Annotated in this window: 55 protein-coding genes, 1 tRNA gene and 2 pseudogenes (1 of these 58 running past the window's edge); 35 read left to right on the top strand and 23 right to left on the bottom strand. The window is 58.8% G+C overall.

Features of this window, described 5'->3' with window-relative positions; translation table 11 throughout:
* The first annotated feature begins 27 nt into the window (after positions 1 to 27).
* The gene (gene uraH / locus ACQKPC_RS14350; protein WP_007898824.1) at positions 28 to 381 is read left to right on the top strand and encodes a hydroxyisourate hydrolase; all 354 of its coding nucleotides are present in this window, start codon (positions 28 to 30) and stop codon (positions 379 to 381) included.
* 221 nt (positions 382 to 602) lie between these two features.
* Here the strand turns inward: uraH and ACQKPC_RS14355 are convergent, their stop codons facing one another.
* The 3 genes from ACQKPC_RS14355 to ACQKPC_RS14365 form a co-directional block, all read right to left on the bottom strand.
* Positions 603 to 1,229 carry a LysE family translocator gene (locus ACQKPC_RS14355; RefSeq protein ID WP_007898823.1) on the bottom strand — a complete coding sequence of 209 codons (627 nt, stop codon included), beginning with the start codon at positions 1,227 to 1,229 and terminating at the stop codon, positions 603 to 605.
* A gap of 79 nt (positions 1,230 to 1,308) precedes the next feature.
* A complete protein-coding gene (locus ACQKPC_RS14360; protein WP_123496256.1) occupies positions 1,309 to 2,658 on the bottom strand; it encodes an NCS2 family permease in 1,350 nt (449 codons plus the stop codon).
* A 315-nt stretch (positions 2,659 to 2,973) separates the two neighbouring features.
* Positions 2,974 to 3,420 carry a MarR family winged helix-turn-helix transcriptional regulator gene (locus ACQKPC_RS14365; protein ID WP_007898821.1) on the bottom strand — a complete coding sequence of 149 codons (447 nt, stop codon included), beginning with the start codon at positions 3,418 to 3,420 and terminating at the stop codon, positions 2,974 to 2,976.
* Between the two features lie 83 nt (positions 3,421 to 3,503).
* Here ACQKPC_RS14365 and ACQKPC_RS14370 point away from each other — a divergent pair, with 83 nt between their 5' ends.
* The gene (locus tag ACQKPC_RS14370; RefSeq protein ID WP_427625205.1) at positions 3,504 to 4,670 is read left to right on the top strand and encodes a PLP-dependent aminotransferase family protein; all 1,167 of its coding nucleotides are present in this window, start codon (positions 3,504 to 3,506) and stop codon (positions 4,668 to 4,670) included.
* A gap of 196 nt (positions 4,671 to 4,866) precedes the next feature.
* On the opposite strand, the gene ACQKPC_RS14375 is transcribed toward ACQKPC_RS14370, so the two are convergent.
* From ACQKPC_RS14375 to ACQKPC_RS14395, 5 genes are all read right to left on the bottom strand, one after another.
* Positions 4,867 to 5,238 (bottom strand): glutathione S-transferase N-terminal domain-containing protein, encoded by a 372-nt coding sequence (locus ACQKPC_RS14375; RefSeq protein WP_427625207.1) that lies wholly within the window; start codon positions 5,236 to 5,238, stop codon positions 4,867 to 4,869.
* A 101-nt stretch (positions 5,239 to 5,339) separates the two neighbouring features.
* Positions 5,340 to 5,885, bottom strand: a complete 546-nt coding sequence (folE, locus tag ACQKPC_RS14380; protein WP_007898818.1) for a GTP cyclohydrolase I FolE — start codon at positions 5,883 to 5,885, stop codon at positions 5,340 to 5,342.
* A gap of 77 nt (positions 5,886 to 5,962) precedes the next feature.
* Positions 5,963 to 6,520: a Smr/MutS family protein gene (locus ACQKPC_RS14385; protein WP_007898817.1), complete on the bottom strand. Its 558-nt coding sequence runs from the start codon at positions 6,518 to 6,520 to the stop codon at positions 5,963 to 5,965.
* A 75-nt stretch (positions 6,521 to 6,595) separates the two neighbouring features.
* Positions 6,596 to 6,916: a hypothetical protein gene (locus ACQKPC_RS14390; protein WP_007898816.1), complete on the bottom strand. Its 321-nt coding sequence runs from the start codon at positions 6,914 to 6,916 to the stop codon at positions 6,596 to 6,598.
* Positions 6,917 to 7,047: 131 nt separating this feature from the next.
* Positions 7,048 to 7,638 carry a cysteine hydrolase family protein gene (locus ACQKPC_RS14395; protein WP_008076357.1) on the bottom strand — a complete coding sequence of 197 codons (591 nt, stop codon included), beginning with the start codon at positions 7,636 to 7,638 and terminating at the stop codon, positions 7,048 to 7,050.
* A 238-nt stretch (positions 7,639 to 7,876) separates the two neighbouring features.
* Here ACQKPC_RS14395 and prmB point away from each other — a divergent pair, with 238 nt between their 5' ends.
* Positions 7,877 to 8,785: a 50S ribosomal protein L3 N(5)-glutamine methyltransferase gene (gene prmB, locus ACQKPC_RS14400; protein ID WP_427625208.1), complete on the top strand. Its 909-nt coding sequence runs from the start codon at positions 7,877 to 7,879 to the stop codon at positions 8,783 to 8,785.
* A 125-nt stretch (positions 8,786 to 8,910) separates the two neighbouring features.
* On the opposite strand, the gene ACQKPC_RS14405 is transcribed toward prmB, so the two are convergent.
* Positions 8,911 to 9,702, bottom strand: a complete 792-nt coding sequence (locus ACQKPC_RS14405; RefSeq protein WP_427625209.1) for a hypothetical protein — start codon at positions 9,700 to 9,702, stop codon at positions 8,911 to 8,913.
* A 153-nt stretch (positions 9,703 to 9,855) separates the two neighbouring features.
* Positions 9,856 to 10,854: an alpha/beta hydrolase gene (locus ACQKPC_RS14410; protein WP_427625210.1), complete on the bottom strand. Its 999-nt coding sequence runs from the start codon at positions 10,852 to 10,854 to the stop codon at positions 9,856 to 9,858.
* Positions 10,855 to 10,952: 98 nt separating this feature from the next.
* Here ACQKPC_RS14410 and aroC point away from each other — a divergent pair, with 98 nt between their 5' ends.
* The 5 genes and pseudogenes from aroC (at position 10,953) to ACQKPC_RS14435 (ending at position 14,070) form a co-directional block, all read left to right on the top strand.
* On the top strand, positions 10,953 to 12,044 hold the full coding sequence (aroC, locus tag ACQKPC_RS14415) for a chorismate synthase (RefSeq protein WP_030131637.1): 1,092 nt from the start codon (positions 10,953 to 10,955) through the stop codon (positions 12,042 to 12,044).
* A gap of 81 nt (positions 12,045 to 12,125) precedes the next feature.
* Entirely contained in the window at positions 12,126 to 13,271 is a 1,146-nt protein-coding gene (locus ACQKPC_RS14420) for an MFS transporter (RefSeq protein WP_427625211.1), read from the top strand.
* Positions 13,268 to 13,405, top strand: a pseudogene (locus ACQKPC_RS14425) (methylthioribulose 1-phosphate dehydratase); the annotation flags it as partial. The gene ACQKPC_RS14420 and the pseudogene ACQKPC_RS14425, both read left to right, overlap by 4 nt.
* Positions 13,396 to 13,515, top strand: a pseudogene (locus ACQKPC_RS14430) (methylthioribulose 1-phosphate dehydratase); the annotation flags it as partial. The pseudogenes ACQKPC_RS14425 and ACQKPC_RS14430, both read left to right, overlap by 10 nt.
* Positions 13,516 to 13,524: 9 nt before the next feature.
* On the top strand, positions 13,525 to 14,070 hold the full coding sequence (locus tag ACQKPC_RS14435; RefSeq protein WP_427625213.1) for a 1,2-dihydroxy-3-keto-5-methylthiopentene dioxygenase: 546 nt from the start codon (positions 13,525 to 13,527) through the stop codon (positions 14,068 to 14,070).
* A 111-nt stretch (positions 14,071 to 14,181) separates the two neighbouring features.
* On the opposite strand, the gene ACQKPC_RS14440 is transcribed toward ACQKPC_RS14435, so the two are convergent.
* Positions 14,182 to 14,460, bottom strand: coding sequence for a DUF3509 domain-containing protein (locus tag ACQKPC_RS14440; RefSeq protein WP_007898807.1), 279 nt, complete (start codon positions 14,458 to 14,460; stop codon positions 14,182 to 14,184).
* Positions 14,461 to 14,782: 322 nt separating this feature from the next.
* On the opposite strand from ACQKPC_RS14440, the gene ACQKPC_RS14445 reads away from it, so the two are divergent.
* From ACQKPC_RS14445 to ACQKPC_RS14485, 9 genes are all read left to right on the top strand, one after another.
* Positions 14,783 to 16,621, top strand: a complete 1,839-nt coding sequence (locus tag ACQKPC_RS14445; protein WP_427625216.1) for a long-chain-acyl-CoA synthetase — start codon at positions 14,783 to 14,785, stop codon at positions 16,619 to 16,621.
* A gap of 113 nt (positions 16,622 to 16,734) precedes the next feature.
* Positions 16,735 to 17,253, top strand: a complete 519-nt coding sequence (locus ACQKPC_RS14450; protein ID WP_007898805.1) for an ankyrin repeat domain-containing protein — start codon at positions 16,735 to 16,737, stop codon at positions 17,251 to 17,253.
* A gap of 208 nt (positions 17,254 to 17,461) precedes the next feature.
* Positions 17,462 to 17,992: a hypothetical protein gene (locus tag ACQKPC_RS14455; protein WP_427625218.1), complete on the top strand. Its 531-nt coding sequence runs from the start codon at positions 17,462 to 17,464 to the stop codon at positions 17,990 to 17,992.
* 83 nt (positions 17,993 to 18,075) lie between these two features.
* Positions 18,076 to 18,267: a PLDc N-terminal domain-containing protein gene (locus ACQKPC_RS14460; RefSeq protein WP_007902193.1), complete on the top strand. Its 192-nt coding sequence runs from the start codon at positions 18,076 to 18,078 to the stop codon at positions 18,265 to 18,267.
* A gap of 222 nt (positions 18,268 to 18,489) precedes the next feature.
* Positions 18,490 to 18,723, top strand: coding sequence for a hypothetical protein (locus tag ACQKPC_RS14465; protein WP_008073014.1), 234 nt, complete (start codon positions 18,490 to 18,492; stop codon positions 18,721 to 18,723).
* 215 nt (positions 18,724 to 18,938) lie between these two features.
* Positions 18,939 to 19,280, top strand: coding sequence for a ribonuclease E inhibitor RraB (locus tag ACQKPC_RS14470; protein ID WP_008005633.1), 342 nt, complete (start codon positions 18,939 to 18,941; stop codon positions 19,278 to 19,280).
* 460 nt (positions 19,281 to 19,740) lie between these two features.
* Entirely contained in the window at positions 19,741 to 21,150 is a 1,410-nt protein-coding gene (locus ACQKPC_RS14475) for a circularly permuted type 2 ATP-grasp protein (protein ID WP_007902187.1), read from the top strand.
* A 12-nt stretch (positions 21,151 to 21,162) separates the two neighbouring features.
* Positions 21,163 to 22,113: an alpha-E domain-containing protein gene (locus tag ACQKPC_RS14480; RefSeq protein WP_010456611.1), complete on the top strand. Its 951-nt coding sequence runs from the start codon at positions 21,163 to 21,165 to the stop codon at positions 22,111 to 22,113.
* The gene (locus ACQKPC_RS14485) at positions 22,110 to 22,919 is read left to right on the top strand and encodes a transglutaminase family protein (RefSeq protein WP_048394414.1); all 810 of its coding nucleotides are present in this window, start codon (positions 22,110 to 22,112) and stop codon (positions 22,917 to 22,919) included. Before ACQKPC_RS14480 ends, ACQKPC_RS14485 begins: the two co-directional genes overlap by 4 nt.
* Positions 22,920 to 23,058: 139 nt before the next feature.
* Here ACQKPC_RS14485 and ACQKPC_RS14490 read toward each other — a convergent pair whose 3' ends face one another.
* A complete protein-coding gene (locus ACQKPC_RS14490) occupies positions 23,059 to 23,880 on the bottom strand; it encodes a c-type cytochrome (protein WP_427625253.1) in 822 nt (273 codons plus the stop codon).
* Between the two features lie 634 nt (positions 23,881 to 24,514).
* Here ACQKPC_RS14490 and ACQKPC_RS14495 point away from each other — a divergent pair.
* The 3 genes from ACQKPC_RS14495 to ACQKPC_RS14505 all read left to right on the top strand — a co-directional run bounded on the left by ACQKPC_RS14495 (position 24,515) and on the right by ACQKPC_RS14505 (position 28,737).
* Positions 24,515 to 25,720, top strand: coding sequence for an acetyl-CoA C-acetyltransferase (locus ACQKPC_RS14495; RefSeq protein ID WP_427625220.1), 1,206 nt, complete (start codon positions 24,515 to 24,517; stop codon positions 25,718 to 25,720).
* A 24-nt stretch (positions 25,721 to 25,744) separates the two neighbouring features.
* Entirely contained in the window at positions 25,745 to 27,889 is a 2,145-nt protein-coding gene (locus ACQKPC_RS14500; protein ID WP_427625221.1) for a 3-hydroxyacyl-CoA dehydrogenase NAD-binding domain-containing protein, read from the top strand.
* Between the two features lie 107 nt (positions 27,890 to 27,996).
* The gene (locus tag ACQKPC_RS14505) at positions 27,997 to 28,737 is read left to right on the top strand and encodes an amidotransferase (RefSeq protein WP_427625223.1); all 741 of its coding nucleotides are present in this window, start codon (positions 27,997 to 27,999) and stop codon (positions 28,735 to 28,737) included.
* Positions 28,738 to 28,831: 94 nt separating this feature from the next.
* Here ACQKPC_RS14505 and ACQKPC_RS14510 read toward each other — a convergent pair whose 3' ends face one another.
* The 3 genes from ACQKPC_RS14510 to ACQKPC_RS14520 all read right to left on the bottom strand — a co-directional run bounded on the left by ACQKPC_RS14510 (position 28,832) and on the right by ACQKPC_RS14520 (position 31,576).
* The gene (locus ACQKPC_RS14510) at positions 28,832 to 29,803 is read right to left on the bottom strand and encodes a magnesium and cobalt transport protein CorA (protein ID WP_218394316.1); all 972 of its coding nucleotides are present in this window, start codon (positions 29,801 to 29,803) and stop codon (positions 28,832 to 28,834) included.
* A 146-nt stretch (positions 29,804 to 29,949) separates the two neighbouring features.
* Positions 29,950 to 30,672, bottom strand: coding sequence for a lysophospholipid acyltransferase family protein (locus ACQKPC_RS14515; protein ID WP_427625224.1), 723 nt, complete (start codon positions 30,670 to 30,672; stop codon positions 29,950 to 29,952).
* Positions 30,673 to 30,886: 214 nt separating this feature from the next.
* On the bottom strand, positions 30,887 to 31,576 hold the full coding sequence (locus ACQKPC_RS14520; protein WP_008073002.1) for a crotonase/enoyl-CoA hydratase family protein: 690 nt from the start codon (positions 31,574 to 31,576) through the stop codon (positions 30,887 to 30,889).
* A gap of 308 nt (positions 31,577 to 31,884) precedes the next feature.
* Here ACQKPC_RS14520 and ACQKPC_RS14525 point away from each other — a divergent pair.
* The 8 genes from ACQKPC_RS14525 to ACQKPC_RS14560 all read left to right on the top strand — a co-directional run bounded on the left by ACQKPC_RS14525 (position 31,885) and on the right by ACQKPC_RS14560 (position 35,288).
* Positions 31,885 to 31,974: transfer RNA gene (locus ACQKPC_RS14525), tRNA-Ser, on the top strand.
* Positions 31,975 to 32,227: 253 nt separating this feature from the next.
* Entirely contained in the window at positions 32,228 to 32,548 is a 321-nt protein-coding gene (locus tag ACQKPC_RS14530) for a YbjQ family protein (RefSeq protein WP_007902143.1), read from the top strand.
* 146 nt (positions 32,549 to 32,694) lie between these two features.
* Positions 32,695 to 32,889 (top strand): hypothetical protein, encoded by a 195-nt coding sequence (locus tag ACQKPC_RS14535; RefSeq protein WP_008072999.1) that lies wholly within the window; start codon positions 32,695 to 32,697, stop codon positions 32,887 to 32,889.
* Between the two features lie 339 nt (positions 32,890 to 33,228).
* Complete coding sequence (locus ACQKPC_RS14540) at positions 33,229 to 33,594, top strand: hypothetical protein (protein WP_007902140.1); 366 nt, start codon at positions 33,229 to 33,231, stop codon at positions 33,592 to 33,594.
* Positions 33,595 to 33,781: 187 nt separating this feature from the next.
* Entirely contained in the window at positions 33,782 to 34,207 is a 426-nt protein-coding gene (locus ACQKPC_RS14545; protein WP_123496365.1) for a glycine zipper domain-containing protein, read from the top strand.
* Between the two features lie 128 nt (positions 34,208 to 34,335).
* Positions 34,336 to 34,506 (top strand): hypothetical protein, encoded by a 171-nt coding sequence (locus ACQKPC_RS14550; protein ID WP_427625226.1) that lies wholly within the window; start codon positions 34,336 to 34,338, stop codon positions 34,504 to 34,506.
* 108 nt (positions 34,507 to 34,614) lie between these two features.
* Positions 34,615 to 34,839: a hypothetical protein gene (locus ACQKPC_RS14555; RefSeq protein ID WP_063342996.1), complete on the top strand. Its 225-nt coding sequence runs from the start codon at positions 34,615 to 34,617 to the stop codon at positions 34,837 to 34,839.
* Between the two features lie 101 nt (positions 34,840 to 34,940).
* Positions 34,941 to 35,288, top strand: coding sequence for a hypothetical protein (locus ACQKPC_RS14560; protein ID WP_427625227.1), 348 nt, complete (start codon positions 34,941 to 34,943; stop codon positions 35,286 to 35,288).
* Positions 35,289 to 35,326: 38 nt separating this feature from the next.
* On the opposite strand, the gene ACQKPC_RS14565 is transcribed toward ACQKPC_RS14560, so the two are convergent.
* Positions 35,327 to 35,722 (bottom strand): hypothetical protein, encoded by a 396-nt coding sequence (locus tag ACQKPC_RS14565; RefSeq protein WP_427625228.1) that lies wholly within the window; start codon positions 35,720 to 35,722, stop codon positions 35,327 to 35,329.
* Positions 35,719 to 40,596, bottom strand: a complete 4,878-nt coding sequence (locus ACQKPC_RS14570) for an RHS repeat-associated core domain-containing protein (RefSeq protein WP_427625229.1) — start codon at positions 40,594 to 40,596, stop codon at positions 35,719 to 35,721. The genes ACQKPC_RS14565 and ACQKPC_RS14570 overlap by 4 nt, the downstream gene beginning before the upstream one ends.
* A gap of 263 nt (positions 40,597 to 40,859) precedes the next feature.
* Between ACQKPC_RS14570 and ACQKPC_RS14575 the strand changes: the two genes are divergently transcribed.
* A complete protein-coding gene (locus tag ACQKPC_RS14575; protein ID WP_007902125.1) occupies positions 40,860 to 41,555 on the top strand; it encodes an HAD-IA family hydrolase in 696 nt (231 codons plus the stop codon).
* 180 nt (positions 41,556 to 41,735) lie between these two features.
* Here ACQKPC_RS14575 and ACQKPC_RS14580 read toward each other — a convergent pair whose 3' ends face one another.
* Positions 41,736 to 42,482, bottom strand: a complete 747-nt coding sequence (locus tag ACQKPC_RS14580) for a 3-oxoacyl-ACP reductase family protein (RefSeq protein WP_427625230.1) — start codon at positions 42,480 to 42,482, stop codon at positions 41,736 to 41,738.
* Between the two features lie 124 nt (positions 42,483 to 42,606).
* Here ACQKPC_RS14580 and ACQKPC_RS14585 point away from each other — a divergent pair, with 124 nt between their 5' ends.
* Positions 42,607 to 43,530 (top strand): LysR substrate-binding domain-containing protein, encoded by a 924-nt coding sequence (locus tag ACQKPC_RS14585; RefSeq protein ID WP_427625231.1) that lies wholly within the window; start codon positions 42,607 to 42,609, stop codon positions 43,528 to 43,530.
* A gap of 121 nt (positions 43,531 to 43,651) precedes the next feature.
* On the opposite strand, the gene ACQKPC_RS14590 is transcribed toward ACQKPC_RS14585, so the two are convergent.
* Positions 43,652 to 44,392 carry a phosphoadenylyl-sulfate reductase gene (locus tag ACQKPC_RS14590; protein WP_008074131.1) on the bottom strand — a complete coding sequence of 247 codons (741 nt, stop codon included), beginning with the start codon at positions 44,390 to 44,392 and terminating at the stop codon, positions 43,652 to 43,654.
* Positions 44,393 to 44,565: 173 nt separating this feature from the next.
* Between ACQKPC_RS14590 and thrH the strand changes: the two genes are divergently transcribed.
* Positions 44,566 to 45,183, top strand: coding sequence for a bifunctional phosphoserine phosphatase/homoserine phosphotransferase ThrH (thrH, locus tag ACQKPC_RS14595; protein WP_427625233.1), 618 nt, complete (start codon positions 44,566 to 44,568; stop codon positions 45,181 to 45,183).
* Positions 45,184 to 45,335: 152 nt separating this feature from the next.
* Here thrH and pabB read toward each other — a convergent pair whose 3' ends face one another.
* From pabB to ACQKPC_RS14615, 4 genes are all read right to left on the bottom strand, one after another.
* Complete coding sequence (gene pabB, locus ACQKPC_RS14600) at positions 45,336 to 46,673, bottom strand: aminodeoxychorismate synthase component I (RefSeq protein ID WP_427625234.1); 1,338 nt, start codon at positions 46,671 to 46,673, stop codon at positions 45,336 to 45,338.
* A 228-nt stretch (positions 46,674 to 46,901) separates the two neighbouring features.
* A complete protein-coding gene (locus ACQKPC_RS14605; protein ID WP_427625235.1) occupies positions 46,902 to 47,888 on the bottom strand; it encodes an alpha-L-glutamate ligase-like protein in 987 nt (328 codons plus the stop codon).
* Positions 47,888 to 49,423 (bottom strand): inactive transglutaminase family protein, encoded by a 1,536-nt coding sequence (locus tag ACQKPC_RS14610; protein WP_427625236.1) that lies wholly within the window; start codon positions 49,421 to 49,423, stop codon positions 47,888 to 47,890. The genes ACQKPC_RS14605 and ACQKPC_RS14610 overlap by 1 nt, the downstream gene beginning before the upstream one ends.
* Before the next feature lie 5 nt (positions 49,424 to 49,428).
* Complete coding sequence (locus ACQKPC_RS14615) at positions 49,429 to 49,965, bottom strand: ATP-dependent zinc protease family protein (RefSeq protein ID WP_007902103.1); 537 nt, start codon at positions 49,963 to 49,965, stop codon at positions 49,429 to 49,431.
* A gap of 301 nt (positions 49,966 to 50,266) precedes the next feature.
* Here ACQKPC_RS14615 and ACQKPC_RS14620 point away from each other — a divergent pair, with 301 nt between their 5' ends.
* The 4 genes from ACQKPC_RS14620 to acnD all read left to right on the top strand — a co-directional run.
* On the top strand, positions 50,267 to 50,986 hold the full coding sequence (locus tag ACQKPC_RS14620; protein WP_177319500.1) for a GntR family transcriptional regulator: 720 nt from the start codon (positions 50,267 to 50,269) through the stop codon (positions 50,984 to 50,986).
* A complete protein-coding gene (prpB, locus tag ACQKPC_RS14625; RefSeq protein WP_427625237.1) occupies positions 50,983 to 51,873 on the top strand; it encodes a methylisocitrate lyase in 891 nt (296 codons plus the stop codon). Before ACQKPC_RS14620 ends, prpB begins: the two co-directional genes overlap by 4 nt.
* Positions 51,874 to 52,057: 184 nt before the next feature.
* Positions 52,058 to 53,185 carry a bifunctional 2-methylcitrate synthase/citrate synthase gene (prpC, locus tag ACQKPC_RS14630; protein ID WP_123496385.1) on the top strand — a complete coding sequence of 376 codons (1,128 nt, stop codon included), beginning with the start codon at positions 52,058 to 52,060 and terminating at the stop codon, positions 53,183 to 53,185.
* Between the two features lie 204 nt (positions 53,186 to 53,389).
* On the top strand, positions 53,390 to 55,647 hold the 5' portion of the coding sequence (acnD, locus tag ACQKPC_RS14635; RefSeq protein WP_427625238.1) for a Fe/S-dependent 2-methylisocitrate dehydratase AcnD. 337 nt of this gene lie beyond the right edge of the window; the window shows 2,258 of its 2,595 coding nt (coding positions 1-2,258); its start codon is at positions 53,390 to 53,392; the stop codon falls past the right edge of the window.

Here is a 55,647-nt window from a genome sequence, read left to right on the forward strand (position 1 = left end):
CTCCACGCAGGCAGGCGCGCAGAATCAATGGGACGTTTGACTACACACGTTTTGGACGCTGCACACGGTTGCCCGGGCAGTTCGATCAAGGTCGAGTTGTACCGCGTTGAAGGTTCGCAGCTGGAATTGGTCGCCACTGCGCTCACCAACAGCGATGGCCGTGTCGATTCGCCGCTGCTGCAAGGTGATGACTATCGGTCCGGGGTCTATCAGCTTCAGTTTCATGCGGGTGATTACTACCGCGCTCGTGGGGTTCAGCTGCCTGAGCCTGCGTTCCTGGATGTGGTGGTGCTGCGTTTCGGCATCTCTGCGGAACAGGATCACTACCACGTGCCGTTGTTGATTTCGCCGTATAGCTATTCGACCTACAGAGGAAGCTAGGACTTTTCCCCCAGCCCCTTCTTCTCAAAAAAGCTGCGCATAAGCTTCTTTGGTCTTTCGCCCGCTCACACTGCGGGCTTTTTTTTGCCCTGAGATATGTGGTGTTGCTGATGACGCCTTCGCGAGCAAGCCCGCTCCCACACTGGATCTTCTGCGAATACATTATTTATGACCGGCAGAGATCAAATGTGGGAGCGGGCTTGCTCGCGAAGCTTTTGCTTTTAACGACTCAACAACGACGCCGCACCAGCCCCGCTAAACAACCCCGCACTGACCCGGTTAAACCAGCTCTGCCCATTGCCGCTGCGCAAATACCGCGCCGCGCCGTGAGCCCCCAACCCATAAGCCAATTTGCACAGCAGATCCAGCACGGTCCAGGTGGCAATCATCACCAGCAATTGCGGCAGGAACGGTTGCTCAGCACTCAAAAACTGCGGCAGGAAAGCGGCGAAGAACAAAATGTCTTTCGGATTGCTCGCGCCGAGCATGAACGCGCGCCCGAACAGTGCACGAAAGCGCGGCACCGGCGCAGCCTGGGGCACTTCGGCGCCTTGGGAGGGCTGACGCGATTGTTGCCAGCTCTGCCAGGCGAGATAGAACAGGTACAGCGCACCGACGATTTTCAGGGCGCTGAACAGCTGTTCCGACGCCAGCAACAATGCGCCCAAGCCAAGCGCCGAAGCACTGAGCAGGCAGATCGAGGCAATCACGCCTCCCAGAAACGCCGGGTAAGAGCGGCGCAAACCGTAATTCAGACTGTTGCTGATCATCAGCAAAGACAGTGGCCCCGGGATCAGGATCACCACCAGCGCAGCGCCGCTGAACAGCAGCCAGGTTTCCAGACTCATCACTTTCCTCCCTATATGCAAAAGCCTCACCCGACGGGGTGAGGCTGTTTTGAAACACTGTTTTTGAAACGTAGACGGCTTACAAGAAAATGAACTTGGCGATGAAGATCGCGCAGAGCACCCACAAACTGACGGAAATTTCCTTGTGTTTACCGGTGAAAGCCTTCAGCACCACGTAAGTGATAAAGCCCAGCGCGATACCGTCGGCGACCGAGAAGGTCAGCGGCATCATGATCGCGGTAACGATCGCCGGAATGCTGTCGGTGGCTTCGTCCCATTCGATATGCGCCATGCCGCCCATCATCAGCATCGCCACATAAATCAGCGCACCGGCGGTTGCATAAGCGGGGATCATGCCAGCCAGCGGTGCGAAAAACATCGCGGCAATAAATAGCACACCTACGGTCACGGCGGTAAGACCAGTCCGACCACCAGCGGCTACACCAGCGGCACTTTCCACGTAGCTGGTGACCGGCGGAACACCGACCACCGCACCAAATACGCTGGAAGCACTGTCGGCTTTCATGGCGCGAGAAAGGTTTTCGATCCGGCCGTCAGCGTTCACCAGGTTGGCGCGCTGGGCGACGCCCATCAGGGTGCCGGCGGTGTCGAACATGTGCACGAAGAGGAAAGCGAGTACCACGCTGATCATGCTGACGTTGAATACGCCGGCGACATTCATGGCCATCCAGGTCGGTGCCAGGCTCGGCGGGGCTGACATAATCCCTTCGTAGTGCACAAGGCCCAGGCCCCAACCAGCCAGGGTCACGGTGATGATGCTGATGAGGATCGCACCGAACACTTTGTGGTAGCTGAGCACGGCGATCATCAGGAAGCAGATGGCCGCCAGCAGCGGGCCAGGCTCGCGCAGGGAGCCGAGCTTGATCAGGGTGGCCGGGCTATCGACAACGATGCCCGCGGTTTTCAAGCCGATCAGCCCTAGAAACAGACCCACACCGGCGCCCATGGCAAAGCGCAAACTCACTGGAATGCTGTTGAGCAGCCATTCGCGAATCCGCGAAAAGGTCAGGAACATGAACAACACACCGGAGACGAACACCGCACCGAGGGCGGTTTCCCAGTTGTAGCCCATGGTGCCGACCACGGTGTAAGTGAAGAACGCGTTCAGGCCCATGCCTGGTGCCAGGCCGACCGGCCAGTTGGCGTACAGGCCCATCAGCAGGCAACCCAGCGCGGCGGCGATGCAGGTGGCGACGAACGCCGCGCCGTGATCGATGCCGGCATCGGCCATGATGTTCGGGTTGACGAAGATGATGTAAGCCATGGTGATGAAGGTTGTCAGACCGGCGATCAGCTCGGTCTTCACCGTGGTGCCGTGCAAGCTGAGTTTGAAGATGCGCTCCAGCCAGCCATTGCGTAATGGCGGCGAGAGTTCCAGCGTCGGGGCTTCGGATTTGCGGCTTTCCACAGCGAGTACTCCTCAAGAGTTTTATTGTTATTTCCAGGGCCGGACCCATGAGGGTGGCAGCGACCCTTTGAGGTACTTGCGAATTTGTTGACCTGATGGTCAGGAACTCGCACGAAGCGAATTATGCTTTTGTATACAAATAAAGCAAATAATGTTTTTGATTTTGTAGACGAAAAGTTTGTTGATCGGGATATATCGGCTATAGACGATCGTTCCCACGCTCTGCGTGGGAATGCCGCCATGGACGCTCTGCGTCCGCCGTTGATGTGACGCAGAGCGTCACGGGATGCATTCCCACGCAGAGCGTGGGAACGATCAGCTTGGAAAGACCTGGGCTTTACCCAGCGCGAGATTCACCGCCAACCACCCATTCACCGCCGTCTCCCCAGCTTCGGCAAACACCCGCTCGAGCAATTTCACCTGCTCGCGCCGCAACGACTGCTCGAACCGCGCGCCTTCTGCAGTCAGTTCCAGCAACCGCTTACGCTTGTCGGTCTCGGACGCGACGCTGTTTACCAAATGCATTTCCACCAACTGACGCAGCGGAATGTTCAGCGCCTGTTTGCTCACGCCGAGCAACGCCAGCAACTCCTTGACGCTGAGGGCAGGGTAGCGGGCAATGAAAAACACGATGCGTTGGTGCACCCGGCTCAAGCCGCGACGCTCGAGCATTTCGTCGGCCTTGGCGGTGAATGCCTGGTAACCGAAGAAAAACGCTTCCATGGCTTGTTGCTGAGTGCTGGGGTTTTTAAGGTCAAGCATATTGACGTATCCGCTCGGTCTGTCGTAATTTCGGTCAACCAGTTTGACTCATTTTCCTCAGGCCTCGCTACCGGTGACCCCCCATGGCTTTTTCCGAACGTGTCTCGCGCCTTAAAAGTTCTTTGATCCGTGAAATCCTCGCCGCCGCCCAGCGTCCGGAAGTGATGTCTTTCGCTGGCGGTTTACCGGCCGAAGCCATGCTGCCGAAAGTCGAGTGGGCGGATATGCCGCTGTCCATGGGGCAGTACGGCATGAGCGAAGGCGAGCCAGCACTGCGTGAGGCGCTGGCGGCCGAAGCCCGAGCGTTGGGTGTGCCGTGTGAGGCGAGTCAGGTGCTGGTGGTCAGCGGTTCCCAGCAAACCCTCGATCTTGCGGCCAAGCTCTACATCGACAAAGGCACCGAGATCCTGCTTGAAGCGCCGACCTATCTGGCGGCGCTGCAGATTTTTCAGCTGTTCGGCGCCGACTGCATCACCGTCCCGCTGGAAGCCGATGGCCCGAACCTGGTGCAATTGCGCAGCCGTCTGGAAAAACACAAGCCAGCGTTCATCTACCTGATTCCGACGTTTCAGAACCCGTCAGCGGTGCGCTACAGCGAGGCCAAGCGCGATGCAGTGGCGGCGTTGCTCGACGAGTTCGGCGTGACCCTGATCGAAGACGAACCCTACCGCGAACTGACCTTCGATGGCGGCAGTGCCACGCCGATCGTCAGCCGGTTGAACAAAGCCAGCTGGATCTACACCGGCACCGTGTCGAAAACCCTGTTGCCGGGCCTGCGGGTCGGTTACCTGATCGCCAGCCCGGACCTGTTTGCGCACTTGCTGCGGCTCAAGCAATCGGCCGATCTGCACACCAACCGCATCGGGCAGTGGCAAGCGCTGCAATGGATCGGCACTGAGAAATACCAACAGCATCTGGGTGAGTTGCGTGATTTCTATCGGGTTCGTCGGGATGCGTTTCAGTCGGCATTGGAAACGCACTTTTGCGATCTGGCGCAGTGGAACGTGCCGCAGGGCGGGTTGTTTTTCTGGCTGACACTCAAGCAGCCGCTGGATACGCGCACGCTGCTCAAGGCTGCGCTGGCGGCGGATGTGGCGTTTATGCCGGGCGAGCCATTTTTTCCTGAGCCGGACAAGAACCCCGGTCATCTGCGGCTGAATTTCAGCCACATCGACCCGGCGCGGCTGGACGAAGGGCTCAAGCGATTGGCGACGGTGGTGCGCGAGGCCCAGGCGGCAGAAGCGGCTTGAGGGGAGGGTAGAAACGAATAAACCGGCGCAAGGGCCGGTTTATTTTTGTCTGAAATTTGCAGTGATTGTGCCGGCCTCTTCGCGAGCAAGCCCGCTCCCACACTGAATCGGTGTTGAACACAAATCCCATCAAACCACAAAACCAATGTGGAGCAGGCTTGCTCGCGAAGGCGTCAGTCAGAGCACGACAAAACTATCAGACTGCAGCAAACCGCTTATCCAGATAATCAATGATCACCTTGGACTCATACATCCAGGTGGTCTGGCCATTCTCTTCGATGCGCAGGCACGGCACCTTGATCTTGCCACCTTGCTCCAGCAGAGCCTGGCGATCCTGTTCGTTGTTCTTGGCATCGCGCAACGCCACCGGTACGTTCAGGCGACGCAAGGTGCGACGGGTTTTTACGCAGAACGGGCAAGCGTGGAACTGATACAGGGTCAGGTCCTTGGCGGCCGTGTTGACCTGAGCCTGAGCTTCGGCAGGGCGCTGTTTTTTGCCCGGACGGCTGATGAAGTCGATGAAGATGATCAGTTGGCCAAGGCCGACACGAAGCGCTTTAACGAACACGGTATAAGCCTCACAGGGGCAAACAGAAGGCGCGCAGCTTACCTGATTTTCGCAGGTGAAAAAAAACCGGCGATCAGTGCCGGTTTTCTTCGTGCTGCGAGTTACTTGATCAGGCTGAGAAACTCGCTGCGGGTGGCCGCGTTTTCGCGAAACTCGCCGAGCATCACCGAGGTGATCATCGTCGAGTTCTGTTTCTCCACACCGCGCATCATCATGCACATGTGCTTGGCCTCGATCACCACCGCAACGCCCAAGGCGCCGGTGACTTGCTGGACCGCATCGGCGATCTGGCGACTGAGGTTTTCCTGGATCTGCAGGCGGCGGGCGTACATATCGACGATCCGCGCGACTTTCGACAGCCCCAGGACCTTGCCGCTCGGGATGTAGGCAACGTGGGCTTTGCCGATGAACGGCAGCATGTGGTGCTCGCACAACGAGTAGAGCTCGATGTCCTTGACCAGCACCATCTCGCTGTTGTCGGAGCTGAACAAGGCACCGTTGGTGACCTCTTCCAGTGTCTGTTCATAACCGCGGCAAAGGTACTGCATGGCTTTGGCGGCACGTTTTGGCGTGTCGAGCAGGCCCTCGCGGGAGGCGTCCTCGCCCAATTGGCCGAGAATCTCGGTGTAATTCTGTTCCAGGGACATGAAACTACCTGTGGGATTTTACGCAAAGGGCAAGGGTACGGTGACGGACACGGCGCTGCAAGCGTGAAGCGACGGCATCACTCGTCGCGACCTTCCATCATAGTGCGTTTGAGCATCACATAAACCGCTCCGGCGCCGCCGTGTTTCGGTTGGCACGAGGTGAAGCCAAGCACCTGTGAATGCTGACGTAGCCAGGTGTTGACGTGGCTTTTGATCATCGGCCGCTTGCCGTCCAGGCGCACCGCTTTGCCGTGGGTGACACGTACGCAGCGGATTTCGAATTTGGTCGCTTCGGCCAGAAAGGCCCATAGGGTCTCACGGGCCTTTTCCACGTTCATGCCATGCAGGTCGAGGCTGCCTTCGAACGGAATCTGTCCGATCTTGAGCTTGCGCATCTGGCTTTCCTGGACACCGTCGCGGGCCCACATCAGCTCATCTTCGGGGCCGACATCAATGACGAACTGATCGGACAGCCCATCAACGGTGGTGGCATCGGTGCGCACGGTGGCGGCCTGGCGCAGCTTGGCGATTTGCGCGCGGTCGGCCTTGGGTTTGCCGGTTTCGGCGCGATCGTGCTTGATCGGCTTGACGCCTTGGATCGCGCTTTTGAACAGGGAAAAATCGTCGTCTTGCATGTCAGCCTCCGCGAAGGGCGGCCAGTTTACCCAAGTCGAAGCGAATGGGGCGCGACAAAACGCGTGGCGTTCGGCTCAGTCGTGTTTTTTCATCAAATGCGGGGACATGTTCAGCTCTTGCGATTGACGCGAACGGCGGCGGCAGCGGCGCCACAGCCACACGCCGATGTACAGCACGAACAGGCCAATCGCCAAAATCACTGCCGAACCGACCCGGTTGGTATTCAACTCGCCCAGGGCGGGCGCTTGGCCGAGCAGGCTGGCGGCACCTGCCATCACCAGCAGCACGCCGCACATCGCCAGCAGAGCGGCAATGGCTGCGCCGAAGCGAAAACGCCAGTTGCTTTGGCCTTTGGGCCGCAAGCGGCGTGCATCAAAACCATCGGATAACTTCATTCCGACCTTCCTCAATGGGTATCGGCCCTTCGACCGGGAGTTGACCGGGATGTTCCTGAGGCTAGGGCAATTACAGCAAATGAGAGGCTTTTGCGGATGAGCGGCGGCATGGGCCGCTCATCGACGGTCGATCAGATCAGTTCGCGGGTCTGGGCGAGGGTGGCGAAATTGTCCGCCATGATCGCCATCTCGGTGTGCTGAACATGCTCGGCGCTCAGGACGCCACCCTTGGAGGGCAGGTCGCGAGTCGCGCAGGCGTCTTCAACCAATGTGCAACGAAAGCCCAGGTTCTTCGCGGCGCGCACGGTAGTGCTGACGCTGGAATGGCTCATGAAGCCGCAGACGATAAGGTCCAGCGAGCCGAGATTCTGCAGGCGCTCCAGCAGTTCGGTGCCATGAAACGCACTCGGCAGCAATTTGCCGATGATGGTTTCATCGCCCTGTGGCTCCAGGCCCGGGATGAACTCACCGCGCTCGCCTTGCGGGTCGAACAGCCCACCGACGGTGCCGAGGTGGCGCACGTGCACGATCGGCCGACCGGCTGCACGGGCAGCGGCCACCAGTTGCTTGATGTTCGCGACGGCAGCATCCATGCCGCTCAGTGCCAAGGGGCCGCTGAGGTATTCTTTCTGGGCATCGATGATGACAAGGGTCGCATGACCCAGATTGGCCGCTGCATAACCACGGCCGCTGAGTTGAAACATCGTTTTTGGAACGGACATTCTGGGGCTCCTTCGAGTGGGGCTTTTGCGACATTGTCCTCTGGCTGAGCGCTTCTGTGAATCGCTACCATCGTAGGCACCGCCGTTGTTGGGTCGCAGCCTTGTCAAGATACTCGTTCTGTTCAATAGCTTGCTGAAAAAATAGAAGAGTCCTACATCTGGTCCGGTGTTTTTCCTGCGTCGTCGTGGCGTCTTTTGGCTGTTAGAATCGTCAGTCGTTTTTTCTGGAGTTTGCCCCGTGATCACTTCCCGACTTCGTACCCTGCGTGACCATATCCGTTGGGCCGTCAGCCGCTTCCATGGGGAGGATCTGTTTTTCGGCCATGGGACCGACAACGCCTGGGACGAAGCCCGTCAACTGGTGTTGGGTGCGCTGCACTTGCCGTGGGAAATCGCCGATAGCTACCTCGACTGCAATCTGGAAGAGGACGAACTGGTCAACTTGCAGCGCCTGCTCAAACGTCGCATCGAAGAGCGCATTCCGACCGCTTACCTGCTGGGCGAAGCCTGGTTCTGCGGTATGTCGTTCATTGTCGACGAACGCGTGCTGATCCCGCGTTCGCCAATTGGCGAGCTGATCGAAAAGCGTTTCGAACCGTGGTTGGGTGCCGAACCTGCGCGCATTCTCGACCTGTGCACCGGTTCCGGTTGCATCGGCATCGCCTGTGCTTATGAGTTCCAGAACGCCGAAGTGGTACTGGCCGATCTGTCGTTCGAAGCGCTGGAAGTGGCGAACCAGAACATCGAGCGTCACGGTGTCGATGAGCGCGTGTTCACTGTTCAGGGCGATGGTTTTGATGGCTTGCCAGGTCAACGTTTCGACCTGATTGTGTCGAACCCGCCCTACGTCGATGCGGAAGATTTCGCCGACATGCCGGACGAGTATCAGCACGAACCGGAGCTGGGCCTGGCCTGTGGCGACGACGGTTTGAACCTGGTGCGCCGCATGCTCGCCGAAGCGGCGGATCATCTGACCGAGAAAGGTTTGCTGATTGTCGAGGTGGGTAACAGCCAGGTTCACGTCGAGGCGCTGTACCCGGAAGTCGACTTCGCCTGGCTGGAGTTCGAGCGCGGTGGGCATGGGGTGTTCATGCTGACGGCGCAGCAGTGCCGCGATCATCAGGCGTTGTTCGCTTCTCGCGTCTGACTCTAGAAAGCCTTCGCGGGCAAGCCACGCTCCCACAGGTTTTGTGTGTGCCAGATCAATTGGACACAACACAAAACTGTGGGAGCGTGGCTTGCCCGCGATGGCAGCGCTGCGGTCTCAAGCCTTCAACGGTGCGTAGCAATCCAGATCAACAATCCCGCCTGAAACACCGCAAACGCCACCAGACAGGTAATGGTAAAACGCAGCCCGGCGTCTTCGCGTTTGTACTTGCTGACTTTTTCTTCGTGCTTCTTCAGTTTGACTTCCTGTTCCGCCAGGTTCTGCTCGGCTTGTTGGAGCATCTGCGCGGCTTCGAGAATTTCCACCTGCTGCAACTTTTCGCTGTTCCAGTCGCCGAGCAAATCACCTACCGACACCTCTTTAACGCTGCCCTTCAAATGCTGGGCGTCGGCGTAGACCACGTCAAAACCGTGCACCCGCAGAAAGTGATCGCGGCGCAGGCGAGTGTCTTCGTTCAGCGCATCCTTGTTGTTCAGGTCAGTACCATCGACGGTGTAGGCGGGCCATCTTTTCTTCGCCCACGTAATGCCCTGAGCGGCCATGTAACGCCCGATGCCACGGTTCAACGGCTCGATCTGCAAGCCACTTTCCGGGCCGAAATGCACGCGTTTGGCAGCGTGATCAACCCAGACATCCAGATGATTCTGTTCTTTGCGCACACGCTGGCCCGGCAGTTTGATGGCCATGCGCAGCAGGCTGTGTTCCTTGCTATTGCGTTCGGCGTAACCGAATTCGACAAAGCGCAACGGCCGTCCACCGGTGTTGCGGTCGGTTTTCAACGGCGCCAGGCGGAGCATTTTGTGGTGCTCGACGTGGACGTCCGCCCACGGCAGCTCGACCGCTGGCGGTGCGTCTTTTTCAGCGGGGGTGTCGGGTGAAGTCTGGGTATCAGTCATAACGGCGAGATCCTGTCCAAGCCCTGCTTGCCACCAGCCAGTGCGCTGGCGACAAAGGCTTATCGGCCGTTTTTTTCAGGACTGGAGGGCCAGGGACGTTCTCAACCGGTTTTCACGGCGTGAAAACTGGTTGAGAACGCCTTCTGACAGCGTTTAACGGGTGCGAAGTCCGTCAATAAACTCGAGGATTCGCGCGCCGAGTTCGGCCGCCAGTGGTAATTGCGGATCTTTATAGGAGGCCAATTGCCGCTTCACGTCGTTGGGCACGATGCGCATCACGTGGTTCATGCCTTCGATCAGCGCCAGTTCGGCGTCCGGTTTGGCCGCCTTGAGCGCTTGGGCATCACCGACGCCGACCTGAATGTCGTTGCTGCCCTGGATGATCAGCGCCGGCATTTTCAATTTGCCGAAGGCCGCCGCCGGGTCTTGGCGGAATAGTGAGATCAGATACGGCTGCACGCTGGGGCGGAAAATCACCTGCAACTGAGGTGGCACGTTGTCGTCGGTGTGGCCGGCCTTGAGGCTGTCGAGCAGTTCATTGCTGCGCAGCATCAAGGGAGGCGGCAGGCGATTGCTCAACTGCTGGCGCAGTACCTGATCGATCGGCCGGGCGCTGCCGGACATGGATATCACCGCTGCGGCATCGATGTTTGGTGCCGCGAGGCTGGCGATCAATGCACCTTCGCTGTGGCCGAGCAAAATCAGTTTGCCAAAGCGCGGATCGGTTTTGAGCTTGTGGCCCCAGGCTTCGGCGTCGGCCACATAGGCCTCCACCGACAGATTACGTTCGTCTGGAGTCGCAGCCAGGCTCGCCGCCACGCCGCGTTTGTCGTAGCGCACGCTGGCGATGTTGTGTTTGGCCAGCACCCAGGCCAGCCGTTTGAGGCTGTCGTTGCGTCCGCCGTCGGGGTTGTTTCCGTCACGATCCGTAGGACCGGAGCCGGAAATGATCAGGACAACCGGCACAGGCGTGTCGGACTTGGGCAGCAACAGCGAGCCGAAAAGCTCGCCGCTGCCGGTGTCCAATGTAATCGGGCGTTGCAGGACAGTGGCCTGTGCAAAGCCGGTAAACAAGGTAAGGCTCAAGGCTAGAACTCGCAGCATCATCACGCCATCATCCACTCGGTGCCGGTTGGACTCGCAGGCGGCCATAAGGTTCGAGCATAAGGTTCGAGGATGAACTAGTCGGGTAGCCTGCGTATACTGGCGCGCATTACGTATTTTAGTTTCGATTTCACGGAGCGTCCCGCATGTCCGGCAATACCTACGGCAAGCTGTTCACTGTCACCACCGCGGGCGAAAGCCATGGTCCGGCGTTGGTCGCCATTGTCGATGGCTGCCCGCCGGGCCTGGAGATTTCCCTTGAGGATCTGCAGCGCGACCTGGATCGCCGCAAGCCCGGCACCAGCCGCCACACCACCCAGCGCCAGGAAGCCGACGAAGTCGAAATCCTCTCTGGCGTGTTCGAAGGCCGCACCACCGGTTGCGCCATCGGCCTGTTGATCCGCAACACCGACCAGAAGTCCAAGGACTATTCGGCAATCAAGGATCTGTTCCGCCCGGCCCACGCCGACTACACCTACCACCACAAATACGGCGAGCGCGATTACCGCGGCGGCGGTCGCAGTTCGGCCCGTGAAACCGCCATGCGCGTGGCGGCAGGGGCGATTGCGAAAAAGTACCTGGCCACCCAAGGCATCGTCATTCGTGGCTACATGAGCCAGCTCGGCCCGATCGAAATCCCGTTCAAGACCTGGGATTCGGTGGAAGAGAACGCCTTCTTCAGCCCCGATCCGGACAAAGTGCCGGAGCTGGAAGCCTATATGGACCAGTTGCGTCGCGACCAGGATTCGGTCGGCGCGAAGATCACCGTGGTCGCCGAAGGCGTGATGCCGGGCCTCGGCGAGCCGATCTTCGACCGCCTCGACGCGGAACTGGCCCATGCGCTGATGAGCATCAACGCGGTCAAAGGCGTTGAGATCGGCGCCGGTTTTGCCAGCATCGCCCAGCGCGGCACCGAACACCGTGATGAAATGACCCCGGAAGGTTTCCTCAGCAACAACGCCGGCGGCATTCTCGGTGGCATCTCGTCCGGTCAGCCGATCGTGGCGCACCTGGCGCTTAAGCCGACATCGAGTATCACCACGCCGGGCCGTTCCATCGACATCCATGGCAACCCGGTTGAGGTCGTCACCAAGGGCCGTCACGACCCGTGCGTCGGCATCCGCGCCACGCCGATTGCCGAAGCGATGATGGCCATCGTATTGATGGATCACCTGCTGCGTCACCGCGGGCAGAACGTCGATGTGCGCGTGAGCACTCCGGTGCTGGGTCAGCTTTAATGGCTGACGCAGGGTCCGTACGAAAACTCGTCGCGCAGGCAGTTTTTGTGCAAAGCCTCATAGCCGCCGGGGCCTGACGACGTGACGGCGCTTCCGTACTGGCGGCTTTCCAGTTTCTACCTGTTCTATTTCGCCTTGCTCGGTTCGACAGCGCCATTCCTGGCGCTGTACTTCGATCACCTGGGCTTTTCCAGTGCGCGCATTGGCGAACTGGTGGCGATCCCGATGCTGATGCGCTGCGTGGCGCCGAACATCTGGGGCTGGCTCGGTGACTACACCGGGCGACGGCTGGCCATCGTGCGGTTCGGCGCGGTCTGTACGCTGCTGACCTTCTCACTGATTTTCGTCAGCAAAAGCTACGCGTGGCTGGCAATGGTCATGGCCTTGCACGCGTTCTTCTGGCATGCGGTGTTGCCGCAGTTCGAAGTCATCACCCTGGCGCATTTGAACGGCCAAACGTCTCGCTACAGTCAGATTCGCCTGTGGGGTTCCATTGGTTTCATTATCACCGTGGTCGCCCTCGGTCGGATGTTCGAATGGCTCAGCCTGGACATCTATCCGCTGGCACTGGTGCTGATCATGGCCGGGATCGTGGTCAGCAGTTTATGGGTACCCAACGCGCAACCGGTTCAGAGTGAACGGTTGGCGGGGGAGGGATTCCTCCAGCAATTGCGCAACCCCGGCGTGTTGGCATTCTATGGTTGCGTGGCGCTGATGCAGATGAGTCACGGGCCGTATTACACCTTTGTGACCCTGCACCTTGAGCAACTTGGTTACAGTCGTGGGCTGATCGGCATGCTCTGGGCGGTCGGCGTGGTTGCCGAAGTCTTGATGTTTCTGGCCATGAGCAAGATCCTTGCACGCTTCTCGGTGCGCCGGGTGCTGCTGGCGAGTTTCCTGCTGGCGGCGTTGCGTTGGTTGTTGCTCGGTTCGTTTGCTGAATTCCTCTGGGTGCTGCTGTTTGCCCAAGTGCTGCACGCCGCAACCTTCGGCAGCTTTCACGCGGCTGCCATCCAATTCGTGCAACGTAGCTTCGGCGCCCGTCAGCAAGGCCAGGGCCAGGCGTTGTATGCCGCGTTGGCTGGCACCGGCGGCGCACTGGGCGCGTTGTATTCCGGTTACAGCTGGAATGCCCTCGGCGCCACATTGACCTTTAGTATTGCCAGTCTCGCAGCCTTCGCCGCTGCCGTTATCATTGCCACACGTATGCAAGAGGACAGGCCATGAGCCTTACCTGCGAACATCTCGCCCAGGAAATCATCGATGCGGGGCGTTTTCTGTATGACCGCCGCTGGTCGCCGGCCACCAGCAGCAAATACTCGACCCGCCTGTCGCCGACCGAAGCCTTGCCATCCGTAGCCATGGCCTCTACATGTAGGGCGCGCGCATGAGCGACGCGCTGCGGCAGATCGAGGCTTTTGAATTTTTGTTCGAGTGCGAGTTGAAGACGCGCTCCCTCTTGAACCTTTGAGGATTTGCCATGAGCAGCCTGTCCGTTTATCACGTCTCCAGCCCTGAAATACCAAACAAAGTCCTGACCCACCTCGAGGACATCACCTCGACCCTGGCCGAACAGGGCGTGCGCTTCGACCGTTGGCAAGCCACGGCGAAAATCCAGCCCGGTGCCAACCAGGAAGAAGTGATCGCCGCGTATCAGGAGCAAATCGACAAATTGATGACCGAGCGCGGTTACCTCACTGTCGACGTCGTCAGTTTGAACAGCGATCACCCGCAAAAAGCCGAACTGCGCGCCGGGTTCCTCGATGAACACCGCTACGCTGAAGACGAAGTACGATTTTTCGTCGCTGGCCGTGGTTTGTTCTCCCTGCACATCGGCGATTATGTCTACGCCGTGCTCTGCGAGAAAAACGACCTGATCCTGGTGCCTGCCGGTACGCCGCATTGGTTCGACATGGGCGAGCACCCGCATTTCGTCGCAATCCGCCTGTTCAACAACTCCGAAGGCTGGGTGGCCAATTTCACCGGCGATGACATCGCCAGCCGTTTCCCGCGTCTCGAGGACTGAGCCGATCCTGTGGAGGCGAGGAATCTGGCACATGGAAACAACTCAGGCCGTGAAGCGAAAGCGTTCACGGCCTGTTTGTTTGTAGCGCGTTTATTTATACAACCGCAGGGTTTAAACCGAGTGATAAGTCGGCAAGGCGAACCGTTGCTGGCTTTGCAGCATGGAGATCTGCGGCAGTTCGCTGGCCTGTTCGGCGACATCACGACGTATCGCGCTGATCACCCACGACAGCTGATCGCCGGCATGCAATTGCTGGTAGGAAATCGAACGTTTGAAGACTTTGCCGTCCGTACTGCGCAGGGTCAGCAGAATGCCGCCGTCAGGCCGTGGCTGGGTGGTCACTTCGAAGTTGGAGAATAGCGACGAAAATTTTTCCTGGATCAGGCTCATGTCTATCAGCTCCGTGAGTGCTTTGAAGGGCTACATGGAGAGGTAGTTGCAGTGATTGTGCCAGCACCTGATTTTTTAAAAATACTTATAAATCAATAAGTTATAAAAATTGTATTTCTATGCTTTCGTGCAATCTGCATGAATGGCCATCGTGCATCCTGCATTTTGCGTGGTCGGTCGCGAATTCGATGGAACCAATCGCTACGCCAGGGTTCCGGATACAAAACATTGCAAAAACCGCGTGTACAGCTCAAGAACCGCTGACGTATTTTCGGCCTCAAACAACGCCACCCGACAATAAGAAAATCGAACGGGAGCATCAATGAGCCGCACGCTGAACGACACGATTACCTGGGGCATGATGCTCCGCAAGCTGCCTTCCATTGCCAAAGCCATTCCCCGCGTGGTGAAGGGCATGAAAGCCGCCAACGTCAAGGACCCGACCCAACCGTGTGGCCTCGGCTGGAGCTTCGAGCAGGCGACGTTGCGCAACCCCGATGGCCCGGCCTTGCTGCAGGGTGAGGTGGCGCTCACTTATGCCCAGGTCAATCAGTGGGCCAATCGAATCGCCCATCACCTGATTGCCCAAGGCATCGGCAAGGGCGATGTGGTGGCGATTTTTATCGAAAACCGTCCGGAACTGCTGGTGACGATATTGGCGGTGGCCAAGGTCGGTGCGATCAGCGCCTTGCTCAATACCTCCCAGACCCGCGATACCCTGGCCCACAGCCTGAACCTGGTGGCGCCGGTGGCGATCGTGGTCGGAGAAGAGCTGGTTCCGGCCTTCAATGCGGTTCGCGAGCGGGTGTCCATCGACGCTGCGCGTACCTGGTTTGTCGCCGATCGCGACACTTATCGCGATCCGGGCAATTCGCCCGATGACTTCATCAACCTGATGACAGTCAGCGCCCAAGCGTGCAGCGATAACCCCGTCAGCAGCCAGCAGGTTTTTCTCGACGATCCTTGTTTCTACATTTATACCTCGGGCACCACCGGGTTGCCCAAAGCCGGGGTGTTCAAACACGGCCGCTGGATGCGCAGCTCCGCCAGCTTCGGGCTGATTGCCCTGGACATGCAGCCGCAGGACGTCGTCTATTGCACCTTGCCGCTGTACCACGCCACCGGGCTCTGCGTGTGCTGGGGCTCGGCAATCAGCGGGGCGTCGGGGTTTGCCATCCGCCGCAAGTTCAGCGCCAGCCAGTTCTGGAGTGACGTGCGCAAATACCGGGCGACCACCCTCGGTTACGTCGGTGAATTGTGCCGCTACCTGGTGGATCAACCGCGCAGCGTCGACGACAGTCGGCACAGCGTGACGAAGATGATCGGCAATGGCCTGCGCCCCGGCGCGTGGAGCGAGTTCAAGACGCGTTTTGCCATTGACCATATCTGCGAGCTGTACGCCGCCAGCGACGGCAATATCGGCTTCACCAACATCCTCAACTTCGACAACACCATCGGTTTTTCCCTGATGGCCTGGGAACTGGTGGCGTACGACCACGACAGCGGTGCCCCCACCCGTGATACCAAGGGCTTCATGCGCAAAGTGGCCAAGGGCGAGCAGGGCTTGCTGCTGGCGAGGATCGACGACAAGGCGCCGCTGGACGGCTACACCGATCCGCAGAAGACCGCAAAAGTCGTGCTCCACGACGTGTTCAAGAAGGGCGACCGCTACTTCAATACCGGTGATCTGCTGCGCAACATCGGTTTTGGCCATGCGCAGTTTGTCGATCGTTTGGGCGACACCTACCGCTGGAAGGGTGAAAACGTCTCGACCACCGAGGTCGAAAACATCCTCTTACAACACCCGCAGATCGCCGAAGCCGTGGCTTATGGCGTGGAAATCCACAACACCAACGGGCGTGCCGGGATGGCGGCAATCACGCCGGCTGAATCCCTGGCGACCCTGGATTTCAGCGAGTTGCTGGCTTTCGCCAGGCAGCAAATGCCTGCCTATGCGGTGCCACTTTTCCTACGGGTGAAAGTGAAAATGGAAACCACCGGGACCTTCAAATACCAGAAGACGCGGCTCAAGGATGAAGCCTTCGACCCGAACAAAACCGGCGATGACCCCATCTACGCCTGGTTGCCGGGCACCCAGACTTACGTGCAAGTCACCCAGCAGGTGCTGGCGGATATCCAGGACGGCAAGTACCGTTATTGAATGTGGTTCTTATTAAATGTAGCTATGGCTATTCATGAGAAAAAAGAAGTGACAGGTTCCAGACCGCTCGGGAAACTATCCGCTTTTCCGATTGACCGAATGTGGAGTCCCCAATGTCAGACAAAAGCCGCCAGATGACGCCCGAAGAGGCTGCTGAATTTGCCGAACAGGTGTTCAACAAAGCGCGCGAGGGCGATGCGGCCATGATGGCTGCGCTGCTGACCAAGGGCTTGCCGCCGAACCTGCGCAACCACAAGGGCGACACGTTGCTGATGCTCGCCGCGTACCACGGCCATGTCGAGACGGTAAAAGTCCTGCTCGAGCACAAGGCCGACCCGGAAATCCGCAATGACAACGGCCAGAGCCCGATTGCCGGCGCGGCATTCAAAGGTGATCTGGCGGTGGTCAAGGCGTTGGTGGAAGGTGGCGCGCAAGTGGAAGGTTCGTCCTTCGACGGTCGTACTGCGTTGATGATGGCGGCAATGTTCAACCGCGTCGAAATCGTCGACTACCTGATCAGTAAAGGCGCTGATCCGAAAGCCAAGGATGCCAACGGCGTATCCGCGCTGGACGCGGCCAAAACCATGGGGGCGGTGGATACCACGGCACAATTGCAGAAACTCCTGGCCTGACCTCTGTGGTGCTGCGGGGCTTTTGTGGCGAGGGGGCTTGCCCCCGTTCGGCTGCGAAGCAGTCGTAAATCCGGCGAATGCGGTCTATCTGAACGACTGCGGTGGCTGATTTTGGGGCTGCTTCGCAACCCAGCGGGAGCAAGCTCCCTCGCCACAAAATGCGTTATCCTTCGCGCCCTCAAATCTCCCTCGCTACAGGATCCACCTCATGAAAGCCGCACTCGTCGAACTCATCAGCAAAATCAGCTCCGGGTGCATGAGCGATGACGAAATCCTGAAAGTCGCTGACGAAGCGGCTCAGGCCTACGCCGATCCAGAAGCTTTTCTGACGGCCAATCCAGACATCAACTACGACGACACCTTCCCGATCCCGTTGGGTGAGTGGGTGGTCGTCGGCAGCTTGCCGGAAACCGTGCTGTTCCAGGCCGACACCTACATGGACCTGTTCGCGCAGATCGTCGCTTCGTTCGGCCCCGGCGTCGATTTCAACATCAAACCCAAGCAACTAGCCAAGACCGAAGCCCTGACGGCGCTCAATCGCATTCAGGTGCAGATGGGCAGCATGAACAAGGAAAACGGCGGTTACACGCTGATGAACTTCAGTCAGTTGCTCGACGACGAACTGCAAGTGGTGCTGGTCTACGGTAATGACGTGCCACGGGTGCTGGAGTTGTGCGCCGAAGTCGGCATCGCCGCGGCGCCATCCCTGGAAGCCTTGAAAGTCGCGATCCACGTCTGAAGCTGTCCAGGACGGTAATAAAACGGAACCCTCGTAAGGCCCGACTATCCTAAGAGGGCATACCACTCTTCGGGAGCGTCACCATGGGTTCCACGTTCAACAGCCTGGTTGGCCTGATTATTCTTGCCCTGGATATCTGGGCCATCATCAACGTGCTTAAAAGTGGCGCCGAGACCGGGATGAAAATCATCTGGGTGCTATTGATCCTGCTGCTGCCGGTCCTGGGCCTGATCATCTGGGCCATCGCCGGGCCGAGGGGCAATGTGCGGATCTGACTTGTTTCGCCTGCAACACTGAACCTGTGGGAGCGTGGCTTGCCCGCGATGCAGGCGCTGCGGTCTGTCAGCTGCAACGCGGCGATCCTATCGCGGGCAAGCCACGCTCCCACAGGTCCTGTGTTTTTTCATGCCGACACGCGGTAATCCGTTGAACGATCAGTCAGGGGTAAAGTCCAGATAGAAGTAAGCCCATCCATGGGTTTTATCGAGGAGGCACCGATGCAAAAGTGGAAAATCACTTTCGTGGATGATCACGGTGAAACAGTGGACGAACTCTTCGAGTGCGAGGAATGCCCGAATAGCGAGCAAGCCGCCAAACTCATTCGCGCCCGACGCCTGCCGATCGCTGCCGAACTGGATCTCAATGATCTGGAGGGTCGTACCGATGATCCGACCGTCAAAAGTCTGAAATCCCAGAACAGCATTGAAATCATCAGTATTACCCCGATCTGATACACCTCTTGTCACATTCACACCCAGACCTTGGCAGCAGCTCTATCTTGGGGCTACTCTGCAAGCGAGATCAGCGAATGACTCGCTAAGGTCTGGTCTTGTCAGCTACATGCTTGTTTCCCATCGGCAACCTCTGTTGCCGTATCGCTCTCACCAATCGGTTGAAAGTGCAGGGAATACGGAAAGTCTATCCATCAGTCTGAGGGGGACGTTTCATGAGCACAGCCTATCAAGAAGACATCAGCAGCAGCGTGCTGCGCCGCATGAAAGAAGGCGGTTTCGACTTTTCACGATTCCATCCCATCGAGTTCTACGCCATTTTTCCGGACGAGGAGCGGGCACGCAGGGCGGCAGGTCATTTCAGTGGTGAATCCTTGAATGCTCAGATCAGCGTGCGCGATGACGGCGCGTGGCATCTGGAACTGAGCAAAGTGATGTACGCCACCTACGACGGGATCGGCGACTTTGAGCAGGACTTCGAGGCGGTGGTCGAGCCTCTGGGCGGTATCATCGAAGGATGGGGCGTCAAGCAGGAGGTACGAGGGCTACTCGCATAACTTTATGAACAGTGACAACACTCAGCAACGGCTGACCTTTGGGTTGGCCGTTTTCGTTTGTGGGGGGAAGATCAAGAGATCGCAGCCTCGTTTCACTCGACAGCTCCTAGGGTGAAACGAGGCTGCGATCTTTTGATCTGGGTTTTTGATTCATAACGTTTCAAAAAAACAAAAAAAACCGCCTGAGCAGGCGGCTAAAGGGAAGTTTCGGTCAGGTTTTCCAGCGAATACGCGGATTATCCGCATCGCCCCCCGGGCAGTGAAATCAACTCTGGCTATGCTGCTGATAGGCGACAGCATTGCTTCGCCATGAAGCGGGGGCAATCAGGTTGGGGCATTTACCGCACAGAATTGGTGCGGTGCGTGTTGCGTCATTATCCAACTGATTGATATCAAAGCGTTTATGCCGATGGCACGGGCCTTGCGAAGGCCTGGATGTCCGGGTGACAAGGAGTACGGCATGATCCGCACCTATTTTGATGAGATGTACGATGCCGGCGGCCAGGTCCGCCCGCATTATCGGGAGTTTGCCCGTTGGCTGGCCGAAACACCTGACGAGCTTTTGGCCCAACGGCGACGCGAGGCCGATCTGTTATTTCATCGTGCCGGGATTACCTTCACGCTCTATGGTGATGAGCAAGGGACAGAGCGCCTGATTCCCTTCGACACCATTCCTCGCAGTATCCCCGCCAGTGAATGGCGGGTCGTCGAGCGCGGCTGCATTCAGCGGGTCAAGGCATTGAACATGTTCCTTGCCGACCTCTATCACGAGCAGCGCATCATCAAGGCCGGCATCATCCCGGCCGAGCAAGTGCTGGCCAACGAGCAATACCAGTTGGCGATGCAAGGGCTGGATCTGCACCGCGATATCTATTCGCACATTTCCGGTGTCGACCTGGTACGCGATGGCGACGGCACGTACTACGTGCTCGAAGACAATCTTCGTACCCCCAGCGGCGTGAGCTACATGCTCGAAGATCGCAAGATGATGATGCGATTGTTCCCCGAATTGTTCGCAGCCCAGCGCATCGCGCCCATCGACCATTACCCGAACCTGTTGCTCGACACCCTGAAAAGCTCCAGTCCGATCGACAACCCGAGCGTGGTGGTACTGACGCCGGGGCGCTTCAACAGCGCGTTTTTCGAGCATGCGTTCCTGGCTCGGGAAATGGGCGTTGAACTGGTGGAGGGCGCGGACCTGTTCGTGCGTGACGACAAGGTGTTCATGCGCACCACGGACGGGCCGAAAGCCGTCGACGTGATCTATCGTCGCCTCGACGATGCCTTCCTCGATCCGTTGGCGTTCAACCCGGACTCGATGCTCGGCGTTCCAGGTCTGCTGTCGTCCTACCGTTCCGGCAACGTGGTGCTGGCGAATGCCATCGGCACCGGGGTCGCGGATGACAAGTCGGTGTACCCCTTCGTCACGGACATGATTCGTTTCTATCTGGATGAAGAGCCGATCCTGAAGAACGTGCCGACATGGCAGTGTCGTAATCCCTCTGAGCTGTCCCACGTGCTGGCCAATCTTCCAGAACTGGTGGTCAAGGAAACCCAGGGCTCCGGTGGTTACGGAATGCTGGTGGGGCCGGCGGCGACGGCGGCGGAAATCGAATCTTTCCGTGAGCGGATCAAAGCCAAGCCCCACGCGTACATCGCCCAACCGACGTTGTCTTTATCGACCTGTCCGACCTTTGTTGAAAACGGCATCGCTCCACGCCATATCGACCTGCGTCCGTTTGTATTGTCTGGCCGCGAAACCCGGGTTGTGCCCGGCGGTTTGACCCGTGTCGCCTTGCGCGAAGGCTCCCTGGTGGTGAATTCCTCCCAGGGCGGCGGAACCAAGGACACCTGGGTGGTCGAGGATTGAAGGAAGCCTGCCATGTTAAGTAGAACTGCCTCGGATCTGTATTGGATGTCGCGTTACCTGGAGCGGGCCGAAAACCTCGCACGGATGCTCGACATCAGTTATTCGCTGTCACTGATGCCTCAGGACGGTCGTGGCGATGGCTTGCACGAACTCGCCATGCCGTTGCTGATCACCGGTACTCTGGACGATTACCTGGAGCGCCACGGCGATTTGCACGCCGAACGGCTGCTGCATTTTTTCGCCCTGGATGCGGCCAACCCGGCGAGCATCTATAGCTGCCTCGGTGCTGCGCGAGCCAGCGCCCATGCGGTGCGTGGGCGGATCACCGCCGACATGTGGGAAAACATCAACGCCACCTGGCTGGAGATTCGCGGGATCGCCGAGCAGGGCTTGAGTCGCTACGGCATGAGCCGTTTCTGTGAGTGGATCAAGGAACGTTCCCACCTGTTCCGCGGCGCGTCCTACGGCACCATCATGCGTAACGATGCGTTCCGCTTCATTCGTCTGGGCACCTTTATCGAAAGGGCTGACAACACCTTGCGCCTGCTCGACGCCCGTTACGAAATGGCCGGCGATCAGGCCGAAGCGGTCAGCGACGGCACGGCTCACGCCTATTACCAGTGGAGCGCCTTGCTGCGGGCCTTGTCGTCGTTCGAGGCCTATACCGAGATCTATCGCGACGCCCCTGGCGCCCGGCATGTGGCCGAGTTGCTGCTGCTGCGCGCCGACGTGCCGCGATCTTTGCGGGCCTGCACCGAAGAAATCGACCAGATCCTCGCCCAATTGCCGGGGGCCAACGGCCGTCCTGCCCAGCGTTTGGCGGCAGAAATGGACGCGCGCCTGCGCTACACCGGTATCAACGAAATCCTCGACGAAGGCCTGCATGCCTGGCTGACCGAGTTCATCCCGCTGGTGCGCCAGTTGGGCAACGCCATACACAGTTCCTACCTGGAGGCTGCATGAGACTTTCCATTAGCCACGAGACCACCTATCACTACGAAGATCAGGTGCGGGCGAGCATCCAGTACCTGCGACTGACCCCACACGACAGCGAGCGCCAACACGTGCTCAGCTGGCAGCTCGACCTGCCACGCCCGGTGCGCGCGCAACTCGATCCATTCGGCAACATTCTGCATGTGCTGACCCTGGACGAACCCCACGAGGCAATCATTATCGGCGCCCGTGGGCAGGTAGATATCGACGAGTTGCGCGAAGCCGAGCATGAAAGCCAGTCGGCGCTGCCGTTCCTGCGCTTCACGCGCCTGACCGAGGCCGACGAAGCGCTGCGCGCATTCGCCGAGAAGGCCTGCAAACAACGCCGGGATCGTACGGCGCTGATCGATTTGATGCATGGCCTGAACCAGCACATGACCTACACGCCGGGTTCCACGGAAGTAGACACCAGCGCCGCCCAGGCTTTCGCCGGGCGTTCCGGTGTCTGCCAGGACCACACCCATGCGTTCCTCGCCTGCGCCCGCAGCCTGGGCATTCCCTCGCGTTATGTGTCGGGGTATTTGTACAGCGAGAACAGCGAACATTTGGCCAGTCACGCCTGGGCTGAAGCCTGGCTGGATGACGCCTGGTACAGCTTCGACGTGACCAACGAACTGGCCCGCCCGGAGCGTCACCTGAAACTGGCCGTGGGCCTCGACTACCTGGACGCCTGTCCGGTGCGCGGCATGCGTCGTGGTGGCGGGTGCGAGCAGATGCATGCCAAGGTGTTTGTGTCACCGACGCCTGCGCCGGTGATTTCGGTGCAACAGCAGTAACCTACCACCGATCGTTCCCACGCTCCGCGTGGGAATGCCTCCACGGACGCTCCGCGTTCGGCTTTGGATGTGACGCAGAGCGTCACGGGCTGCATTCCCACGCGGAGCGTGGGAACGATCACTGACAGGAAGGATGTCTTCAGGGCTTCACCTTGCGCCCCGCCATGTGCTTCAAATACCCCACCAACAATTCCAGATCCCCCTCCGGCAACACCGTCGTCGCGAACGCCGGCATCTTCGCCTGTGGCCACTGGCGCAAGCTCTGCGGATCACGAATGTAGCGCTTGAGGAAATCCGCGCCGAAGTACTCGGTCGGGTTGAACGGAATATTCAGGTCCGGCCCGAACTGCGCATCCCCCGCGCCATTCAATCGATGACACGCCAGGCAGTTCTTCTGAAACAGCGCAAAGCCCTTGTTCACTGGATCGTCCGCCTTCAGCGCAGGATCGGGCAGCAGGGCAGGGAAGCGCTCGGCCACCGGGGCCATGCGCTTGATGCTCGCTACTTCGAACGGCCATTGCTCGGGGCTGATATTGCCCGTTTGCGGATCGGTCCAGACCAGATAAAACGGTCCCGCACTGTGCTTACCCTCTGACAACGGTGGCCACGGCTTGGCCGGGTCTTCAATCGCCAGCCAGGCCCGCGCGCCTTGGGTGTTGAGTAACGGCGCGGCGGCCAGTTCGGCGGCAAAACCGTCCAGGGCAACGGCTTGCAGATGATCCTCAGGCTTGATGCCCGTCAACAACGCCGCCAACGGCACGGCGCGATAGCTCATGTCCCGTTTGTAGGAAACGTCGTTGGTGATCGTGATGGTCTGAACCTGAGGATGCTTGAGCAATTGCTCGGTCTGCCAGGTGCGAGAACTCGCGCCCAGCTCCAGATTCAGCTGTGCGGCAGACAGAGGCATGCTGAGCAGCAAGGCCCCAAACACAATGAGCGCTTTCAAGTGATCGCCGTCCATGTCGTGGATGTGCCGCAAAGGTTGGCACAGCCACGCCGGCTCGAATAGCGAGCCAATCACATTTTTATCAGGCGAAATGAAAACCCTGATGCTCGATCAGCCAATCACTTTGGTCAGGTTCGGCAAAATCAACAACAGTGTAGTGGCGAATAGAATGAGCCCGGCTTGACGAACTTTCGAATGCTTGAACATGGCTTGACCGCCTTTTTTGTTATTTCCTGGTGCCTGCCTGCATATCCATGACGGCAGAGCGCTGCACTTCCTGTAGGACGAGTGCCTCGGCAAAACCCGACGACAACTTCGTACAGGTTTACCTTAGGGCCCGCGTTACGCTTGACTTAGATCCATTTCGTATGGAATTAGCACTAATCACTGCTAAAAAGGCATGAGGCTTATGGCCAGCTTCTTGGGCGCCCGTTTGCTAGACAGCTTGGTGACTTGAATCGGTTTATCCGATAGCAGACTACCGTTCGTCTGAGCGTGACCGTCAACGCCAATGAGCGCTGTGGTCATTGAATCCACGGCTGCTGGGCATAAGGTGAGGGCATAAAGATCAGGGTCACACGGTCTCCTGTAGGAGCCGCCGAAGGCTGCGATCTTTTGATCTTCATTCACCATCAGGTTCGAGGACGTCATGACCCAGGCTTTGATATTCGACGCGTTACGCACGCCCCGTGGTAAAGGCAAGGCCAATGGCGCCTTGCACAGCGTCAAGCCAGTGAATCTGGTGGCCGGGCTGTTGACGGCGCTGCAGCAGCGCACGTCCCTGGACACCAGTCAGGTGGATGATGTGGTGCTCGGCTGCGTGACGCCCATCGGCGATCAGGGTTCCGACATCGCCAAGACCGCCACGCAGGTGGCCGATTGGGACGTCAGCGTGGCCGGTATGCAGCTCAATCGCTTCTGCGCGTCGGGTCTGGAAGCGGTGAACCTCGGCGCAATGAAAGTGCGCTCCGGCTTCGAAGACCTGGTGGTGGTCGGTGGCGTCGAGTCGATGTCCCGCGTGCCCATGGGTAGCGATGGCGGGGCTTGGGCGCTGGACCCGGAAACCAATTTGCACAACCACTTCACGCCCCAGGGCGTGGGTGCGGACCTGATCGCCACGATTGAAGGTTTCAGCCGTCAGGACGTCGATGCCTTCGCGTTGCACTCCCAGCAGAAGGCGGCGCGGGCGCGAGCGAACGGTTCGTTCAACAAGTCGCTGGTGCCGGTGCAGGACCAGAACGGCATCATTCTGCTCGATCACGATGAGTTCATTCGTGCCGAATCGACGATGGAAGGCCTGGGCAAGCTCAAGCCGAGTTTCGAAATGATCGGGCAAATGGGCTTCGACGCCACCGCATTGCGGGTTTACAGCCAGGTGGAGCGGATTAACCACGTTCATACGCCGGGCAACAGCTCCGGGATCGTCGATGGCGCAGCGCTGATGCTGATCGGCTCCGAAGCGAAGGGCCGGGCGCTGGGCTTGCAGCCACGGGCGCGAATCGTCGCCACGGCGGTCACCAGCACTGACCCGACCATCATGCTCACCGGTCCCGCGCCGGCGACCCGCAAGGCGCTGGCCAAGGCCGGGCTACGGGTCGAAGACATCGACCTGTTCGAAGTCAATGAAGCGTTCGCCTCGGTGGTGCTCAAGTTCATCAAAGACATGGCCATCGACCCCGACAAGGTCAACGTCAACGGCGGCTCCATCGCCATGGGCCACCCGCTCGGCGCCACCGGCTGCGCGATTCTCGGCACGCTGCTCGATGAACTGGAAGCCCGGCGCCTGCGCTATGGCCTGGCGACATTGTGTGTCGGCGGCGGCATGGGCATTGCCACCATCATCGAACGCCTCTGAGCCCTGACTTAAAGGAAAATTGCCATGACCGAAGCCATCCGTTACGAAAAGGGTCAGGACCAGATTGTCGTTCTGACCATCGACATGCCGGGCCAGAGTGCCAACACCATGAACGCGGTCTACCGCGACGCCATGGCCACCTGCGTCGCCCGACTGGTCGCCGACAAGGACGCCATTGCCGGCGTGATCATCACCTCGGCCAAGAAGACCTTCTTCGCCGGCGGCGACCTCAATGAACTGATCAAGGTCGGCAAACCCGAAGCCAAAGCCTTTTACGACATGGTGCTGACACTCAAGGGCCAACTGCGCACCCTGGAAACCCTCGGCAAACCGGTGGTCGCTGCGATCAATGGCGCGGCGCTCGGTGGCGGTTGGGAAATCTGTCTGGCCTGTCATCACCGCGTCGCGCTGGACAACCCATCGGTGCTGCTGGGTCTGCCGGAAGTCACTCTTGGCCTGTTGCCGGGCGGCGGCGGGGTAGTGCGCATGGTCCGCATGCTGGGCATCGAAAAAGCGCTGCCGTATCTGCTTGAAGGCAAGAAAATCCGCCCGCAACAGGCGTTGCAGGCGCGGTTGATCGACGAGTTGGCCGCCGATCGCGATGAACTGATGGCCAAGGCGCGGGCGTGGATTGTCGATCACCCGGTCGCTGTGCAGCGCTGGGACGTGAAGGGTTATCAGATTCCTGGCGGCACGCCGTCGGATCCCAAGCTCGCGCCGATGCTTGCTATCACGCCATCGATTCTGCGCAGCAAAACCCAGGGCTGCCTGCCTGCGCCGGAGAAAATCCTCTGTGCTGCGGTGGAAGGCGCTCAAGTGGATTTCGACACGGCGCACCTGATCGAAACCCGCTATTTCACCGAGCTGACCACCGGCCAGGTGTCGAAAAACCTCATTGGCACGTTCTGGTTTCAGCTCAATGAAATCAATGCCGGCGGCTCTCGGCCCCAAGGCATAGCGCCTTACGTAACAAAGAAAGTCGGCGTGCTCGGCGCCGGGATGATGGGCGCGGGCATCGCGTTTGTCAGCGCATCGGTCGGCATCGACGTGGTGCTCAAAGACATCAACCTCGCCGCGGCAGAGAAGGGCAAGGCCCACTCGGCGGCGTTGCTGGACAAGAAGGTTGCGCGTGGTCAGTTAACCCGGGAGCAGCGCGAGGATATTTTGGCGCGAATCCATGCCACCGAAAACGATGCGGATCTGGCCGGTTGCGATTTGATCATTGAAGCGGTGTTTGAAGATCGCGAACTGAAGGCCAAGGTCTCATCGGCGGCGCGAGCAGTCGTCGGCCCGGATGCGGTCATCGCCTCCAACACCTCGACCTTGCCGATCAGTGGCTTGGCCACCGCCGTGCCGGACCAGACGAAATTCATCGGCCTGCATTTCTTCAGTCCCGTGGAGAAAATGCCGTTGGTGGAAATCATCAAGGGCGTCCATACCAGCGACGAAACCCTGGCTCGCGGTTTCGATTTCGTCCTGCAAATCAAGAAGACCCCGATCGTGGTCAATGACAGTCGCGGCTTCTTTACCTCACGAGTATTTGGCACCTTCACCAACGAGGGCATCGCCATGCTCGGCGAAGGTGTGAGCGCGCCGATGATCGAGACCGAAGCGCGCAAGGCCGGTATGCCTGTCGGACCTCTGGCGATCTCCGACGAAGTTTCCCTCAGCCTCATGAGCCATATCCGCGAACAAACCGCCAAAGACCTGCGAGTAGAAGGGAAACCGCTGATTGAGCACCCGGCGTTCGCAGTGATTGACTTGCTGCTCAAGGAATACAAGCGTCCGGGCAAGGCCGCTGGAGGTGGTTTCTACGATTACCCGGCCACAGGGCAGAAGCATTTGTGGCCTGAGCTGAAAACCCGCTTCGAGAAAGCCGATGGGCAGATTTCGCCGAAGGACATACGCGATCGACTGCTGTTCGTCCAAGCCATCGAAACCGTGCGCTGCATGGAAGAGGGCGTGCTGACCTCGACGGCGGATGCCAACGTTGGCTCGATCTTCGGCATCGGCTTCGCGGCCTGGACCGGCGGTGCGCTGCAGTTCATCAATCAGTATGGCGTGAAAGACTTCGTCGCCCGCGCCCAGTACCTGGCCGAGCAGTACGGCGAGCGCTTCACTCCACCTGCACTGCTGCTGGAGAAAGCCGCCAAAAACGCGTTGTTCTAAGGGGCGTTCCAAGGGACCGATGACGCGTTCCGGGGCTTGCCTTGCCACCGTGTTTCAAGGCAGGCTCTGGGGTGTGCATTATTCCCATCATGTGTCAGGTATTTTTTATGTCGTTACGCATCTGCATTCTGGAAACTGACATCCTGCGTCCGGAACTGGTCGATCAATATCAGGGTTACGGGCAGATGTTCCAGCGTCTGTTTTCGCAGCAACCCATCGCTGCCGAGTTCACCGTGTACAACGTGATGCAGGGCGATTATCCCAGCGATGACCTGACCTTTGATGCGTATCTGGTCACCGGCAGCAAAGCCGATTCCTTCGGCACCGACCCGTGGATTCAAACCCTCAAGACGTACCTGCTGAAACGCTATGAGCGCGGCGACAAACTGTTGGGCGTGTGCTTCGGCCATCAACTGCTGGCGCTGCTGTTGGGTGGCAAGAGCGAGCGGGCGACCCAGGGCTGGGGAGTCGGCACCCACAAATACAAACTCGCGGCCAAGGCGCCGTGGATGAGCCCTCTGAGGGAGGAACTGACGCTGCTGATCAGCCATCAGGATCAGGTCACCGCGCTCCCGGAAAACGCCACGGTGATTGCTTCGAGTGATTTCTGCCCGTTCGCCGCGTACCACATTAACGATCAAGTGCTGTGCTTCCAGGGGCACCCGGAGTTCATTCACGATTACTCACGGGCGTTGTTGGATATTCGTCAGGAAGCGCTGGGCGAGCAGATTTATTCGAAAGGTATGGCCAGTCTTGAACACGAGCATCACGGCACGACCGTCGCAGAGTGGATGATGCGGTTTGTGGCGCACAAGCCTGAGGGTGAGGGTGAGTCGGTTAAGCCTTAAAGGCTTCGCGGGCAAGCCTCGCTCCTACAGGAGGTTCGGTGTTCTTGTAGGAGCGAGGCTTGCCCGCGAATTCGTTCAGACGCCTCAGTCCTGACTACAACCATCCCGACCGCTTGAAACTCGCCCACAAACCGACACACCCAATAGTAATAAACCCCAACACCCCGAAATACCCGTAATGCCAACTCAACTCTGGCATGTCCTCGAAGTTCATCCCGTAAATCCCCGCTATCGCCGTCGGGAACGCCAGAATCGCCGCCCACGCCGCGAACTTGCGCTGCACCACGCTCTGGCGTGACGCCTCCAGCAACACCCCGACCTCGATGGTCTGGCTGGCAATGTCCGCCAGGGTCGTCAGGTCTTCCATCTGCCGCGTGACATGAATCTGCACGTCGCGGAAATACGGGCGCATGTTCTTGTCGATGAACGGAAAGCTCAGCTTTTGCAGTTCCTCACCGATCTCCACCATGGGTGCCGCAAACCGGCGCAAGCGCAATACATCGCGGCGAAGGCCGTGGAGTTTCTGGATATCGCGCTCCTTCAGTGAACCGCAGAGGACATTGCTCTCCAGCTCATCGATCTCGGCATGAATCGCTTCGCCCATCGGCTGGTAGTTTTCAATCACGAAGTCGAGAATGGCATAGAGTACGAAATCCTCCCCATGCTCCAACAACAGCGGCCGCGCCTCACAGCGCTGTCGGACGTACGCGTAGGACGCCGAATGTCCATTGCGTGCGGTAATGATGTAACCCTTGCCGGCGAAGATATGAGTCTCGATGAACTGCAGTTTGCCTTCATTGCGGATTGGCGAATACGTGACGATAAACAGCGCGTCGCCGAACGTCTCCAGCTTCGGTCGGCTGTGTTTTTCCAGGGCATCTTCGATCGCCAGTTCATGCAGGTTGAACTGACGTTGCAGGTTGAACAGCTCTTCGGCGTTCGGCTCTTCCAGACCAATCCAGACAAAGTGGCCGGGCTTGGCAGCCCAGGCAGCGCCTTCGTCGAGGGTGATATTGGTGACTTTTTTACCGGCGCTGTAAACCGCAGCAGCAACGACTCTACCCATGATTTTGGTTCACTTCTTATTAGCGCTTTGTATTAGCAAAAATGCCGTGGCAAGCAGGATTCAGCTTAACCTTGTCTGCTGCTTGAGAGTCAGCAAAATCTGTAGAGTTCGCAGGCAAAAGAAAACCCGCACAGGGCGGGCTTCTTTCAGGCGGCCTGCAGTTGCCGATCCATCGAGTCGATGCACTCGCGCATCTGCTCACGGCACTGGGCGATCAGCATCGGCATGTCATCCAGACTCAATCCAGCCGTAGGAATCGCCGGCAGCGAACGGATCAGAATTTTCCCACTGCGCCAGCGGTTCAATCGCATGTGTTTGACGTAACTGCTGACACACACCGGAACAATCGGCACGCCTGCGGCAATCGCCATCTGGAACGCACCTTTTTTGAACGGCAGCAGTTCTTCGCCGAGGTTGCGCGTGCCTTCCGGGAAGACCCAGATCGAGGTGTCTTCATGCTGCAAGGTGCGAGTCGTGGTCAGCATCGACTGGCGTGCCTTGTGCGCATTGCCGCGGTCGATCAACACATTGCCGGCCAGCCAGAACAACTGCCCGAACAAAGGCACCCACTTCAGGCTCTTCTTGCCAATGCACACGGTGCGGCGGGGCACCACGTTGCCGAACACAAACAGATCGTAGTTGGACTGGTGGTTGGCAATGATCACGCAGCTGTCAGGCTTATCCATTAATGGCCCGACGTCGGCCTTCACTCGCAAACGCAGAATGCACATCGCCGGCCACGCGTATAAACGTGCGCATAAACGGCTGTTGTCCGGATTGAACGGCCGGCACAGACCGAGAATCACCCCAAGCATGCCGGCCAGAATAAAGTGCAAGCCCATCAATAACATACGAAACAAAAACAGCATTTAAAGGGCCCACCGGGACAAAAGGTGGCGCAGTGTACGGATGTGCACTGTTTTCGGCAATTGCCGCTATAGAAGTGGGAGATAGCCGATGTTTGAGCGCTTGTTTCCGACTTATGGGTCAGATGCGGTTTAGAGCGGTTGTAAGGTTTTAAACCAAGCGGGCAAGAAAAAGCCCGATACGACGGTCGGGCTTTTCGGTACAGCGCGTTCGGGCTTAACCCATATGCTCCTGATCCAGGATGATCGCGTTGTCCAGCGTCTCCAGCAACGCCTTGCGCACTTTCAGCTTGGTGTTTTTATGGGCGGTCATGTTGAGCTTCTTCAACTGACGAGCCGCTGCCAGCGCTGCGCCTTGCAGCTCTTCGGCCGACACCACCACATCAAGGAAGCCGGCATCCACAGCACTCTGCGGATTGAACATCTCGGCATTGATCACCGCACGATGAAACGCCGACTTGCGCAGACGATCACGCGCCAGTTCGATACCGGCGTGGTGCATGGTCATGCCGATCTGCACTTCGTTCAGGCCAATGCTGAACGGGCCATCGACACCAATGCGGTAGTCAGCCGACAACAGAATAAACGCACCCTTGGCCACCGCATGCCCAGGGCACGCCACGACCACCGGGAACGGGTGCGACAGCAGGCGACGAGCCAATGTCGACCCAGCTGCCACTAGCGCTCTGGCCTCGTTAGGGCCGGCCGTCATCACCTTCAAGTCGTAACCGCCCGAAAAAATCCCCGGCTGACTGGTAATGATCACCACCGCCCGATCCGCCACCGCCCGATCCAGCGCAGCGTTAAACGCAACAATCACATCCGGTGAGATGGCATTGACCTTGCCATTGCTCAAGGTCAGGGTCGCGATACCGTCTTCGAGATGGTAAGAAATCAACTCACTCATGACGCCAATCCTTCTAATAAAGTAGGGCAGACGTTACCCACCGCCGTAGGCCAGGTAAAGCGCCGTGACTGACCACCCGGTCACCCTTTTCCCCGCCCGGCAAGCGTTGCCGGCCACGCCAGCCGCGCATTCCCCTCTATATAGAAGAGGGCGTGAAGCCGGAGATTGGCGGGTTTGCCATGGCACGGCACCCGGCGGAACGACTAAATCGCTAACCGCATGAAAATTCTGCAAAAAAAGTTTGCCATCAGAAAAGCTTTCGACTACATTAGCGCGCCTCGACAGACAGAACATGTTTGACGAGATACGGTGAAGTGTCCGAGTGGCTTAAGGAGCACGCCTGGAAAGTGTGTATACAGGAAACTGTATCGAGAGTTCGAATCTCTCCTTCACCGCCAAATTCGATGTACACAAAACCCCTGATTTCGAGAGAAGTCAGGGGTTTTGTGGTTTCTGGTGTCTGGATTATTCAATCATGGCTGTCACTGGCGGCCCCCTTTTCAAGCTGCCCTCTAAGCCCCATTTCAGGTGAATTCCGCCCCCCTGTTAGACTGGCAACCCGCTCGACGGGAATCGATCTCTATACTCAATTCTCGCGCCGTTTTCCCATCGTTTCACCCAATCGACGGCAGCTCTGAACAAGGACATTTCATGATCACCACCACAACCCACACCATCGAAGGCCGGCAAATTACCGCATACCTGGACATCGTCAGCGCCGAGTCGGTGCAGGGCGTCAACGTGATCCGTGATCTATTTGCTGGTATGCGGGATTTTTTCGGTGGGCGCTCTCAAACGTTGGAGCGAGCATTGAAAGATGCGCGGATTCAGGCGACCGACGAGATCAAGGAGCGGGCGCGAGCGCTTCAAGCGGATGCAGTGGTAGGGCTCGATTATGAGATCAGCATGCCGGCCGGCAAGGGTGGGATGGTGGTGGTGTTTGTGACCGGGACGGCGGTCAAGCTGAGGTAGGACGCCGCGCTGGCCATTCGTCGGGCACGTAACAATCTGAATCACAAGTCCGAGAATGACCGGCTAGTCTCAAAATCCTGGGTGGTGGATATTTTTCAGGCAAATAGGGCTTGCCGGTATCGACCCGTTTTGAGAGGAGCGAAGATATGACTGAGCCGTATATCGAAGACGACGGGGCGGAGTTTCCAATCAATAATTGCGTGCAGTGTGGTCAGACGGACTATGTGCCGAGCTTCGGTGAAGACCGTATCAAAATCAACAAAATCAAATCTACGGTACCTCGAACTCGAGGGCCGAAATCGAAATTCATGCCCAAGCTGGGTGCGCCTTCCCGGAAGTAAACAGTGACTCGTACGAACCCCGCCATTGAGCGGGGTTTCTTGTTTTTGAAGGGAAAAAAGCATGCTTGGAGGCAGTGCGGGGAAATGTCCTACAGTCATGCAGGTTTTTTCACAAACTTTTCACACCTGCCTACGTAGTCTCAGCTCATCCGTTAGAAAGCAGTACCCTGGCCCGTCTCCCCAGCGGGCTTTTTTTTGCCTGTCATAAAACCTTTTCCATAAATGCTGTCCAACCGTCGCCAATGACGAGGTTGTTCCGTGTTTGTGTCTGGACTTTGCCTCCTCTAAAGCATTCAATCTCCGGCCTTTCGGTTTCCCCCTTTTTTTGAGGTTCTCGTTATGCGTTTGACACTGCCTGCTCTGGTTCTGGGCCTTTTGGTTGCTCAAGGTGCGATGGCTGCCGGTGATGGCACTGCTGCGCTCGGTGGTGGTCTGGGTGGCGCACTGGGTAATGTGGTCGGTCAGAAAATGGGCGGCAGCACAGGTGCAGCGATTGGTGCCGGCGTAGCGGGCGCAGCTGGCAGTGCTGTTGCAGCACGCAAAGGCAGCCGCACCAAAGCGGCCATCGGCGGCGGTGTCGGCGCGGCGGGCGGGTCGGTAATCGGCAACAGCCTGGGCGGCAAGACTGGCTCCACTATCGGTGCAGGCCTGGGTGGTGCATTGGGCGGCGGCGTGGGCAGCAATCTGTCCAAAAAAGGCCATTGATCCCAAGATGATCCGCTGAAGAAGCCCGGCTCAATGCCGGGCTTCTTCGTTTTGGAACGTTTCTGAAGTATGTGGCTCAAATCTCTTACAGCCGGTATCTGATTTGCTGTTCAACAGACGCAGATGCCAGACTGATGCCTATCCGCGGCACGATCTTCCCCCGATGCGGAAATTAGAGGTTCATATCATGCGTTTGACATTGTCCACGGTGGTTTTAGGACTTTTGATTGCTCAGGGTGCGATGGCTGCCGGCGACGGCACCGCTGCAGTGGGCGGTGGTCTTGGCGGCGCGTTGGGTAACGTGGTCGGCGGTCAACTAGGCGGCAGCACAGGAGCCGCGGTTGGCGCTGGTGTCGGTGGTGCGGCGGGCAGCGCGGTCGGTGCGCGCAAGGGCAGTCGAACAGAAGCGGCTGTTGGCGGCGGTATCGGCGCCGCAGGCGGCTCGGTGATCGGCAATAGTCTGGGCGGCTCCACCGGTTCGACCATTGGCGCTGGTGTGGGCGGTGCAGCCGGTGGCGCGGTGGGCAGCAACCTGGGTAATGACAGCGGCAGCTCGCATTCCGGTGGCGGCAACCACAAACACAAGCATAAAAATAAGTACAAGCATCGCTAACTCGATATCGAGTGACAGTAAAAACCCGGCCCAGTGCCGGGTTTTTCGTTTCTGTCACCAGGACTCTGGAACGTTTGCCCGTAGGACGCCTCGAACTTCATACACCCCCGAACGTTGTGAGGCATGTCATGACTCCGGAAACAGAAGGCATGGAAGATGAAGGTCCAATCAATGATCCTGGCAACGAAGATCCGGGGTCTCTGATGGACGACGCCACGGTGCCGCTCAACGATGCCGATGACGCAGGCGATGTGGGCAACTATGAAAATGATGAGTATGACGAGGAAGACGACGAGTGATCGTGCTTTGCGGTCCGGCCGACCGATCGTCCTTCTGATCGAACCGCATCTATCGTGTTGTCCTCGAAATATCAGGATCTGCTTTTCAGGTCCATTGAGAGGTGCGTTATGAACGCTGATCCAAAAGACTCCGATATCGACGACGATACCCCCGAATACCCGCTGCCTTCACCCACCGACTCCCTGAGTCGCGACCAGCGCCCGCCCGACGATGACGACACCGGCGTGGAGCAGGTGCCCACCGATACCGATGATGTGAAGCGCGGGGATGTGGAAGCCCATCCCGATGACCCGGACATTGCCGGTGACGATCTATCGGGAGAACCGAGCTGAAACCTGCGCAGCGATCCATCGCCGCTCGTCGATTGCGCGGCACCTTTAAAAAGCGACCGCTGCCAGACATCAGGTAAAGCACTCTTTAAAGGAGGTGCGCCATGATCAGGTCAAAACTGACGACCCTGACGGTGGTCGGCTTATTGTCGATCAGTTCATTGGCGGCGTTTGCTCAATCTTCTGGCCGCGATGCGCCGGTCGACAAGGGCGGGATGCCGCCATACTCGGAAATGAATGCGGGCGCCTCGGATGGGAAGGTGCCGCCACCGGACACCATTGGTGGTGGGAATGGCGGTGATGCCAACGGGAGTAGCACCAGCCCGGGGGAGGGAAGTGGGTCGATGAGCGATGGCAGTTCGATGGGGAGTGGTTCTGGAAGTGGGTCTGGAGAGTCAGGTGGTTCTGAGAGTGGTGGGACGGATAGGACAGATGGTGGTACTGGAGGTTAGAGATCCTTAAGCCCGGACGTGAGCCGGGCTTTTTATGATTAGAGCTTTTCTGATTCAATCCAGCATCTATAGAAAGATTGCTGTTCGTTTGGATCATTTGTTAGGTTGTTGTCATCATAATCAAAAATATAAACTACATCGGTGAGCGACGAGGCTTTACCCAATGTCAATTCATATGCTTTCAACCCAAGAGACATTTGTGATGACATACTGGAAGGATGTACGTTGATTTTTGATCCCTTGCAGAGAAATTGTATGTTGGGGTTGTCCTCTCGAACACGTGCGAAGCACCTATAAAAGTCACTGTCCGAATATGTTTTGTTAAAGCCATTTTTCATTGTGAAAGTTATGGTTACGTCTTTGTTGTCGCATATAAGGTTGGCGATTTCCTTTGTGTCGTCAATGCTTATGGTTATTTCAACCTTAGATATCATTTTTTTATTATCCTATACGGATTTGGTATGGAGTAACCGAGCTCTCTGCCATCGTCAATGATTAGAGTGGCGCCAAGTACGTCGGAATTTTCTATTCGGTTAGCTATGGCAATCTCTTTTTCTGATCCGAAAAGGTAGGCTTGTCCAAGCTCTTTCTGTAAATCATATCCATCTATTTTTTGAAGAGTATAGAGGTAACCTACTTTTGTGTGATAGCCGGTTGCGAAAAGCTTGCCAACATCTCGCGACGGCGACGTGCTGATGAAATTACTGGGTGGGTTTTCACTATCTATAGAGTGGAGCAATAGATCATTGCTTTTACCTTTGCTTTTAAAACCGTTTTGAAATACATCGTCGGGCTCTCGTTCATCCCCACGGTATAAGTACTCCTCTTCTCTTTTAGGTGAGGGAGTTATTGCCTCCCCCTCATCAACCCCCACCTTACCCGCCGGATCCACATCCCCAAACGACGGCTTCTTACACCCATCCCCTCCCGGACACTCACTCAACCCCAACGGATCAACCCAGCCCGTCGGATTGCGCGTGTATTGATACCCGTTTAACCCACCCGCCAACTTACTCGGGTCCGGTGTCAGGTACCGCCCGACATCCGGGTTGTAGTACCGGTGCCGGTTGTAATGCAGGCCGGTTTCGGCGTCGAAATACTGGCCTTGAAAGCGCAGCGGCTGATCGAGGACTTGGTGGGTGTCGCGGTTGAGGCGGGTGAGGCGGCCGTAGGCGGTGTATCGGGCGGCCCAGATGATGTCGCCGCTGTAGTCGGTGAGTTCTTGCGGTGTTCCGAGGTGGTCGAGTTGGTAGTAGAACGGGCAGGCTTGACGTGGGCCTTTGCCGTCGAGCATGGCCAGTGGACGGAAGGTGCCGGGTTCGTAGATGTAGCTTCGATGGTGATCCTGGCTGTGTTCGGCGACGAGGTGGTCGCCTTGCCAGAAGAACTCGGTGGTTTTGCCATCGACGGATTTGCTGATACGGCGGCCGAAGGCGTCGTAGCGGTAAGTGGCTTGGCTGCCATTGGGCAGGGTGGCGCCGATCAACCGGTGCTGGCAGTCGTAGTGGTATTCGGTGACGAGTTTTTGCGCGGTGCCGCGACGCTCGCGGATCAGGTTGCCGAAGGCGTCGTAGTCGTAATGTCGATCGCCTTGTATCAGCAGGCGATTACCCAGCACCTTCGCAACGCCGGAACGATCCTGCATCAACAGATTGCCGGCCGGGTCGTGGGCGAAGCTTTCCGGTGATTGGTCTCGGGAATGGCGGACGCGGATCAGGCGGTCGAGCGAGTCGTATTGGTAGCTGCGCTGGCCGTGGCGGGTGTCGGCGATGTGGTCGAGATTGCCGTTGGTGTTGTAGGCATAGTCGCGACGGTACAGCGGATGTCGATGTTGGCTGACAGCATGGGCCTTCAGCCGGCTCTGGTCGTCGTAGGCGTATTCGCTGAGCAACAGACCCTGTTGGCGGTTTTGTTCGCGACCGAAGGCAAACTGGTGGGTGGTGAGTCGTGTGCCATTGAGGTCAATGGCCGTCAGCGCGCCACCCTTGGCGTGGTGGTAATCGAGTTTGCTGTTGTCTGGCAGACGCAGGTGGTTAAGTCGGCCGCACGCGTCGTAGCGATAACGCAATGTGCCCCAACTTTGATGCTCGGTGATCAGCCTGTCCTGGGCGTCGTATTCGAACTCCAGCGGATGGTCGTGGCCGTCATCGACACTGACCAGTCGGCCGAGGCGGTCATAGCGGTACTTGACCTGGACGCCATCGGGCAGGGTCTTGACCAACAGACGTCCAGCCGAGTCCCGCTGATAGCCGGTGATCAGCTGCGAGCCGTCATCACCGAACTCGGATTTCTCCTGCAGGTGGCCGTTGAGATCGTAGCTGTAAGCGGTGCGGCGGCCGTCGAAGCCGGTTTCTTGTCGGATCAGGCCGTTGGGCGTGTAGTCCAGCCGATAGTGTTCGCCGGCTTCGTTTTCGATGTCCGTGAGCAGCAGCTGGGCGTTGTCATAGCGATAACGCAGTTGCGTGCCATCGGGATTAATGCGGCGGCTGACCAGGTGCAGATCGTCGGCATATTCATAGCGAGTGACGCGGCCCAGTTCATCGCGCTCGGCGGTGATCTTGCCATAGGCGTTGTAACTGAAGGCGCGACTGGCGCCGGTGGGACGCGTCGTCTGAACCAGTCGCCCGACGGCATCCCATTGGTACTGGGTGAGCGCACCGTGTTCGTCCTGACGGGTCGTCTGTCGGCCTAACGCATCGTAGGAAAAGCGCCGCTGACTACCGTCCGGCAAGGTCTCTTCGAGTAGTTGTCCCAGTCCGTTCCAGATGAAGACATGCCGGCTGTTGTCCGGGAAGCGGATCGACAGCAAACGCCCCTGAGCGTCGTGGTGGTAGTGAGTGACCTGGCCGTCCGGATCGGTGGCTTCGGTAACATCCCCCTGGGCATTGCGTTGATACTTCCACACCGCTTTGCCGCGATAGCGTGCATGCAGGAAACCATTGCGGTATTCGTAGGATGTTGGCTCGTCTTGCGGCGGAACCAGCGCGACCAACCGTCCGACTTCGTCGTAACGGTATTCAGTGATCGCCCCGAGCGGATCCTGTTCGGCTACCAACCGGCCATTGTCGTCGTAGGCCTTAAGGTGTTCGCCGCCATCCAGCTCGACCCGACGCACCAGCCGCGCCCGATCATCGTGGACATAAACCTCTTGGCTGCCATCGATGTTCTGGACGGTGACGCTGCCCTGGTCGTCCCAGACATAACGCGTGTCCATCTGGGAAAACGACGCCCAATGCCGCACGCATCGCGCGGCCTTGCCAGACCTTTCCCACTCCCAGAAGAAACTCGCGCCACCGGCCAGTTGCCGCTGCAGAATCACGTGCTGGTCGTCGTAATCGTAACGCTCGCTTTCACCGGCGGCATTGGTTGCTTCGATCAAGCGTTGGCGGGCGTCGTAGCGATAGAAAACCAGCGTCTGCTCTGTATGCCAGGCTTCACCCACGGTATCGGTGGGATGAAACGACTGATATTCAATGGCGACGAGGTGCCTGCGCTCGTAGCGCAACAGCAGGGAACGACCGGCGCCGTTATCGAGGCGTTGAATGCGATCCTGACGGTCGCGAGTGATGTGGAGGCGGTTGTTGTAGACGTCGCTGATCGCCGTCAAGCGACCCTCTCGAAAGTGATAGAACCGGCTCGTCTCGCCGGCCAACGCGAGAATCAACTCTTGCGACTCATTCCCAAGGTAAATCGCTGCCCGCGACAGGCTGTTATGAATCGCCGGACGCTCGACGCTCGGCAACGGAAAGGTGGTGCGACGGTTTTCATGGTCGATCCAGACGACCTGTTCATCGTCCAGCTCCAACCGCTGTGCCAGCGAATGGCTCCAGCCCCAGCCCAGTCCGCAATCGATTTTCGCCGCGCTGGTGCGGTACAACCGGGTAAAGGCAAACGGTAGCAGCCCGTCCAGCGAACCGTCGGTGAGGGTCAGCAGCTCTTCACCGGTGACCATCGACACCGGGCAGCCGTTGGTGCAGGTCCGTGCCGCGCAATCGGCGCTGTCGCCGTTGGGGTTTTTCGCCTGACTCGATGCATCGTCGTGAGGTTCGTGACGGCCCAGCCGGGTCATGGCGTTGGACTTGTCGCGAGCAATGGCGACTGGATTGTTCACCTGCACAACCGGTGAGTCGCCGGCGCTGATCTGTAGCGGAACCGTTGGTGCAGGTTTCAGCGGTGCATTTCGCGCACTGACCACGAGCGGTTTGAGCGCGCCAGCGTGGGCTGTCAGGTCAGATTTGGTCGTTAGTTCGGCCAGTCGCAAACTGGCCGCCGCCAACCACTGTCGCGCCTGCCGGGACTTGATCTTGTCCAGTACTTTGGCGCTCATGCCGAGCTTCAGGCCCGTAGGGCCGGTGAGGCGCACCAGCAGGAAACTGATCAATAGTTCTGTACGAATTTGCGCCACGACTTCAGCGATGTACTGCGGCGGCAACATCTTTATCCAACTGATGAAGGCGGCGAGATGGATGAACATCAATGGCTCATCGCTCAACATCAGCAACACATTGGCGATGGCTTCAGCCGAGGCATTCAGCAGCGTCTCGAGCTCGCCTTGGGTCAGGTACTCAAGGAGTTTTTCGCTATTGGTTTGCAGGTCGGCCACCAGGGCGTAGACCTGCTTCACGTCATCCCACAAACCCTGCAGCGAACGCTCAAGGCCGCGCCAGTCGGCCTGTTGCAGCAGGCCGTAGCGCTGAGTGAAGGTTGCCTCGGAGAAACCTGCCCATAAAGGCTCGAATTCGCTCGACCATTCATTGCGCAACCAGCCTTCCAGCTCGCCGATCACGCCTTGATAGGAGGCATAGAGCGCTTTGACGTGATCAGCGCAAACATTGGGAAAGAAGGTGATGCGATAACGCTGGCCGCGCCAGCAGTCGGGGATTTCGAGGATGCCGCTGGGGCCGATGGTTTCGTGAACGGGCTCACCGAACGTCAGTTCACCATTACGCTGCGAGATAACCGGTTCGAGCATCACCGGCGTATCGCCGATCGGCACGAAACGCGCGGCCTCAAACATATGAACCAGGGTCAACGGACCGCTGGCAGGGCACATGGCGAGCGTTGAACTGACAGGGGTAGTGGAGTCCTTCGGTGCGCTGAGCCGGACTTCGTTGCCGACCTTGAACACCTGCTCGACATCCAGTGCCCCACCGGTCCAGAAGTTTTCCGCCCAGGCCTCGTAGTCGTTGAGGCAGAGTCGAAAATCACCGAGCAATGCTTCGATGTCCGGCTGCTCGGGGTTCATGGCGGCGACCACCAGCAAGCCGATGGCATTGTTCAAGGCCAGGACCTTGTCAGGTTCGAACATTCGCAGTCCCTCGCGCTGATTAATCTGGAGCGCAAGACTTTGCGGGGGATCAACGAGGAAAGAAGTCGGGAAAAGAGGTGTTTGGTGTAGGGGAAGTCGCTAAATCATCGTGGGCGTCCTCGACACAGTTTTTTGTGTCCGCCAGGCATTGCCCGTTGCTCTCTGCCAACCGCGCTCGCTATGCTGCTGAACCCTTTAATCCATCACGACCCCGGCGTGCCTTAGCCGCTCTTGGGATGTCATGAGAAAACGGATCAGATGCGATGAATGCACCCTTGGATGAGTTCGGCCCGATCAAGGCCGTGATATTCGACATGGACGGCTTGCTGCTGGACACCGAGGGTATTTACACCGAGGTCACGTCCATTATTGCCGGGCGTTATGGCCGGACCTTCGACTGGAGCGTCAAACAGAACATCATCGGTCGTGGCGCGGGTGATCTGGCGCGCTATGTGGTCGAGGCGCTGGACCTGCCAATTACAGCCGAAGAGTTTCTGGTGATCCGCGAACCGCTGATGCGCGAGCGTTTTCCGACGGCGCTGGCGATGCCTGGCGCAGAGGAGCTGGTTAGGCACTTGAAGGCCAACAACATTCCTATTGCGGTGGGCACCAGTTCTTCACGTCAGTCGTTCGGCCAGAAAACCACTTTGCACCGCGACTGGTTTGCGCTGTTCGACTTCATCGTCACCGCGGATGACCCGGAAGTGGGTGCGGCCAAACCGGCGCCGGATATCTTCCTGACGGCGGCGCGGCGCCTGGGTGTCGCGCCCGAGGATTGCCTGGTGTTCGAGGATTCGCCGTTCGGTGTCACGGCGGCGAAAGCGGCGGGGATGACAGCGATTGCGATCCCGGATGCGGCGATGGCCGACGAAAAGTACGCACACGCCGATGGCATTCTTCGTACGTTGAAGGCGTTCAAGCCCAGCGCATGTGGCCTGCCGGCACTTGAGTGGGCTTAACACCTATCTGATGTGGGGCTTCTGTGGCGAGGGGGCTTGCCCCCGTTGGGGCGCGAAGCACCCCTGAAACCAGTCAGAGCGGTCTTGAATTAGAAAGCGGTTACCTGTTTTACGACTGCTTCGCAGTCGGACGGGGGCAAGCCCCCTCGCCACAGAAGCCCGCTCCCACAGTGACCTGTATCAGGCGCCGAAACCACCATCGATGGTCAGGCTGGCACCGGTGATGTAGCCGGCTTCGGGGCCAACAAGATAAGCGACGAAGCTGGCGATTTCTTCCACTCTTCCATAACGACCCACGGCCATCAGCGGGATCAGGCTTTCAGCGAAGTCGCCGCTGGCGGGGTTCATGTCGGTGTCGACCGGGCCCGGTTGCACGTTGTTGATGGTGATACCCCGTGGGCCGAGGTCGCGGGCCAGGCCTTTGGTCAAGCCGACCAGCGCCGATTTGCTCATGGCGTACGGGCCACCACCGGCGAAGGGCATGCGCTCGGCATTGGTGCTGCCAATGTTGATGATGCGACCGCCTTCGGTCATATGTTTGGCGGCTTCCTGAGTGGCGATGAACACACTGCGCACATTGATCGCCAGGGTCTGGTCGAAGTCTTCGAGTTTGAAGTCTTCCAGCGGTGCGATGGCCAGAACGCCTGCGTTGTTGACCAGGATGTCCAGGCGACCGAAGGCTTCGACGGTGACCTTAACGGCATTGCGAATCGCGACGGCATCGGCGCTGTCGGCCTTGATGGCCAGGGCTTTGCCACCGGCGCTGGTGATGCTGTTTTGCAACTCTTCGGCTTTGGCGGTAGAGCTGACGTAAGTGAAGGCGACGGTAGCGCCTTCGGCGGCCAGGCGTTTGACGATGGCAGCACCGATGCCGCGTGAACCGCCTTGAATCAGAGCTACTTTACCGCTGAGGTGTTGAGTGGTCATGTCGATCTCCAGAAATTCAAGGCGGGCTGCCTTGTTGTTGGAGTCGAGTATCGGCTTCGCACTACTTCGCGGGTAGACCGTCATTGCTATAGTCTGTGTAAACCAGAAGTTTATAGTGACACTTATGGAAACCTTCAGCAGTATCGAATGCTTCGTGCGTAGCGCCGAAGTTGGCAGCTTCGCCGAAGCGGCGCGGCGCTTGAGCCTGACGCCGGCGGCGGTGGGCAAGAGCGTTGCCAAGCTGGAGGTGCGACTGGGTGTGCGGCTTTTCCAGCGCAGCACGCGCAGCTTGACGCTGACTGAGGCCGGTCAGCTGTTTCTCGGCGAAGTCAGCGCCAGCCTGCATACGATCCAGAATGCCGTGGCCAACCTGGCCAGCGCCGAAGGACGTCCCGCCGGCACATTGAAAGTCAGCATGGGCACAGTGTTCGGGCGCTTGTACATCGTGCCGTTGCTGGGCGAGTTTCTGCGGCGCTTTCCGGCGATCAACCCGGACTGGCATTTCGATAACCGCCAGGTCGACCTGATCGGCCAGGGTTTCGATGCGGCGATTGGTGGCGGATTCGAACTGCCCCAAGGCGTGGTGGCGCGCAAGCTGACGCCGGCCCATCGGGTGTTGGTGGCTTCAGCCGAGTACCTCGCGAAGCACGAGGCGATCGTCGACCCCGACGACCTCAAATACCACGACGGCATCTTGATACGCTCGCCGCAGACGGGGCGCGTGCGTTCCTGGCAGTTGACCAGTCGCGCCCGGCAACACAGCCCGCTGACACTCAAGGCGCGGATGACCATGAGCGATTCGGAAGCCGCCTGCGCCACGGCGGCTCAGGGGTTGGGTATTGCATTGGTGAGCATGCCGTTTGCCGTGGGTTATCTGAATGCGGGGACGTTGCAGCGGGTGTTGCCTGACTGGTACGTCGATGACGGCAACATCTCCATCTATTACGCCGAACACAAACTGCTACCGGGCAAAACCCGGGCGTTTGTCGATTTCATCATTGAGCAGTTTGCGGAGCAGGGGTTGGGGCAGCGGTTCAGTGCGCTTTGAGCTTGGCTTGGGACCGAGGTGTGGCCATCGCGGGCAAGCCACGCTTCCACAGAACGACACAAAACCTGTGGGAGCGAGGCTTGCCCGCGATGAACGATAACGCGGTTTTAGACTGTGATTTTTAAGCCTTGGATTTGCTGATGATGTTCCCGGCATGCAGCCCGCATTCTTTCTGCGTGGCTTCTTCCCACCACCAACGACCTTCGCGCTCATGCTGGTTCGGCAACACCGGACGGGTGCAAGGCTCGCAGCCGATGCTGATGAAACCGCGCTCATGCAGGCTGTTGTACGGCAGCTCCAGCATGCGAATGTAGCCCCAGATCTCTTCGCTGGTCATTTGTGCCAGCGGGTTGAATTTGTACAGAGTGCGTTCCGGGGTAGAAAACGCGGTATCGATTTCCAGTACCGCGACCGCACTGCGGGTGCCCGGGCTCTGGTCCCGACGCTGGCCGGTGGCCCAGGCGGTCACGCCCGAGAGCTTGCGACGCAACGGCTCGATCTTGCGGATGCCGCAGCACTCGCCATGGCCGTCCTTGTAGAAACTGAACAGGCCTTTTTCCTTCACGAAAGGTTCGAGCTTGGTGTAGTCCGGCGATACCACTTCGATATCGATCTTGTAGTGCTCACGCACCTGTTCGATGAAGCGGTAGGTCTCGGGGTGCAAGCGACCGGTGTCGAGGCTGAACACCTTGACGTTCTTGTTCAGCTTCCAGGCCATGTCCACCAGCACCACATCCTCGGCGCCGCTGAAAGATATCCACAGGTCATCGCCGAACTCGGCGAACGCGAGTTTCAGGATGTCCTGAGCGGATTTGTTGGCATAGGTCGTGGCGAGTTCCACGACATCGAACGATGGGCTCATCAGGGCGGCTTCCTACAGGTCGGTGGCGCTGGGCGCTCTATATGCGTCGATGGTAACAAAATCCTGCGGTGGCTGGTGCGCCCTCTGCGTTGCACAGAGGAGGGCGAGTCGCTAGAGTTCGGCAGTCCTTTTGCTCGCTCGACTCAATAAACAGTACAAAATGGGAGTGTCTTGTGGAAATTGCCTGTCTGGATCTTGAAGGTGTGCTGGTCCCGGAAATCTGGATCGCCTTTGCCGAAAAAACCGGGATTGACTCCCTCAGGGCCACCACTCGGGACATTCCCGACTACGACGTGTTGATGAAGCAGCGCTTGCGGATTCTCGACGAGCACGGCCTGAAGCTTTCCGACATTCAGGAAGTGATCGCCACGCTAAAGCCTCTGGAAGGCGCCAGCGAATTCGTCGACTGGCTGCGTGAGCGCTTTCAGGTGGTGATTCTGTCGGACACCTTTTACGAATTCTCCCAGCCGCTGATGCGTCAACTGGGCTTTCCGACCTTGCTTTGCCATCGTCTGATTACCGACGATGCCGGTCGGGTCACGGGCTATCAGTTGCGTCAGAAAGATCCCAAGCGTCAGTCGGTATTGGCGTTCAAGAGCCTCTACTACCGGGTGATCGCGGCGGGGGATTCCTACAATGATACGACGATGCTGGGCGAGGCGGACGCGGGGATTCTGTTCCATGCACCGGACAATGTGATTCGTGAGTTTCCACAGTTCCCGGCGGTGAACAGCTTTGCGGAGTTGAAGCAGGAGTTCATCAAGGCTTCGAATCGGGCGTTGAGTTTGTAAACACAACATTGTGGCGAGGGGGCTTGCCCCCGTTCGGCTGCGAAGCAGTCGTAAACCGGTGCATGCGGTCTATTTGAAAATTCGCGGTGTCGGGTTTTGGGGGCGCTTCGCACCCCAACGGGGGCAAGCCCCCTCGCCACAGAAGCCTGATATCAGAGGTTTTGCAGTGTATCGAGCAGCACCTTCACCTTGGTTATCGATTCCTGATATTCCGCCTGCCAGTCCGAATCCGCGACGATCCCGCCGCCACCCCAGCAGCACACCTGTCCATCCTTGACCAGCAAACTACGGATGGCGATGGAACTGTCCATCTCGCCGCGTACGTCCAGGTACAGCAATGAACCGCAATACAATCCACGACGGGTCGGTTCCAGCTCATCGATGATCTGCATGGCACGAATCTTCGGGGCGCCGGTAATCGAGCCGCCGGGGAAGCTGCCGGCAATCAAGTCCAGCGCATCCTTGTTATCCGCCAGCTCGCCGGTAACGCTGCTCACTAGGTGATGCACGTTCGGATAGCTTTCCAGACTGAACAACTCCGGCACCCGCACCGAGCCGATGCGGCAGGTTCGGCCGAGGTCGTTGCGCAGCAAATCGACGATCATCAGGTTTTCCGCGCGGTCCTTGGGGCTGGCCAGCAGTTCGGCGGCGTTCGCCGCATCTTCAACTGCAGTCAGACCGCGGGGGCGTGTGCCTTTGATCGGGCGGGTTTCGACGTGGCGCTCACTGACTTTGACGAAACGCTCTGGCGACAGGCTCAGCACGGCGTCGCCGTCGGGCAGGCTCTGGAAACCGGAAAAAGGTGTCGGGCACGCCGCCCGCAGCGCGCAGTACGCGGCCCATGGATCGCCCTGGCATTGCGCACGAAAGCGCTGAGCGAAGTTGACCTGATAGCAGTCGCCGGCCTGAATGTACTGCTGAATGCGTTCGAAGGCTTGTCGATAGTCGTCGGCGCTCAGGTCGGCACTCATCGGGCCGTCGAGTTTGAAAGGCTCGGTTTTCTGAGGTGCAGGTTGCGTGAACAGTTCGAGCAGCCGCTGTCGCTCGCTGTCGATCAGCGCCGGGTGGAACACCAGTTGGCTGGTGGCCAAGTGGTGATCGCTGATCAGGGCCCAGTCGTACAGTCCAAAACGTGCGTCAGGCAATTGCAGGTCGTCCCGCGCCTGGCTCGGCAGGTTTTCCAGATGCCGGCCGAAGTCATAGCTCAGATAACCGATCAGGCCACCGGCGAAAGGCAGGTCGAAAGGAACAGTGGCTTTACCGAGTCGCTTCAGAGTGTCGCGAAGGCGTTGCAGGAAATGGCTGCCGCTTTCATCCGGTAACACAGCCAGTTGTTCCAGCGGCCAGGCGCTGAGCAGGTCATAACGCCCACGCTCGGCGCTCGGCCGGCCGCTGTCGAGCAGCACGGCACCGGGGGCATGACGAATCGCCGCGAAGTATTCGGCGGGGTTGGCGCGATAGGGCAGCGGATGTACGGAGCAGGTCAGCATGGGCGGGGCAGATCAGCCATCGAGGCGGGGGAGCGATTGTAGTCCTCTGCGGGATTTGCTCCTAGAGGGGATGTCGGGGATTGGTAGATTGGCGACAAGGTTGAGGGCTGTTGATCGTTCCCACGCTCCGCGTGGTAATGCCGCCACGGACGCTCTGCGTCTGCCTGTGACGCGGAGCGTCACGGGATGCATTCCCACGCGGAGCGTGGGAACGATCAGTGTAAGGGATCAGCCCTCAACCGCTGGAATATGCCCAAACATTTCCTGAACGAACTCAACGCGTTCCTGCACCGTTTCGGTTATCCCGCGCGCTTTCAATTCTTCCAGTCGCGCTTCGACTGCGTGGGTACGCAACGTCAACCCGCAGTCGTTGGCGATCTGAATGTTCAACCCGGGCCGGGCGTTAAGCTCAAGAATCAACGGCCCTTTTTCCTGGTCGAGCACCATGTCGACACCGATGTAGCCCAACCCGCACAGCTCATAGCAGCCGGCCGCGAGCTTCATGAAACCGTCCCAGTAGGGCAGTTGCACGCCGTCCACGGCGTTGGTGGTGTCCGGGTGTTTGTTAATGATGTTGTTCAGCCAGGTACCGCGCAATGTCAGGCCGGTGGCCAGATCGACACCGACGCCGATGGCGCCCTGGTGCAGGTTGGCCTTGCCGCCGGACTGGCGAGTCGGCAGGCGCAACATGGCCATCACCGGATAGCCCATCAGCACGATGATGCGAATGTCCGGCACACCTTCATAGCTGATGCTTTTGAAGATCTGGTCCGGGGTCACGCGGTATTCGATCAGCGCGCGGTCACGGTGACCGCCGAGCGAGTACAGGCCGGTCAGGATGCTGGAAACCTGATGCTCGATTTCCTCGTGACTGATGATCTTGCCCGACACCGTGCGATAGCGACCCTCGAAGCGGTCGGCGATCACCAGAATGCCATCCCCGCCGGCGCCCTGGGCCGGTTTGACCACGAAATCGGTACGCCCGCCGATGATCTCGCCGAGGTTGTCGATTTCTTTCTCGGTGGAGATCACGCCGTACAGCTCCGGCACATGAATGCCGGCGGCGATGGCGCGCTCCTTGGTGATGATCTTGTCATCGACGATCGGGTACAGGCTGCGCTTGTTGTACTTGAGCACGTAGTCTGCGTTGCGCCGATTGATCCCCATGATGCCCCGGGCCTCAAGGGCTTTCCAGGTCTTCCAGAGACCGAACATCAGGCGTCAACCTTCTTCAGGAAAGCCTTGAAACGCACCAGCTCGGTCAGGCGGTAACCGCGATAGCGACCCATGGCCAGCATGAAGCCCACCAGAATCAGCAGGATCGCCGGGAAGGTGAACACGAAGTACACCAGCTCAGGCACGCTCATGATCAGGTGCGCCAAAGAGGCGGCGAACAGGGTACCGATCGCCACTTTCATGGCATGGCCGCCCCCGCGCTCTTCCCAGGTGATCGACAGGCGTTCGATGGTCATGGTCAGAATCACCATCGGGAACAGCGCCACCGACAAGCCGCGTTCCAGGCCGAGTTTGTGGCTGAACAGGCTGATCGCCGCGATCAGCACCACCACGAAGGTCAGCACCACCGATAGCCTCGGCAGCATTTGCAGCTTCAAGTGTTCAAGGTAGGAGCGCAGCGACAGCCCCAGCGCCGTAATGATCGTAAACAGCACAATACCAAAGCCGAGTTGGGTTTCCCGGAAGGCGAGGGCGATCAGCACCGGGGTAAAGGTGCCGAGTGTCTGAATGCCGATCAGGTTGCGCAGAATCAGGATCACCAGCACGCCGATCGGGATCATCACCATGATCATGAACGTCTGCTGGGTTTGCAGCGGCAAGCCGTACAGCGAGTATTCGAGGAAGTTGGCGTCGGAGTTTTCGTCGGTCAGCTTGGCCAGGCGAATGGCGTTCATTTCGCTGTTGTTCAGGCTGAAGGTGACGGTGGCTTTTTTGCCGCCATCGACGGTGATCAGGTTTTCATCGCCGGTCCACCACTGCAAGCGGTCGGTGGGCAGGCCCTGTTCGCCGGTTTCCGGGTTGAAGTACAGCCAGTCGGTGCCGTTGAAGCTGCGCAACCAGAGTTCAGGCATCTGTGGTTGATCGGCCACCAGGCGGATGGTGTGGACCTTTTCGATCGGCACGTGGGCGATGGACAGTACCAGCTCGACGATTCTGGCTTTGTTCGCGGTGGACGGATCGCCGCCCAGCAGCAGTTTCACGTTGTCGTCGTTGAGGTTATTGACGCGCTTGATGGCTTCGCCGATGAAGGTTTCGACGTCGGCCGAGTGTTGGCGGATCGGCGCGAGCAGGGCTTCGGCGGCGATTTTTTCCGGGCCTTCGACGGCAATGCTGTCGCGGAAGGTCGGGCCTTTGACCTTGGATTTTTCGCCGCTGTAGCGCTTGGTCAGCACCAGTCGGTAATAAAGGGTCTGGTTGCCCTTGGCCCGACGCGCCGACCAGGTGACTTTGCGGTTGCCATCGACACGGTTCACCGCCACGCCGTAATTATTGGAAATGAAACTCTCGTTGAGGCTCACGTAGTCGCGGCTCAGCGGTGGCACGAACATCTGAATCTTGATCGGGTCTTTGGCATTGGCGACGAACTCGACCTTGGCGTCGATGTTCCACAAGTCGTCGGTAGCGTCTTCGGTCACCGGAATTCCGAGCACGAAAATCTGATAGGCCGTAACTGAAATGCCCAGCACCACCAGGATGGCGATCAGCAGTTTCAGATGGAGGGTAAGAGCGCGCATTGGAATTACTCTGCGGTATGTGCGTCGGTGGCGCAGGCGGGTTTGCCAGCAGCGTATTTAAGACTGGGGTCGACCAGCGCATCGAAGCGTTTGAGCGCTTCGGAGCCGATCAGGAGCGGGTATTGGAAGGCACTGCGGTCGGTCAAGTTCACTTCGATGCTGCGTAAAGCCGAACCCATGCAGATATCCAGCTCGATGACCGGACGGGCGGTGTACTTTTTGCCTTCTTCCGGGTCGTAGTCACCGGCCCGGCGCTTGATCTTGCTGACACGGGCCAGCGGTCGTTCGATCGGGTGCGAATGCGCGGCGTCGATAGCCAGATAGAAGCGCACCCAGGATTCGCCATTGCGTTTGAAACGTTTGATGTCGCGGGCACTCAGCGAAGCGGTTTTCGCCCCGGTGTCGAGTTTGGCGGCGACTTCCAGATTGATGCCGTCCAGCGAAGCGTACTCATTGAGGCCGTACACAGTCTTTTCCCCTGCCGCGGCGAAACCTGGCAGGCCAAAAAGACAAAGGAATGTGGTGAAGGGCTTGAGTCTCATAAATCCTGGTGCGCAGCGGTCCGTTCTTCAATTCAAGGCCCTGGCATTGCTGCACAAGCTCCCTCGTATGCCTATCCGTTTTTTATGACAGGCAATGCAGATGACAAGCAAATGCGGGCGGCATTCTAGCACGGTGGGTTTATGGCGCCAGCGCTGGCCGACGGCTATAACTTGAGGTGTTGCTTCCTTATGGTGCAGGGTGGTTATTAGACGATTGTCGACAATATCGAATTATCCTTTGACGTGACCGGCCATATTCGCTAGTTTTTGCGGCATTGGTTTTCAAGGTGTCGACAATATGCTGGATCAACTCGATCCCCCGGTCACGATTCAGGACGACTCGGAAACACTTTCCGAAAACGTCTTCCGACGCATTCAGGCGGCCATCGTCAAAGGCGAGATCGCCCCGGGGAGCAAGATCTCCGAGCCGGAGCTGGCGCGCACCTACGGCATTAGCCGCGGGCCGCTGCGTGAGGCGATTCACCGTCTGGAAGGCCAGCGCCTGCTGGTTCGCGTGCCGCACGTCGGCGCGCGGGTGGTGTCGCTGAGCCACGCCGAACTGCTGGAACTCTACGAAATTCGCGAATCCCTGGAAGGCATGGCGTGCCGTCTGGCGGCTGAACGCATGACGGTCGAAGAAATCGACGAACTGCGCCGGGTGCTCGAAACCCACGAGCGCGATGCGGCGTTTCAGGCCGGTGTCGGTTACTACCAGCAGGAAGGCGATTTCGACTTTCATTACCGGATCATCCAGGGCAGCGGCAACCGCACCCTGACCCAGATGCTGTGCGGTGAGCTCTATCAGCTGGTGCGCATGTACCGCATCCAGTTTTCCACCACGCCCAATCGGCCGCGCCAGGCGTTTGCCGAACACCACCGAATTCTCGATGCCATCGCCGACCGTGACGGTGAATTGGCCGAGCTGTTGATGCGCCGTCACATCGGCGCCTCCAAACGTAATATCGCCCGTCACTACCAGGACGGCGCTAACCCGACAGCCACTGAACGAGGTGAGTCATGAGTTCCAACAAGAGCACTCCAGGCCAGCGTTTCCGCGATGCGGTCGCCAGCGAACATCCGCTGCAAGTGGTCGGCACGATCAACGCCAACCACGCACTGCTGGCCAAACGCGCCGGTTTCAAGGCTATTTACCTGTCGGGTGGCGGGGTAGCTGCCGGCTCCCTCGGCGTGCCGGACCTGGGGATTACCGGTCTGGATGACGTGCTGACCGACGTGCGTCGCATCACTGACGTCTGCGACTTGCCACTGTTGGTGGACGTGGACACCGGTTTCGGTTCTTCGGCGTTCAACGTCGCCCGTACCGTGAAGTCGATGATCAAGTTCGGCGCGGCGGCGATTCACATCGAAGACCAGGTCGGCGCCAAGCGCTGCGGTCACCGTCCTAATAAAGAGATCGTCTCGCAGCAGGAAATGGTCGACCGCATCAAAGCGGCCGTTGATGCCCGCACCGATGACAGCTTCGTGATCATGGCCCGCACTGATGCGCTGGCGGTGGAAGGTCTTGAATCTGCGCTGGATCGCGCCGCGGCGTGCATCGAGGCCGGTGCCGACATGGTGTTCCCGGAAGCGATCACCGAGCTTGAGATGTACAAGCTGTTTGCCAGCCGCGTGAAAGCGCCGATCCTGGCCAACATCACCGAATTCGGCGCGACACCGCTGTACACCACCGAGCAGCTTGCTGCCGTCGACGTGTCCCTTGTGCTGTATCCGTTGTCGGCGTTCCGTGCCATGAACAAAGCCGCGGAAAACGTCTACACCGCGATCCGCCGTGACGGCACGCAACAGAACGTGATCGACACCATGCAGACGCGTATGGAGCTTTACGATCGCATCGATTACCACACCTTCGAGCAGAAGCTCGATGCGTTGTTTGCAGCGAAGAAGTAAAGAACAAAAGATCAAAAGATCGCAGCCTCGTTTCACTCGACAGCTCCTACAGGGCTGTTGTCGAACGGGGTCAATGTAGGAGCTGTCGAGCGAAGCGAGGCTGCGATCTTTCGGCATCACAAAGAACCTGATGAAACACAATTTGCCGATTCCCTGACAAATTCAAGAAAAACTGGAGACAGCAATGGCCGAAGCAAAAGTACTCAGTGGCGCCGGGCTCCGTGGCCAGGTTGCCGGGCAAACCGCACTGTCCACCGTGGGCCAGTCGGGCGCAGGCCTGACCTATCGCGGCTACGACGTTCGCGAACTGGCGGCTGACGCACAATTCGAAGAAGTGGCTTACCTGCTGCTGTACGGCGAACTGCCGACCAAGGCACAACTCGCTGCCTATACCCAAAAACTGAGCAAGCTGCGTGACCTGCCGCAAGCGCTGAAAGAAGTGCTGGAACGCATCCCCGCCGACGCTCATCCGATGGACGTGATGCGCACCGGTTGCTCATTCCTGGGCAACATCGAGCCGGAGCAGGACTTCTCCGAACAGCACGACAAAACCGACCGCCTGTTGGCCGCGTTCCCGGCGATCATGTGCTACTGGTATCGCTTCAGCCACGACGGCAAACGCATCAATTGCGTGACCGACGAAGCCTGCATCGGCGGCCATTTCCTGCACCTGCTGCACGATAAGAAACCGAGCGAGTTGCACGTCAAGGTGATGAACGTTTCGCTGATCCTCTACGCCGAACACGAGTTCAACGCCTCGACCTTCACCGCCCGGGTGTGCGCCTCGACGCTGTCGGATCTGTATTCCTGCATCACGGCGGCCATCGGCTCCCTGCGCGGCCCGCTGCATGGCGGCGCCAACGAAGCGGCGATGGAAATGATCGAGCGCTTTTCGTCGCCGGAAGAGGCGATCAAAGGCACCCTCGGTATGCTTGAGCGCAAGGACAAGATCATGGGCTTCGGCCACGCGATCTATAAGGACAACGATCCGCGCAACGAGGTCATCAAGGCCTGGTCGAAAAAGCTCGCTGACGAAGTGGGTGACACGGTGCTGTTCCCGGTCTCCGAAGCCATCGACAAGACCATGTGGGAACAAAAGAAACTGTTCCCGAACGCCGACTTCTACCATGCGTCGACGTACCACTTCATGGGCATTCCGACCAAGTTGTTCACGCCAATCTTCGTCTGCTCGCGCCTGACCGGCTGGGCTGCACACGTGTTCGAACAACGCGCCAATAACCGCATCATCCGCCCGAGCGCCGAATACGTCGGCGTCGAACAGCGCAAGTTCGTGCCAATCGAACAACGCTGACCGGGGGGGCACTGACGCTGGCTACTGAAGAAACCGGAAACCCTGTGGGAGCGAGCCTGCTCGCGATGACGGACTGACATTCAATATCAATGTCGACTGATACACCGCTATCGCGAGCAGGCTCGCTCCCACAGTGGGTTGTGTTCACTTCGGGAGCAGTGCCAGGCGCCCACCTTTTGAAACCACCGTGACCGAGTCCTGACGATGAACACAAAATTCCGCAAACCGCTGCCCGGCAGCCATCTGGATTATTTCGACGTCCGTGCGGCGGTCGATGCCATTTCGCCTGGCGCCTATGACACCCTGCCGTACACCTCTCGCGTGCTGGCGGAAAACCTCGTGCGTCGCTGCGACCCGGCCACGCTCACTGAATCCCTGAAGCAATTCATCGAGCGCAAGCGCGACCTCGATTTCCCATGGTTCCCGGCCCGCGTGGTGTGCCACGACATTCTTGGCCAGACCGCCCTGGTGGACCTCGCCGGCCTGCGTGACGCCATCGCCCTGCAAGGCGGCGACCCGGCGCAAGTGAACCCGGTAGTGCCGACGCAGTTGATCGTCGACCATTCCCTGGCCGTTGAGCGCGGCGGCTTCGACCCGGAAGCGTTCGAGAAGAACCGCGCCATTGAAGACCGTCGCAACGAAGACCGTTTCCACTTCATCAACTGGACCAAAAAAGCCTTCAAGAACGTCGACGTGATCCCGCCGGGCAACGGGATCATGCACCAGATCAACCTGGAGAAAATGTCGCCGGTGATTCAGGTCCGCGATGGCGTGGCCTTCCCCGATACTTGCGTCGGCACCGACAGTCACACCCCGCACGTCGATGCGCTGGGCGTGATCGCCATTGGTGTTGGTGGTCTGGAAGCGGAAAGCGTGATGCTTGGTCGCGCATCGTGGATGCGTCTGCCGGAAAGCGTCGGCGTCGAATTGACGGGCAAGCTGCAACCGGGCATCACCGCCACCGACATGGTGCTGGCGCTGACCGAGTTCCTGCGTCAGCAAAAAGTCGTCGGCGCGTGGCTGGAGTTCTTCGGCGAAGGCGCCTCCGCGCTGACCCTGGGCGACCGTGCGACCATCTCCAACATGGCCCCGGAATACGGCGCCACCGCCGCGATGTTCTACATCGACCAGCAGACCATCGACTACCTCAAACTCACCGGCCGTGAAGACGAGCAAGTGCAGTTGGTCGAGAACTACGCCAAGACCACGGGCCTGTGGGCTGACAGCTTGAAGAATGCGCAGTACGAGCGCGGGCTGAGCTTCGACTTGTCCTCGGTGGTGCGCAACATGGCCGGCCCGAGCAACCCGCACGCCCGTGTCGCCACGTCCGATCTCGCGGCCCAAGGTATCTCCGGCCAGTGGGACGACGTGCCCGGCCAGATGCCGGATGGCGCGGTGATCATCGCCGCCATCACCAGTTGCACCAACACCAGCAACCCACGCAATGTCATTGCCGCCGGCCTGCTGGCGCGCAACGCCAACAAGCTCGGGCTGACCCGCAAGCCGTGGGTTAAATCCTCGCTGGCGCCGGGTTCGAAAACCGTGGCGCTGTACCTGGACGAAGCCGGCCTGACCACCGAACTGGAGCAACTCGGCTTCGGCGTCGTGGCGTTCGCTTGCACCACCTGCAACGGCATGTCCGGCGCACTTGACCCGGTGATTCAGCAAGAGATCATTGACCGCGATCTGTACGCCACCGCTGTGCTGTCAGGCAACCGCAACTTCGACGGCCGGATTCACCCGTACGCCAAGAACGCGTTCCTCGCTTCGCCGCCATTGGTGGTGGCTTACGCCATCGCCGGCACCATCCGTTTCGACATCGAAAAAGATGTGCTGGGCGTGGTCAATGGCAAGGAAATCCGCCTGAAAGACATCTGGCCGAGCGACGAAGAAATCGACGCGGTGGTCAAGGCCTCGGTGAAACCGGAGCAGTTCCGTCAGGTGTACATCCCGATGTTCGCGATCCACGAAGACACCGGTCCCAAGGTCACGCCGCTGTATGACTGGCGCGAAATGAGCACCTACATTCGTCGTCCGCCGTATTGGGAAGGCGCGCTGGCCGGCGCTCGTCCGCTCAAGGGTATGCGCCCGCTGGCGGTGCTGCCGGACAACATCACCACCGATCACCTGTCGCCTTCCAACGCGATCATGCTCGACAGCGCCGCCGGTGAATACCTGGCGAAAATGGGCCTGCCGGAAGAAGACTTCAACTCCTACGCCACCCACCGCGGCGACCACTTGACTGCGCAGCGCGCGACGTTCGCCAACCCGAAACTGTTCAACGAAATGGTTCAGGAAAACGGCAAGGTCAAGCAGGGTTCCCTGGCGCGGGTCGAGCCGGAAGGCCAGGTCATGCGCATGTGGGAAGCCATCGAAACCTACATGGAGCGCAAGCAGCCGCTGATCATCATCGCCGGTGCCGACTACGGCCAGGGTTCGTCCCGCGACTGGGCAGCCAAAGG

It is taken from the genome of Pseudomonas sp. NPDC089918 (assembly GCF_050280605.1).
Lineage (GTDB): Bacteria > Pseudomonadota > Gammaproteobacteria > Pseudomonadales > Pseudomonadaceae > Aquipseudomonas.

Bases quoted from the DNA above. Each gene is read 5' to 3' on its own strand.
- uraH (WP_007898824.1), top strand. From the start codon at position 28: ATGGGACGTTTGACTACACACGTTTTGGACGCTGCACACGGTTGCCCG.
- ACQKPC_RS14355 (WP_007898823.1), bottom strand. From the start codon at position 1,229: ATGAGTCTGGAAACCTGGCTGCTGTTCAGCGGCGCTGCGCTGGTGGTG.
- ACQKPC_RS14365 (WP_007898821.1), bottom strand. From the start codon at position 3,420: ATGCTTGACCTTAAAAACCCCAGCACTCAGCAACAAGCCATGGAAGCG.
- ACQKPC_RS14370 (WP_427625205.1), top strand. From the start codon at position 3,504: ATGGCTTTTTCCGAACGTGTCTCGCGCCTTAAAAGTTCTTTGATCCGT.
- folE (WP_007898818.1), bottom strand. From the start codon at position 5,885: ATGTCCCTGGAACAGAATTACACCGAGATTCTCGGCCAATTGGGCGAG.
- ACQKPC_RS14385 (WP_007898817.1), bottom strand. From the start codon at position 6,520: ATGCAAGACGACGATTTTTCCCTGTTCAAAAGCGCGATCCAAGGCGTC.
- ACQKPC_RS14390 (WP_007898816.1), bottom strand. From the start codon at position 6,916: ATGAAGTTATCCGATGGTTTTGATGCACGCCGCTTGCGGCCCAAAGGC.
- ACQKPC_RS14395 (WP_008076357.1), bottom strand. From the start codon at position 7,638: ATGTCCGTTCCAAAAACGATGTTTCAACTCAGCGGCCGTGGTTATGCA.
- ACQKPC_RS14405 (WP_427625209.1), bottom strand. From the start codon at position 9,702: ATGACTGATACCCAGACTTCACCCGACACCCCCGCTGAAAAAGACGCA.
- ACQKPC_RS14410 (WP_427625210.1), bottom strand. From the start codon at position 10,854: ATGGCCGCCTGCGAGTCCAACCGGCACCGAGTGGATGATGGCGTGATG.
- aroC (WP_030131637.1), top strand. From the start codon at position 10,953: ATGTCCGGCAATACCTACGGCAAGCTGTTCACTGTCACCACCGCGGGC.
- ACQKPC_RS14435 (WP_427625213.1), top strand. From the start codon at position 13,525: ATGAGCAGCCTGTCCGTTTATCACGTCTCCAGCCCTGAAATACCAAAC.
- ACQKPC_RS14440 (WP_007898807.1), bottom strand. From the start codon at position 14,460: ATGAGCCTGATCCAGGAAAAATTTTCGTCGCTATTCTCCAACTTCGAA.
- ACQKPC_RS14445 (WP_427625216.1), top strand. From the start codon at position 14,783: ATGAGCCGCACGCTGAACGACACGATTACCTGGGGCATGATGCTCCGC.
- ACQKPC_RS14450 (WP_007898805.1), top strand. From the start codon at position 16,735: ATGTCAGACAAAAGCCGCCAGATGACGCCCGAAGAGGCTGCTGAATTT.
- ACQKPC_RS14455 (WP_427625218.1), top strand. From the start codon at position 17,462: ATGAAAGCCGCACTCGTCGAACTCATCAGCAAAATCAGCTCCGGGTGC.
- ACQKPC_RS14460 (WP_007902193.1), top strand. From the start codon at position 18,076: ATGGGTTCCACGTTCAACAGCCTGGTTGGCCTGATTATTCTTGCCCTG.
- ACQKPC_RS14465 (WP_008073014.1), top strand. From the start codon at position 18,490: ATGCAAAAGTGGAAAATCACTTTCGTGGATGATCACGGTGAAACAGTG.
- ACQKPC_RS14470 (WP_008005633.1), top strand. From the start codon at position 18,939: ATGAGCACAGCCTATCAAGAAGACATCAGCAGCAGCGTGCTGCGCCGC.
- ACQKPC_RS14475 (WP_007902187.1), top strand. From the start codon at position 19,741: ATGATCCGCACCTATTTTGATGAGATGTACGATGCCGGCGGCCAGGTC.
- ACQKPC_RS14480 (WP_010456611.1), top strand. From the start codon at position 21,163: ATGTTAAGTAGAACTGCCTCGGATCTGTATTGGATGTCGCGTTACCTG.
- ACQKPC_RS14485 (WP_048394414.1), top strand. From the start codon at position 22,110: ATGAGACTTTCCATTAGCCACGAGACCACCTATCACTACGAAGATCAG.
- ACQKPC_RS14490 (WP_427625253.1), bottom strand. From the start codon at position 23,880: ATGGACGGCGATCACTTGAAAGCGCTCATTGTGTTTGGGGCCTTGCTG.
- ACQKPC_RS14495 (WP_427625220.1), top strand. From the start codon at position 24,515: ATGACCCAGGCTTTGATATTCGACGCGTTACGCACGCCCCGTGGTAAA.
- ACQKPC_RS14500 (WP_427625221.1), top strand. From the start codon at position 25,745: ATGACCGAAGCCATCCGTTACGAAAAGGGTCAGGACCAGATTGTCGTT.
- ACQKPC_RS14505 (WP_427625223.1), top strand. From the start codon at position 27,997: ATGTCGTTACGCATCTGCATTCTGGAAACTGACATCCTGCGTCCGGAA.
- ACQKPC_RS14510 (WP_218394316.1), bottom strand. From the start codon at position 29,803: ATGGGTAGAGTCGTTGCTGCTGCGGTTTACAGCGCCGGTAAAAAAGTC.
- ACQKPC_RS14515 (WP_427625224.1), bottom strand. From the start codon at position 30,672: ATGCTGTTTTTGTTTCGTATGTTATTGATGGGCTTGCACTTTATTCTG.
- ACQKPC_RS14520 (WP_008073002.1), bottom strand. From the start codon at position 31,576: ATGAGTGAGTTGATTTCTTACCATCTCGAAGACGGTATCGCGACCCTG.
- ACQKPC_RS14530 (WP_007902143.1), top strand. From the start codon at position 32,228: ATGATCACCACCACAACCCACACCATCGAAGGCCGGCAAATTACCGCA.
- ACQKPC_RS14535 (WP_008072999.1), top strand. From the start codon at position 32,695: ATGACTGAGCCGTATATCGAAGACGACGGGGCGGAGTTTCCAATCAAT.
- ACQKPC_RS14540 (WP_007902140.1), top strand. From the start codon at position 33,229: ATGCGTTTGACACTGCCTGCTCTGGTTCTGGGCCTTTTGGTTGCTCAA.
- ACQKPC_RS14545 (WP_123496365.1), top strand. From the start codon at position 33,782: ATGCGTTTGACATTGTCCACGGTGGTTTTAGGACTTTTGATTGCTCAG.
- ACQKPC_RS14550 (WP_427625226.1), top strand. From the start codon at position 34,336: ATGACTCCGGAAACAGAAGGCATGGAAGATGAAGGTCCAATCAATGAT.
- ACQKPC_RS14555 (WP_063342996.1), top strand. From the start codon at position 34,615: ATGAACGCTGATCCAAAAGACTCCGATATCGACGACGATACCCCCGAA.
- ACQKPC_RS14560 (WP_427625227.1), top strand. From the start codon at position 34,941: ATGATCAGGTCAAAACTGACGACCCTGACGGTGGTCGGCTTATTGTCG.
- ACQKPC_RS14565 (WP_427625228.1), bottom strand. From the start codon at position 35,722: ATGATATCTAAGGTTGAAATAACCATAAGCATTGACGACACAAAGGAA.
- ACQKPC_RS14570 (WP_427625229.1), bottom strand. From the start codon at position 40,596: ATGTTCGAACCTGACAAGGTCCTGGCCTTGAACAATGCCATCGGCTTG.
- ACQKPC_RS14575 (WP_007902125.1), top strand. From the start codon at position 40,860: ATGAATGCACCCTTGGATGAGTTCGGCCCGATCAAGGCCGTGATATTC.
- ACQKPC_RS14580 (WP_427625230.1), bottom strand. From the start codon at position 42,482: ATGACCACTCAACACCTCAGCGGTAAAGTAGCTCTGATTCAAGGCGGT.
- ACQKPC_RS14585 (WP_427625231.1), top strand. From the start codon at position 42,607: ATGGAAACCTTCAGCAGTATCGAATGCTTCGTGCGTAGCGCCGAAGTT.
- ACQKPC_RS14590 (WP_008074131.1), bottom strand. From the start codon at position 44,392: ATGAGCCCATCGTTCGATGTCGTGGAACTCGCCACGACCTATGCCAAC.
- pabB (WP_427625234.1), bottom strand. From the start codon at position 46,673: ATGCTGACCTGCTCCGTACATCCGCTGCCCTATCGCGCCAACCCCGCC.
- ACQKPC_RS14605 (WP_427625235.1), bottom strand. From the start codon at position 47,888: ATGTTCGGTCTCTGGAAGACCTGGAAAGCCCTTGAGGCCCGGGGCATC.
- ACQKPC_RS14610 (WP_427625236.1), bottom strand. From the start codon at position 49,423: ATGCGCGCTCTTACCCTCCATCTGAAACTGCTGATCGCCATCCTGGTG.
- ACQKPC_RS14615 (WP_007902103.1), bottom strand. From the start codon at position 49,965: ATGAGACTCAAGCCCTTCACCACATTCCTTTGTCTTTTTGGCCTGCCA.
- prpB (WP_427625237.1), top strand. From the start codon at position 50,983: ATGAGTTCCAACAAGAGCACTCCAGGCCAGCGTTTCCGCGATGCGGTC.
- prpC (WP_123496385.1), top strand. From the start codon at position 52,058: ATGGCCGAAGCAAAAGTACTCAGTGGCGCCGGGCTCCGTGGCCAGGTT.